This is a genomic window from Chloroflexota bacterium (genome assembly GCA_034717495.1).
Lineage (GTDB): Bacteria > Chloroflexota > Anaerolineae > JAAEKA01 > JAAEKA01 > JAYELL01.
Map to the genome: position 1 here is coordinate 1 of JAYELL010000051.1, position 57,671 is coordinate 57,671.

At 57.3% G+C, this 57,671-nt stretch carries 48 protein-coding genes (1 of these 48 running past the window's edge); 18 read left to right on the forward strand and 30 right to left on the reverse strand.

Going from position 1 to position 57,671, the window contains the following annotated elements:
* The coding region (locus U9R25_09685) for a hypothetical protein (protein ID MEA3336167.1) at window positions 1-253 on the reverse strand (253 nt) is incomplete at its 3' end.
* Between the two features lie 168 nt (window positions 254-421).
* On the opposite strand from U9R25_09685, the gene folB reads away from it, so the two are divergent.
* The gene (folB, locus tag U9R25_09690) at window positions 422-796 is read left to right on the forward strand and encodes a dihydroneopterin aldolase (GenBank protein MEA3336168.1); all 375 of its coding nucleotides are present in this window, start codon (window positions 422-424) and stop codon (window positions 794-796) included.
* Window positions 793-1,320 carry a 2-amino-4-hydroxy-6-hydroxymethyldihydropteridine diphosphokinase gene (gene folK / locus U9R25_09695; protein MEA3336169.1) on the forward strand — a complete coding sequence of 176 codons (528 nt, stop codon included), beginning with the start codon at window positions 793-795 and terminating at the stop codon, window positions 1,318-1,320. The genes folB and folK overlap by 4 nt, the downstream gene beginning before the upstream one ends.
* 14 nt (window positions 1,321-1,334) lie before the next feature.
* Here folK and U9R25_09700 read toward each other — a convergent pair whose 3' ends face one another.
* The 3 genes from U9R25_09700 to ybaK form a co-directional block, all read right to left on the reverse strand.
* On the reverse strand, window positions 1,335-2,657 hold the full coding sequence (locus U9R25_09700; GenBank protein ID MEA3336170.1) for a hypothetical protein: 1,323 nt from the start codon (window positions 2,655-2,657) through the stop codon (window positions 1,335-1,337).
* 33 nt (window positions 2,658-2,690) lie between these two features.
* Window positions 2,691-3,830, reverse strand: a complete 1,140-nt coding sequence (locus U9R25_09705) for a uroporphyrinogen decarboxylase family protein (protein MEA3336171.1) — start codon at window positions 3,828-3,830, stop codon at window positions 2,691-2,693.
* A 96-nt stretch (window positions 3,831-3,926) separates the two neighbouring features.
* Complete coding sequence (gene ybaK, locus U9R25_09710) at window positions 3,927-4,394, reverse strand: Cys-tRNA(Pro) deacylase (protein ID MEA3336172.1); 468 nt, start codon at window positions 4,392-4,394, stop codon at window positions 3,927-3,929.
* A 170-nt stretch (window positions 4,395-4,564) separates the two neighbouring features.
* Between ybaK and U9R25_09715 the strand changes: the two genes are divergently transcribed.
* The 4 genes from U9R25_09715 to U9R25_09730 all read left to right on the forward strand — a co-directional run bounded on the left by U9R25_09715 (window position 4,565) and on the right by U9R25_09730 (window position 8,113).
* Window positions 4,565-5,068 carry a DinB family protein gene (locus U9R25_09715; GenBank protein MEA3336173.1) on the forward strand — a complete coding sequence of 168 codons (504 nt, stop codon included), beginning with the start codon at window positions 4,565-4,567 and terminating at the stop codon, window positions 5,066-5,068.
* Between the two features lie 71 nt (window positions 5,069-5,139).
* Window positions 5,140-6,135 (forward strand): type I phosphomannose isomerase catalytic subunit, encoded by a 996-nt coding sequence (locus tag U9R25_09720; GenBank protein ID MEA3336174.1) that lies wholly within the window; start codon window positions 5,140-5,142, stop codon window positions 6,133-6,135.
* A 243-nt stretch (window positions 6,136-6,378) separates the two neighbouring features.
* Window positions 6,379-6,954, forward strand: a complete 576-nt coding sequence (locus U9R25_09725) for an RNA polymerase sigma factor (protein ID MEA3336175.1) — start codon at window positions 6,379-6,381, stop codon at window positions 6,952-6,954.
* Window position 6,955: 1 nt separating this feature from the next.
* A complete protein-coding gene (locus U9R25_09730) occupies window positions 6,956-8,113 on the forward strand; it encodes a hypothetical protein (GenBank protein MEA3336176.1) in 1,158 nt (385 codons plus the stop codon).
* Between the two features lie 440 nt (window positions 8,114-8,553).
* On the opposite strand, the gene U9R25_09735 is transcribed toward U9R25_09730, so the two are convergent.
* The 9 genes from U9R25_09735 to U9R25_09775 all read right to left on the reverse strand — a co-directional run bounded on the left by U9R25_09735 (window position 8,554) and on the right by U9R25_09775 (window position 16,869).
* Window positions 8,554-9,585 carry an alpha/beta fold hydrolase gene (locus U9R25_09735; GenBank protein ID MEA3336177.1) on the reverse strand — a complete coding sequence of 344 codons (1,032 nt, stop codon included), beginning with the start codon at window positions 9,583-9,585 and terminating at the stop codon, window positions 8,554-8,556.
* A gap of 41 nt (window positions 9,586-9,626) precedes the next feature.
* Window positions 9,627-9,785, reverse strand: coding sequence for a hypothetical protein (locus U9R25_09740; protein ID MEA3336178.1), 159 nt, complete (start codon window positions 9,783-9,785; stop codon window positions 9,627-9,629).
* Window positions 9,786-9,891: 106 nt separating this feature from the next.
* The gene (locus tag U9R25_09745; GenBank protein ID MEA3336179.1) at window positions 9,892-10,920 is read right to left on the reverse strand and encodes an SAM-dependent methyltransferase; all 1,029 of its coding nucleotides are present in this window, start codon (window positions 10,918-10,920) and stop codon (window positions 9,892-9,894) included.
* 501 nt (window positions 10,921-11,421) lie between these two features.
* Window positions 11,422-11,592, reverse strand: coding sequence for a transposase zinc-binding domain-containing protein (locus tag U9R25_09750; GenBank protein ID MEA3336180.1), 171 nt, complete (start codon window positions 11,590-11,592; stop codon window positions 11,422-11,424).
* Window positions 11,586-11,738, reverse strand: coding sequence for a tyrosine-type recombinase/integrase (locus U9R25_09755; protein MEA3336181.1), 153 nt, complete (start codon window positions 11,736-11,738; stop codon window positions 11,586-11,588). The genes U9R25_09750 and U9R25_09755 overlap by 7 nt, the downstream gene beginning before the upstream one ends.
* 651 nt (window positions 11,739-12,389) lie before the next feature.
* A complete protein-coding gene (locus tag U9R25_09760; protein ID MEA3336182.1) occupies window positions 12,390-13,766 on the reverse strand; it encodes an alpha/beta fold hydrolase in 1,377 nt (458 codons plus the stop codon).
* Window positions 13,767-13,871: 105 nt separating this feature from the next.
* The gene (locus tag U9R25_09765; protein ID MEA3336183.1) at window positions 13,872-15,224 is read right to left on the reverse strand and encodes an ATP-binding protein; all 1,353 of its coding nucleotides are present in this window, start codon (window positions 15,222-15,224) and stop codon (window positions 13,872-13,874) included.
* Complete coding sequence (locus U9R25_09770) at window positions 15,221-15,904, reverse strand: response regulator transcription factor (protein MEA3336184.1); 684 nt, start codon at window positions 15,902-15,904, stop codon at window positions 15,221-15,223. The genes U9R25_09765 and U9R25_09770 overlap by 4 nt, the downstream gene beginning before the upstream one ends.
* Before the next feature lie 197 nt (window positions 15,905-16,101).
* On the reverse strand, window positions 16,102-16,869 hold the full coding sequence (locus tag U9R25_09775; GenBank protein MEA3336185.1) for a hypothetical protein: 768 nt from the start codon (window positions 16,867-16,869) through the stop codon (window positions 16,102-16,104).
* A gap of 264 nt (window positions 16,870-17,133) precedes the next feature.
* Between U9R25_09775 and U9R25_09780 the strand changes: the two genes are divergently transcribed.
* Window positions 17,134-18,921, forward strand: a complete 1,788-nt coding sequence (locus U9R25_09780) for an ABC transporter ATP-binding protein (GenBank protein MEA3336186.1) — start codon at window positions 17,134-17,136, stop codon at window positions 18,919-18,921.
* Complete coding sequence (locus U9R25_09785) at window positions 18,918-20,735, forward strand: ABC transporter ATP-binding protein (protein MEA3336187.1); 1,818 nt, start codon at window positions 18,918-18,920, stop codon at window positions 20,733-20,735. Before U9R25_09780 ends, U9R25_09785 begins: the two co-directional genes overlap by 4 nt.
* A 165-nt stretch (window positions 20,736-20,900) precedes the next feature.
* Here the strand turns inward: U9R25_09785 and U9R25_09790 are convergent, their stop codons facing one another.
* Complete coding sequence (locus U9R25_09790) at window positions 20,901-21,554, reverse strand: protein-methionine-sulfoxide reductase heme-binding subunit MsrQ (protein MEA3336188.1); 654 nt, start codon at window positions 21,552-21,554, stop codon at window positions 20,901-20,903.
* A gap of 109 nt (window positions 21,555-21,663) precedes the next feature.
* A complete protein-coding gene (gene msrP / locus U9R25_09795; protein ID MEA3336189.1) occupies window positions 21,664-22,638 on the reverse strand; it encodes a protein-methionine-sulfoxide reductase catalytic subunit MsrP in 975 nt (324 codons plus the stop codon).
* 388 nt (window positions 22,639-23,026) lie between these two features.
* On the opposite strand from msrP, the gene U9R25_09800 reads away from it, so the two are divergent.
* From U9R25_09800 to U9R25_09820, 5 genes are all read left to right on the forward strand, one after another.
* On the forward strand, window positions 23,027-23,971 hold the full coding sequence (locus U9R25_09800) for a sugar ABC transporter permease (protein MEA3336190.1): 945 nt from the start codon (window positions 23,027-23,029) through the stop codon (window positions 23,969-23,971).
* Window positions 23,968-24,834 (forward strand): carbohydrate ABC transporter permease, encoded by an 867-nt coding sequence (locus U9R25_09805; GenBank protein MEA3336191.1) that lies wholly within the window; start codon window positions 23,968-23,970, stop codon window positions 24,832-24,834. The genes U9R25_09800 and U9R25_09805 overlap by 4 nt, the downstream gene beginning before the upstream one ends.
* A gap of 270 nt (window positions 24,835-25,104) precedes the next feature.
* The gene (locus U9R25_09810) at window positions 25,105-26,520 is read left to right on the forward strand and encodes an ABC transporter substrate-binding protein (GenBank protein MEA3336192.1); all 1,416 of its coding nucleotides are present in this window, start codon (window positions 25,105-25,107) and stop codon (window positions 26,518-26,520) included.
* 132 nt (window positions 26,521-26,652) lie between these two features.
* Complete coding sequence (locus U9R25_09815) at window positions 26,653-27,645, forward strand: glycerophosphodiester phosphodiesterase family protein (protein MEA3336193.1); 993 nt, start codon at window positions 26,653-26,655, stop codon at window positions 27,643-27,645.
* Between the two features lie 74 nt (window positions 27,646-27,719).
* Entirely contained in the window at window positions 27,720-31,958 is a 4,239-nt protein-coding gene (locus U9R25_09820; GenBank protein MEA3336194.1) for a ScyD/ScyE family protein, read from the forward strand.
* 46 nt (window positions 31,959-32,004) lie between these two features.
* Here the strand turns inward: U9R25_09820 and U9R25_09825 are convergent, their stop codons facing one another.
* From U9R25_09825 to U9R25_09840, 4 genes are all read right to left on the reverse strand, one after another.
* Window positions 32,005-32,877, reverse strand: a complete 873-nt coding sequence (locus U9R25_09825) for an ABC transporter ATP-binding protein (GenBank protein MEA3336195.1) — start codon at window positions 32,875-32,877, stop codon at window positions 32,005-32,007.
* 64 nt (window positions 32,878-32,941) lie between these two features.
* On the reverse strand, window positions 32,942-34,273 hold the full coding sequence (locus U9R25_09830) for an efflux RND transporter periplasmic adaptor subunit (GenBank protein MEA3336196.1): 1,332 nt from the start codon (window positions 34,271-34,273) through the stop codon (window positions 32,942-32,944).
* A 21-nt stretch (window positions 34,274-34,294) separates the two neighbouring features.
* Entirely contained in the window at window positions 34,295-36,547 is a 2,253-nt protein-coding gene (locus U9R25_09835) for an FtsX-like permease family protein (protein ID MEA3336197.1), read from the reverse strand.
* An 18-nt stretch (window positions 36,548-36,565) separates the two neighbouring features.
* Entirely contained in the window at window positions 36,566-37,363 is a 798-nt protein-coding gene (locus tag U9R25_09840) for a helix-turn-helix domain-containing protein (GenBank protein ID MEA3336198.1), read from the reverse strand.
* A 193-nt stretch (window positions 37,364-37,556) separates the two neighbouring features.
* Between U9R25_09840 and U9R25_09845 the strand changes: the two genes are divergently transcribed.
* Window positions 37,557-39,323: a wax ester/triacylglycerol synthase family O-acyltransferase gene (locus tag U9R25_09845; protein MEA3336199.1), complete on the forward strand. Its 1,767-nt coding sequence runs from the start codon at window positions 37,557-37,559 to the stop codon at window positions 39,321-39,323.
* On the opposite strand, the gene U9R25_09850 is transcribed toward U9R25_09845, so the two are convergent.
* Together U9R25_09850 and U9R25_09855 are read right to left on the reverse strand one after the other, a co-directional pair.
* Window positions 39,266-40,444 carry a hypothetical protein gene (locus U9R25_09850; GenBank protein ID MEA3336200.1) on the reverse strand — a complete coding sequence of 393 codons (1,179 nt, stop codon included), beginning with the start codon at window positions 40,442-40,444 and terminating at the stop codon, window positions 39,266-39,268. The genes U9R25_09845 and U9R25_09850 overlap by 58 nt on opposite strands.
* A gap of 152 nt (window positions 40,445-40,596) precedes the next feature.
* Window positions 40,597-41,769, reverse strand: coding sequence for a DUF3179 domain-containing protein (locus U9R25_09855; GenBank protein ID MEA3336201.1), 1,173 nt, complete (start codon window positions 41,767-41,769; stop codon window positions 40,597-40,599).
* A gap of 131 nt (window positions 41,770-41,900) precedes the next feature.
* Here U9R25_09855 and U9R25_09860 point away from each other — a divergent pair, with 131 nt between their 5' ends.
* The 3 genes from U9R25_09860 (at window position 41,901) to U9R25_09870 (ending at window position 45,859) form a co-directional block, all read left to right on the forward strand.
* Window positions 41,901-43,736 carry a hypothetical protein gene (locus U9R25_09860; protein ID MEA3336202.1) on the forward strand — a complete coding sequence of 612 codons (1,836 nt, stop codon included), beginning with the start codon at window positions 41,901-41,903 and terminating at the stop codon, window positions 43,734-43,736.
* A 39-nt stretch (window positions 43,737-43,775) separates the two neighbouring features.
* On the forward strand, window positions 43,776-44,504 hold the full coding sequence (locus U9R25_09865) for a YceI family protein (protein MEA3336203.1): 729 nt from the start codon (window positions 43,776-43,778) through the stop codon (window positions 44,502-44,504).
* A 446-nt stretch (window positions 44,505-44,950) separates the two neighbouring features.
* Entirely contained in the window at window positions 44,951-45,859 is a 909-nt protein-coding gene (locus U9R25_09870) for an oxidoreductase (protein ID MEA3336204.1), read from the forward strand.
* A 22-nt stretch (window positions 45,860-45,881) separates the two neighbouring features.
* Here the strand turns inward: U9R25_09870 and U9R25_09875 are convergent, their stop codons facing one another.
* Window positions 45,882-46,229, reverse strand: coding sequence for a histidine triad nucleotide-binding protein (locus U9R25_09875; GenBank protein MEA3336205.1), 348 nt, complete (start codon window positions 46,227-46,229; stop codon window positions 45,882-45,884).
* A 27-nt stretch (window positions 46,230-46,256) separates the two neighbouring features.
* Window positions 46,257-47,558: a tRNA (N(6)-L-threonylcarbamoyladenosine(37)-C(2))-methylthiotransferase MtaB gene (gene mtaB, locus U9R25_09880; GenBank protein ID MEA3336206.1), complete on the reverse strand. Its 1,302-nt coding sequence runs from the start codon at window positions 47,556-47,558 to the stop codon at window positions 46,257-46,259.
* A gap of 81 nt (window positions 47,559-47,639) precedes the next feature.
* Here mtaB and U9R25_09885 point away from each other — a divergent pair, with 81 nt between their 5' ends.
* Window positions 47,640-48,377, forward strand: a complete 738-nt coding sequence (locus U9R25_09885) for an N-acetylmuramoyl-L-alanine amidase (protein MEA3336207.1) — start codon at window positions 47,640-47,642, stop codon at window positions 48,375-48,377.
* Between the two features lie 225 nt (window positions 48,378-48,602).
* On the opposite strand, the gene U9R25_09890 is transcribed toward U9R25_09885, so the two are convergent.
* From U9R25_09890 to U9R25_09920, 7 genes are all read right to left on the reverse strand, one after another.
* Complete coding sequence (locus U9R25_09890; GenBank protein ID MEA3336208.1) at window positions 48,603-49,778, reverse strand: glycosyltransferase family 4 protein; 1,176 nt, start codon at window positions 49,776-49,778, stop codon at window positions 48,603-48,605.
* Between the two features lie 62 nt (window positions 49,779-49,840).
* Window positions 49,841-51,130: a hypothetical protein gene (locus U9R25_09895; protein MEA3336209.1), complete on the reverse strand. Its 1,290-nt coding sequence runs from the start codon at window positions 51,128-51,130 to the stop codon at window positions 49,841-49,843.
* 20 nt (window positions 51,131-51,150) lie between these two features.
* The gene (locus U9R25_09900; GenBank protein ID MEA3336210.1) at window positions 51,151-52,620 is read right to left on the reverse strand and encodes a lipopolysaccharide biosynthesis protein; all 1,470 of its coding nucleotides are present in this window, start codon (window positions 52,618-52,620) and stop codon (window positions 51,151-51,153) included.
* Window positions 52,621-52,670: 50 nt separating this feature from the next.
* On the reverse strand, window positions 52,671-53,366 hold the full coding sequence (locus U9R25_09905; protein MEA3336211.1) for a methionine biosynthesis protein MetW: 696 nt from the start codon (window positions 53,364-53,366) through the stop codon (window positions 52,671-52,673).
* An 8-nt stretch (window positions 53,367-53,374) separates the two neighbouring features.
* Window positions 53,375-56,158, reverse strand: a complete 2,784-nt coding sequence (locus U9R25_09910) for a DNRLRE domain-containing protein (protein MEA3336212.1) — start codon at window positions 56,156-56,158, stop codon at window positions 53,375-53,377.
* Window positions 56,159-56,525: 367 nt separating this feature from the next.
* Window positions 56,526-56,978, reverse strand: a complete 453-nt coding sequence (locus tag U9R25_09915) for a CBS domain-containing protein (GenBank protein ID MEA3336213.1) — start codon at window positions 56,976-56,978, stop codon at window positions 56,526-56,528.
* A 195-nt stretch (window positions 56,979-57,173) separates the two neighbouring features.
* On the reverse strand, window positions 57,174-57,671 hold the end of the coding sequence (locus tag U9R25_09920; protein MEA3336214.1) for a PLP-dependent aminotransferase family protein. It continues 744 nt past the right edge of the window; the window shows 498 of its 1,242 coding nt (coding positions 745-1,242); its start codon lies beyond the right edge, outside the window — the gene reads right to left on this strand; its stop codon occupies window positions 57,174-57,176.

The following is a 57,671-nucleotide window of genomic DNA, read 5'->3' on the forward strand; positions in this document are numbered from 1 at the left end:
TCGTGCGCACAGAACCTTCGACCGCCTCCTGGCCCACTTCTCCGTCGATTGCTACGGCTGTCGCCGGACCGCTGTGGTCATTACCGTTTGTATGAATCGTCGGCTGGAAATCCTGTTTCAAGAGATCGTAGGAAGTTCCATTGATATTTAGAATAGACATATTCGAACCTTTCTTTTTCGTTGATGCCAGGGCGTACCTTGTTTCCCTGTTCCCGGTCACCTTTTCCGGCTTGCACATGAAAAACATCTTCATGGTCGAGCACACCTGTATAGTTTCATATTTTGCAAAGCTTTTTTCTATGATCAGGTCCTATGATAGCAGCAAATATGTGCAAGACCCGTCAGCTTCACTCCATTTCATAAATTAGACGCGCTGGCACCAACAAATGTTACCATTATTCGCAGTATATGGAGGGTTCAAATGGCAATTGACCAAATCCAGGTCCACGACCTGCTCGTCCGCTGTATTGTCGGAATTAACCCCGAGGAGCGAATCAAGAAGCAGGATGTGATCATCAATCTGACGCTGTTCGCCGACATGCGAACGGCAGGAGAAAGTGATGACATCGAGGATGCCGTCAACTACAAATCATTGACCAAGGCCATCATCGGACACGTGGAAGACTCGCAATACTTTTTGGTGGAAAAGCTGGCTCACAAAATCGCCGAAATCGCTGTCGTGGATTTTGGTGTGGAGCGCGCCCAGGTCATGGTGGAGAAACCGGGCGCGCTGCGGTTCGCCCGGTCGGTAGGTGTCACAGTGGAACGCAGCGCGGAGGACTTCCAGGCATCATGAACGTTGCCTATCTGTCGCTGGGATCGAACATCGACAAGGAAGACAATCTCGTCGATGCGGTAGATTTGCTGGCAAAACATGGCCGGTTGCTGGCGGTTTCTCCTGTATACGAGACAGAAGCGGTGGGCAATCCCGATGATCCCACCTTTTTCAACGCGGCTGTCATGTTGCTGACTCCTTTGTCTGCCGCTCAGTTGAAGGAAACCGTGCTACGCAAGATAGAAGCCCAGCTCGGCAGACGTCGTCACGACGACCCAAATGCGCCGCGCACTATCGATCTGGACATTTCCCTTTTCAACAACGAGGTACTGACACTGGGGAAACGGCAGATACCTGATCCTGAAATCCTGCTCTATCCCCACGTTGTTGTGCCGCTCGCCGATGTCGCCCCGGATTATGTCCACCCACAAACGGGCGAAAGGCTGCAAGATATCGCCTGTCGGGTCCTGCGCAACTCCAGGCAGTTCCTGATTCGCCAGGAAGAAATCGATCTGGCCCCGGCCATTTGGCCAGTCCTGGATTGACGGAAATGAATTCGTCAATCCAGTTCGTAACGATCCCAGAGAGACTCCAGGTCAGGGAACCCTTCAGCTATCCAGTGGGCCAGAATCGGCCTTACTGCCTCAATCTGTTCGATCACAGCAGTCTGATCTTCTGCCACGGCGCCGGCCTTTTGCCACAAGGGCAGCAACCACTCTGACGCCGGAAGAGATGTAGCAAGAGCAGCCTCGTCAAGGGTGATCAATGCTGCAGCTGCGCCCAGGGCATACCGCCTGGCCTCCAACCCCTGTGCCATGGCAAGCCGGATTGTGCCGATCAGACGATCGTCCCAGCCCAGCTTTCGCTGTGGATCGCGACCCACCCGCGCTACCCGGTCCTGCAAGTAGGGGTTGGCCATCCGGGTCAAAAGGTCCTCAGCATAATGGCGATAGCCCTCGACAGTAAAGAGCGGATCCACGCCACGGTATTTACGGATCAAGGCGGCACCCGACTCCTGCAAAAAGGCGGACCTCAGGAAAGGCATTACGCCGGGTACCCCTTGTAGATCGGCAATGGCCTCGACGCCTCTCACCGCCCCCAGGTAGGCAGCCAGCGCATGGGTAGCATTATGTCCATAGAGCTTGGCCTCCTCAAAAGGAAGCAGGTCCCCTTTCTCCTCGAAAACCTGGATGCCGCGGGAGAAGGACTCATCATCAAACGATATCCGGGAGATCAGAATGCGATTGAACGCCTCGACCAGAAAGGCGCGCCCGTGGCCGGGCGTGATCGGCGCCAACGCCTGCATTTCGATCTGCCGGGGATCGTCAACCACGCCACTCATCTTGCCGATGACGGTATTCACGAACTGAACTCGTTCGTTGACGGCCTGCCGTTCCTGCGCTGGAATCTGCGAAAACAAGGCACCCTGAAGGATCTCGGCCGCTTCGTTGTGGTTTTCTGCAGCGTAAACAACCGCACGAGGCCCACCACGTTTTGCCTTCAATCGCAAACCATCGGCCAGACTGCGGTGCAGACTGGCCCGATCGGGCGTACGGTAATAGGCAACACTGGGAATGGCCGTGGCGATCTCGTGGGCCTGCGCCAACGCCTCGACCAATCGCTCCCGGTCCTGTTCCTGCCCAGGGTCGAGCAACGTGACCGGTCCAACCTGCGCCCGTTCGATCCCATCGTCGTGGGCGATGTTGACGCGATACTGCCCGCCGTTCGAGCGAACAGCAGCAACCACGTCGGGCAAAACCTCGGCAACGACCATACGGGAAAAGTTGCCTGCCCGTTGTGCCTCATAGAGAAACAGGCCCGCCTGAATAGCGCCAAAACCAAAACCGACAAAGCTACAGTCGCCCTGCATCATCCCGGTCATCGCGATTATCCCCTTGACAGCAGCTGGCTGATCTCATTCATGGTTCACAGTTGGTGTCTCCAACCCGGCCAGCGACCTGACCTCTTCGATATATGCCACGATGTTCTCCATGGGGGTGTCCCAGAGAACCTGATGGCTGGTCTGAAGAATGTAGCCACCGCCTGTTGTCATGGTTTCGTTGCGCTCCCGGATTTCGGCGCGCACTTCCTCGGGCGTGCCAAAGGGCATGGTATGCTCCACATCGATTCCGCCGTAGAAGGTGATCTTATCCCCGTAGCGTTGCTTCATCTCGACCGGATTCATCACCGATGGCTCCAGGGGATTGAATATATCCAGGCCGATCTCAACCAGATCGGGGAAGATGGCTTGAATCTTGCCATCGGAATGCAATCCGACGTAGACGCCGCGGTTGTGGCAATGATCGAAAATGGTTTTCAGTCGCGGCCGGATGAATTTTCGCCACATCCCCGGACTGAACATCATGTTGGACGATGTGCCCCAATCGTCGGAGAAATAGAATCCATCCACGCCGATATCGATTTGCTGGTCGATGACAGGCAAGTCCCATTCGGTCACAATGCGATCTAACAGGTCGTGCACGAACTGGGGACGCTCCACCATGTCCATCATCAATTCAGTCAATCCCCGAATACTCCAGGCGCGCTCGAAGAGGGCCATACCAAGCTTTCCAAAGAGGAAGGCCCTGTCCCGCCAGCGGTCCGCCAGAGCCTGGGCTTTGTCAAAGCGACCTTCCCGAAAGGGATCGGGCATCTGATAGCTGTCGAACAACCGCCAATCCTCCGACAGCGGATAGGCAACCGGATGGGGCATGCCCGATGTGCGATCCCAGACGCAGCCAAATTCATCCTCGTGGAGAGCGCCGCTGGCATCCAGGTTCGTATGTACCGGCCCACCACTGGGTGTCAGATCCAGGTCCTTCACCTCCTCTGCCCACGGATTGTAGTTGAAATCGGTGCCGATCTTGACCACATGATTGCCGATGAAGTCTGCCACCTCTTCGCTGCTCGCCAGGCCATAATAGTCCATGATCTTGTGATATACCATGGGAATGGCATGGAAGTTGTAGGGTACATAGTCGGTTTCCTGGTGTTGAACTGCCTTGAGCACGCGCTCCCGGCGATCGGTTGGGGTACCGTAGGAAAACAAGTCCATAGGTTTTCGCTCCAATTAACAAACTGATTGAAAGGTTTTCGGTTCAGGTCGAATGCTGACACCGGGATTCGGGATTATAGCATACTTCCGGCTTGATCAACGGGCGATATCGCCCAGTTGCCCGCCGGTGATCCTCAGAAAATCTGCTGGCGCCAACACCAATTGCATCCCTCGCTCGCCGGCGCTCACGGCGACCCGGGGCCACAGTTCGACCGTTTCATCGAAAAAGACCGGAAACGCCCGCCTGGCAGCCAGTACTGTGACGGCGCCGCGCACGTAACCCGTCAGTTTCTGAACATCGCGCAACGGTACCAGCCTGAGGCGCTTCTGGCCCGACAGAGAAGCCAGCGCCTTAAGATCCAATTCCGTATTTGCCGGAATAACCGCGAAAAGATGACGCTCTTGATCGCCGCCGGTAATCAGCGTTTTGAAGACAGTCTCAGGCGCCATGTCGATGGCATCCGCTACCTGTTCGGCGGAAAGATGCTGCTCGCCCACCGGAAAATGACGCACCCCGAAAGGAATTGCGGCCTGTTCCAACACCCGCATGGCGTTGGTCGTCATGCTTTCTTGCTCCGGGCAGTTGATCAAAAACGAAAAGCGGCTACGTCGCCATTATCCCCCAATGCAGCAAAGCTGGCAAGAAGGATGAAGCCTTGCGGGAAGAAAAAACCACTGCGCCTCATTATCCGACCCTTGCGGGATGTGGTAAAATCTGCAAGGAGACAATAAACATGACAGAAAAAACCACTTCCAAGGATCAACTCTTGGCACGCTACGCAGCCGGCTATGGTCAGTTATCGGAGCTTCTCGAGGGGTTGAGCGAGAGCGATCTGAATCGAGCCGTTGCGGCCGATCAGTGGCCGATTCGCAAGATCGTGCACCACCTGGCGGACGGCGAACCGGTTTACGGCTTGCTCATAAAGATCGCCGTGGGCACGCCTGGAAGCAAGGTGCGACTGGGTGACTACCCCGGCAACGAGCCCTGGTCCGAGGCACTCCACTGGGCCAATCGTGCCATCGAGCCGGCAGTGGCGCTGTTCAAGGCCCAGCGCGAGGACACGACAGCACTGCTTCGACAAAGGCCCGACGCCTGGGATCAGCAGATCCGCTTCGAGATGCCCCAAGAGCAGGATGAGATCTCGATGACGGTGACGCAGATGATCCAGGTCCTGGTTGATCACCTTGACGAGCATGCGGCGGAGATCGAGGATATCCGCAAGAAACACAATCTCTAGCTTTCGGACTTCAGCGACCAACCCCGGTTTGACCGGAATCGCGCCATTGGACCTGGACGGAGAGCAAGCTGATGGCAGAACAGCCATTGTATCCGATGACTTTCGATCCGGCATTTAAGGCCTATATCTGGGGCGGGCGCAACCTGGAAACCCTGGGGCGCACCCTGCCGCCAGAGACGATCATCGCTGAAAGCTGGGAGATCGCCGGCCACGAGGATGGCACCTCGACGGTCAACAACGGCCCTTATGCAGGCCAGCTGTTGACCGAGGTACACGCCAACCTGGGTCTCGATCTGATCGGCCACAACAATGCCTGGGCCCAGGAACGCCACAAGTTTCCTCTTTTGGTCAAACTGTTGGATGCCAACCGCCCCCTTTCTGTCCAGGTGCATCCCGACGATGACTACGCCCTGGCCCATGAAGGCAACGAGCTGGGCAAGACCGAAATGTGGGTCGTGCTGCACGCCGAACCTGGCGCTGAACTGATACTCGGCGTCACCCGGGGAACCACACCGGAAGCGTTCGAAAAAGCCATTGCCGAAAATCGGCTGGAGCCCTTCCTGCATCGCATCCAGGTCAAGGCGGGTGACCACGTGTGCGTGCCTGCCGGCACCCTGCATGCGATCATGGGCGGCTTGATCATCGCCGAGATCCAGCAAAACTCCAACACCACCTACCGGGTCTACGATTGGGGGCGCCTGGACGCCAGCGGACATCCCCGTCCTCTGCACATCGACAAGGCCATGGATGTCATCAACTTCGACCAGGTCGAAACGCAGCTCCTTCCCCCAAAGCCGATCGAAACACGCGATGGCGTGCGGCGCTCGCTTCTCTGTAGCAACCGCTATTTTGTCACCGAGAGAGTGGCGTTTGAAAGGGGAGCCTCGTTCGAAGGCGAGTGCAACGGGAATACCCTGGAAATTTGGGGGATCGTAAACGGCACCGCCGAAATAGAAAGTGTTTCGCTGGAAGCTGTGGAATTTGCCCTGCTGCCCGCAGCCATGGGGGCATTTTCGGTGCACGCACGTTCCGATGTGATCGCTCTGCGCTGCTATTGTCCCGGCTAAATCAGTACAGTCTCCATACACTTCGACTACGCTCAGTACAGGCTTGCGCCGGCCTATCTGCTCGTATGGGTCCGATTGTTCCTGGACCAGGCCAATACAACACTTCGACGGACGCAATCATCAGTGAGGGGTATTCCTGTTCTGCACTCTCAACAGCGCACTACACCCACTGGCTCCAGTTTTCCCAATCGGCCCAGCCGTATCTGTTTGGCAGATTTCCCGTTGGTTATGATGAGCATGGCCATGCACCGAGCGATCACCGATCAAGAGATCACAACATTGGTCCTCCGCTGCCAGCGAGGCGAGGTGGACGCGGTCGAGACATTGTACGAGTTGTACGCCGACCGACTTTACCGCTACCTGCTGGCGCGTACCGGCGAACCGGATGTGGCCACAGATCTGACAACAGAGTTGTTCGTGCGAGTGATCGATCGCATCAGCAGATTCAAGCTCAACAGACGCCGGCCAGCAGCCTCCGTCAGCGCCTGGCTCTACCGAATCGCCGCCAACATGGTTACAGACCACTATCGAGAGCAGCAACGCCTGCCGCAGGTAAGTCTGAACGAACAATGGCCGCTACCGGCAACCAGGGGCAACCCGGAAAAAGTAACGGAGAAGCAAGAGGAATTTGAACTGCTGTCCCAGGCCATGACAGCACTGAGCGAGGATCAACGGCTAGTGATTATCGGCAAATTCGGTGAAGATATGAGCAACGCAGAGGTGGCGGCCTGGCTGGGCAAGACGGAAGGCGCTGTCAAGTCCTTGCAACATCGGGCGCTACGAGCAATGGCACGATTTCTGAAAAGAGAAGAGCTGTAAAATGGACCTGGCGACGATACTGGACGATTGCTTGCACCAGCTGAAAACCGGGGAAACCCTGGCCGATTGCCTGGCGCGATATCCCGGCCATGCGGCAGAACTGGCGCCCATGCTGGATGCTGCCATGCAAGTCCGGGTTTTAGGCCAGCAACGACTGAGCGATGGCCAGCGCCTGCGCGGCAAGGTCATGCTCCGGGAGGCGCTGGCCAATCAATCAGCCAGACGCTCCTGGCTGGCCACGCTCAGTGGCTCCCGCCCCATGCGCGGCCTTGTTACAGCTGCTGTTGTCCTGCTGTTTGTTATCCTGACGGGTTCCGGTGTGGTCGCTGCCAGCCGGCCAGGCGACCCGGCTTATCCAGTGCGAGTCATGCTGGAACGGGTGCCCGTGCTGTTACAAATAACCTCCGAAGGGCGGGCGCAGGCAGAATTGCATGCCGTTGGCCGCAGGTTGATGGATCTGCAAACCTATCTGGAAGAGAGCGGTCAGGTGAGCAATGAAGCCCTGGATGCCCTGCTGATAGGCTATGGTGCTGCTGCTGCCCACGGTGCCCACCTGCCGGATGAACAGCGCTTCCAGATTGCCAACCGGTTACAGGAACATGCACAGATCATGACCCACCTGTCGTCGCGCGAGCCTCAGCCGCACGCAGTCCACAGACTACGAAGTGCCGCCCAACAAGTCAACGCCATCGCTGAACGACTGCGACCGGGAGGATCTCACCCCGCAGATCCATCCACCTCCACCCCACCTGATCCCCAAGCAGGGGATGAGCGACCCGGTGGCGGCCCATTCAACACACCCACACGGACGCCCCGAGCCGGCCAACCAACTATCAGGCCACCGGATTCAAGGCCCGATGGCAGGACCAGACCAGCGCCGGGCACCCCAACGCCCGGCCAGCAACCGGTGGAGCCTTCTCGACCGCCGGGAGAAAGGCCAACCGAAATGCGGCCCGTAGCTCCCGGACCATCGCGAACGCGTGTGAGGCCCAGCGCCGATCCTGGGGAGACGCCCACAGCGACGATAGAAGCCGAAACCGTCGCTCCGGCGCCCACCCCAACCGCCGAGGCCACGCGTCCCGGTCCCCGGGGCACGCGCCCACCAGACCCTCAACACACGCCGCCCGGTAACAGTCAACCGTCCAGGCCGCGCTCGTAAAGGAGGCATGACAATATTGATTGACCCGCTATGCTGATTTAATGAACTCAACCCTATTCCCGGAGGTATTTCAGATGAAGAAACGAATTATGAGTCTGTTGCTTATCGTTGCATTCCTGGTTGCTGTGGCATCCCCAACTTTCGCTGGCGGCGGTCAAAACCAGGGCCAAGTTGGCCAGGGATCGGTAAATCAACACCAGGTACAAGATCCACCGCCGTTCCAACCCTGACCTTAACGGCTTTCAACAGTCAAACACGAATAGCTTTGATGAACCAGACAGCCTCAATTAAGGCTGTCTGGTTCATCTCCTCAATCAACTATCGGTTTCAGGATGAGGGTATAGTAGAGAAAATCGCCCGGGCCAGGGTGTGGTGGACAACGACGAAGTCCATCTCCACGAAGATGGTTTTTACCACGCGACGCAGCAACGAGAGAATGGTCATGTCCGGGAAAGATTCCTTTCGAAGAATGCCATCTGGTCGGCAACGCTGGCCTCGAAGTTTTCGCCCATGTAGACATCAAAGTGCCCAATGGGATAGCGTTGGAGTTCGGCCAGATCACCCAGGATCATGGCTGTCTCTTCGACAGCACCGGCAGGCAACAGATCATCCTTCTCACAGATCTGCAGCAGGGTCGGGCAGCGAATTTCGTGGGCCTGTTTGATAGGCCTGTATTTGTCGCCGCGGATGGCGGTTCGCGCACAGGCCTCGTTTATGTAACCGGGTGGGATGAACTGTTCAAAAGCATCCATTGCATCTGGCGTCGTCATCAGGGCGACGTTTCCCGGCTTGCCCACAACCGGTATCTTATGGGGCAACAGGCCAAGCCAGGATCGCGCCAGGTCCCGCTGGGCATGAACGGCGATACGAAGATCAACTCCAGCCCGTGAATAGGTTTTCTTCGCGGATACCAATCCATCTAATCCCGGGCACTGGGCGGCCATGCAGGCGATTCGATGATCCTGGGCCGCCGTCACGACCACGTGACCGCCGCTCATCGACGTTCCCCAAAGGGCAATCCTTTCCGGATCGATCTCCCCGCGGCTTCGAGCGTACCGAACTGCAGCCGCGTAGTCTTCCAGTTGGTGTGGAATCCAGATCAACCCCCGCGGTTCACCGGCGCTCTCACCCCAGAAACGGTAATCAAATGCCAGAACGGCGAAACCGGCAGCCTGAAAGCGGGTTTCGTAGCGGTCGAGACCCATCGCCTTGGTCCCGCCCAGGCCATGCGCCATCACGATGCACGGCACCGGGGCTGTGATCCGTGGATGATTCCGTTCGATCAGGCTCCGCTTGGCCTCAATCGAATCGGGTAGCTTTTTTTTCAGCCACTCCAACTCCATCTTAAGCCGGCCGATCTGGTCGTACAGTTCCGATTGCAGTGCTTCTTGCTCTCGCTCTCGACGAGCTCCGTTCTGGTTGATGAATAGATTGCTTCCTCCTGCTATCAGCTGTCGCTTCCAGGCGCTCACCTGGTTCGGATGGATATCGTATCGACTAGCTCACGCACCGCCTAGCTCTCGCATCGTCTGCTGACGTGCTGGCGTAGCTCTCGCATCGTCTGCTGACGTGCTGGCGCAGCTAACTCGCTAACAGTCGCTATTCCCTTCGCAGCCTCTAGCGCCACCTGGAACTTGAACTCGGCGCTGTGCTGTCGACGTTTCTTGGACATGAGATTGGCACCTCCACGTGCTGATTATACTCGGTTTTCACACCTTAGCACGTGGTCCAGTTTTCGGGGCCAATTATAGGGTTAGGCGCAGTTATTATTTCTCCATTTATGGTTTTTCAGCCTCAACAATACAGTAAAACGGTTCAATATCAAGTTTCTCACCAAATTGAGTGTATTCTGTCATTTTCAATCCGCATTCTTTTAGGAATGATTCAACTGCCGCTTTAGGATCATCTGACATATCTATACCAAATTTCGCAGGCTCTCCCATACTTTCTATCAAACTCATGTTTCTTTTAGCAATAAATGAATATTCACCTAAACTGTATGCTTTGGAATAAAAGTCTTGAGCAATGACACTTCCGTCTACACATAAATCAGCCATATCCTTTAGTGTTTCTTTGACAATATCAGCTTCTAAATACAAAGAAACGCTTTGCCAAAAGAACAAAGTCTTTTTTGTTTTGTCAAAACCAGTTTCTAAAAGTTTATCAGCCCAAGATTCGTTTGCATAATCGACTGGGATATAGGTGATCCAATCATGCTTTATACCTGCTTTTTTCAATGTTTCAACTTTCACATTTAGTGTATTAACCTGGTCGAGTTCAAAAACCTTTACTTTTTTTCCTTTTGTAACTTTCAAGGCTATTAGATCAAAGCCAGCTCCAGGAAGGACAATCTGCTCCATTTCATCAACATATTTTTCCATTATCTTGTCAAACGTGACCACCCGGCTACCCGAAGTGGCAGCTAAGTTCGCCTCATCTGGTTCAGCAACTTTTGAAAGCCTGGTTTTAAAGCCAAATAACCGCTGGGAAATGATAAGCGCTCCCATAGTCGTCCACAAACCAAAATGTGATTCACATGGAAATTTTTTTGTAAATGCAACAGAAAGGGGATCCAGCCTGGTCTCAAGATAATGCATGAACCACCTAAATTGAAGCGCTTGACCTGCGGAGAAGGAGACACCCAGTTTCTTGCTATTTACCATTTCTTTGTACATTCCATCTACTAGTCCAACAATAAAAAAAGGAATGAAGATTATTTGAATCGGTATATAAAGAATGATTTGAAAAAGCTTAATTATGAAACGTAATATTCCGGGAAGCTGTTTTTTTTTGTTTTTATCTGTCATAAGATTCTTCTACACATGGACTTTCAAAGCTTTTTCGTGCCATAGAAGGCAAAAAAAACCGTCATCGACAAAATTCAGCATAGCTATTGCGCCTAACGGGAAAAGAGTTTCATGTGGCACAGGGCACACAAAGCGACAATCGACATCGTTAGGTCAGTGTTGGCTGCGGCTGTAGAGCCATCGGGCCGGGAGCCGCCACATAAACTTTGGTTGAACTAAGCCGGGTTATGCGGCTGAGAACCGCTATTTGGACCTACGGCATACGAACCCGTTGGCAGGGGTCCGGTGACCTCTGGTGGCCACATTGAAATTATTGTAGCATCTGAGATGGCAGATGTCAACGCAAAGTTGGCGATCCGATTGATGTCATGAACCATGAAAGCCCTCTTTGCCAGAGAGTGTCAAGGTTCCCTGCTAGAGGAAATGATCGACAGACAGGACGAACCACAGGTCCTGGCTCAAGCAGTCAGCACCTGGCAACAAATGGCGGTCAGAACAAGGTCATGAAAGCATGTTCCCAGGAGGACAGCGATAGACATGACCACCGAGAGTCTCTGTGCGACACTGCTCGATATTGCGCATCGCTGCAAGGTGGCTGGGCAGCATGCGGTCACCGTACTTCTGGCGATAGGTGGATCCATGCTGGCGAAAGATCTCAGCCAGCTCTACCATGACAGCCCATCCATCACCCGCTCAATGGCTTCCATGGCCAAATCTTCCGATTTACGGGTCAGATGGGTGTAACGAGCAGTGGCCTTGATGGAGCTATGACCCAACCAAATCTGGATCAGGCGCAGGTTGACCCCAGCTTCCAGCATATGTGTGGCCCAGGAGCCCTAAAGGAGGCTTCGCACTGACGCAACGTGTGGACGGTGGCGTGCTTTTGCATGCCGCTGGCCTGGACGGCCGCCCGGAGCGCCTTTTGCACGCTGCTCTCATGCACCGGTGCTTCAGCAGCGGACAAAGGCTGACCATGTCGCGGCGTTGTGGGAAAAAGCCATACCGCATGACGATACAGGGCCCAAAAGGACCGCAGCATTGACAAAGCGGGTTGCGGCAAGGGCACGTAGCGGTCTTTGTTTCCCTTTCCTTGTAAGATTGCAGCGGTATTCTGTCAAGAAAAAAAAGACGGGAGGGGAGCAGAAATTCTCCGAAGAATCCCCAAGTTTCTTGCAGTACAAATGATCCCGAACAACGAGGATCACGGAGCACTCAATATGCCGCTCTTGACCCACCCCCCGGCCCCCTCCCAATCTGGGAGGGGGAGCGGTTGAGGTCTGCAGAGTAGCGTCATCCCGACTCCCCTCCCCGGTTCGGGGAGCCCTTCGCTGTCGCTCTGGGGGCTGCGCACGGGCTGGGGGAGGGGTCATAAGGGTCGCCCAACAGCTGCTTGTATGTGAGCTATCGCATCACCGTTGGCTGACTCTCCAGGAGCTCACAGCCAACATTGGCGCACACCGTCGCCTTGACTAGCCGGCAGCGCCCCCTACCACTGGCACCCGGGCGAAATGGGCGGCGATAGTGACGCTGGCGGCGACCCATGCCGGCCCCGTTTCAATCTCCACCTGCCACCAGCTGGCATCCTCGTTACGCCCCAGAATCGGCAGACTCTCATTGGACTCCATGCGACCAACAACCTCAAAGCCGATCCCAGGTCCACTGCGCACGTTGACCGGACCGCCACCCGAAAACACGGTCGGTTGATCGGTGTCAGCCCACGCGATGGGTGCGTCCAGCACCTTGTCGAAGAACTGCAGCGACCTGGCCATGGCTGCAGCGAAATTCCCGGAGATATTATGGTTATCGCCAGCGTAGGTGAACAACTCCACCGGCATGCCGGCTTCCTGGCCCTGCTCATATAGATGCTCTGAGAATTCAACCGGCACTGACTTGTCCCCGCGCGCGTGATGCAACTGGATTGGTCCCGAGAGATCATCCAGGAAATGGTTGGCAGAGATCGCCTGCCAGAATTCGGGATTGCTCTGCGGTGAACCGTAGGGCCCTAACCAGCGAAAACGGGATCGCCCGCGCAGGCTGTTGGGATCGATGGTCGGCGTTGGCCCCCGTCGCCAACTCAGCAGCAGGTCCTCGTAGGCGCCTACCACCCCACCCCATATCACTCCTGCTTTGATGTCGTCCGTGGTGACCATGGAGCGAAGAGTGATCCAGCCGCCCATGGAATGTCCCCACATGCCGATGCGCTGCCGATCCGCGTCAGGGAACTGCTTGAGTGACGCCACCGCGTTCAGGACATCAATCACATACGCCGGAGAATTGTAAGCACCGGAAGGCCGCCCCTCCGACCGATCATGTCCCCGGTAGTCTGGTCGAAAGACGATATAGCCGTTGCTGGCAAAACCATCGACGTAGGCCACGTAACGTTCCGTAGTGCGATATTTACTTGGGGCAATGTAGCCATGGTTGAAAACGATCACGGGCCAACCGTTTTCCGGTTTCTGGCCGCGCGGTACCGTCAACAGCCCATACTGTTTCAACCTCTCTGAAGCATAGGAGGCAATATACCGATCGTAATTGCTGCCCGGCGCCAGTGTCTCCTCGATCACCAACCGGCTGCCCGGGTAGCTCTGTTGCCGCAGATATTCGATCGAGAGGGGATGAATCGGCGTCGGGGTTGGGCTGGGCGTATCGGTTGGCGTGGGCGAAACCGTTGGCGTCGACCTCCGCGTCGCCGTCGGGCTCGGTGTAGGCGCCGCCGCGGGGATCGATGTGGCGGTGGGTGCCAACACTGCCGTCCCGGTTGCCCAAGGGGTAGCAGAAGGCTGCTGCCGACCACCACACCCGACCAGGGCCACCACGAATCCAATCAACAATAAAATGCGACGCATCAATCATCTACTCCGTCATGCCGACATGATGTCAAGACGCAGAATTCTGACATTCTGACATTCCGACATTCTGATATTCTGACAAGCTGACATTCTGACATAGTGTCAGCCTGTATCCGCGGTCGGCAGCACAATGCTAAACCGGGCTCCCGCACCAGGCACATTTTCCGCCAGAATGCTGCCTCCGTGGGCCTCGACAATCGATTTGGCAATAGCCAGACCAAGGCCCGACTCGCCGTTTCCCGTACGGGCCTCGTCGGCACGGTAGAAGCGTTTGAAGATATTAGGAAGGTGTTCCGGCTCAATACCGCTTCCGCTGTCCTGAACCGAAAGGATCACGTTGTCGCCGCTGACCGAGCCAGACAGCAGGACCGTACCACCTTGCGCTGTATGACGCAGCGCATTGCTGACAAGGTTGCCCAACACCTGCGCCATGCGGTCGGGATCCACGTCGATCAACGCCATATCCTGCGCCGCGCCAACCTGAAGCGTGATGCCATCGGCCGCAGCGTGCCCCCCGTAGGCCACCGCCGTACGCTCCAATAGATCGACCGGCGCCGTAGGCCGTCGATGCAACGGCAGTTCCCCGGCATCGGCAAGAGAAAGGATCCGCAGATCATCGATCAGATGGCCCAACAGCCGCACCTCGCCGTGCATGGCATCGTACATCTCTGGCGAGCCATGCAGCTTGCCATCGGACAAGGCTTCCGTATAACCCATGATAACGCTGAGAGGAGTGCGCAGTTCGTGGGCAATGTCAGCGCTCATCTGGCGCCGTAACTGGCTGGCTCTGGCCAGATCCTGACTCATCTGATTGAAGGACTCGGCCAATTCACCCAGTTCATCCTGGGTGCGCACCTGGACCTGATGGCCAAGTTCCCCCTGCGCGATCACTTTCGTCGCCGCTGTTAACTCTCGCACAGGCCCGGATATGCTGCGGGCCAGAATAATGCCAAGAATAAGAGCGATCAAAGCAGCTCCCATTGCACCGAAAATAACTGCCTCCCTTAACCGCCTGATAAAGTCAGCTTCCGGCGAACCTCGTGAAGCAAGTCGCGACGGGCCGTGATCCAGAAACAGAACCAAACCAATGACTTCGCCGTTATGCTTGATCGGGATTGACCTGGACGCCATCTCCTGCCGCAGTTCGTGTCCCAGCATAGTGCGCGAAGCCGCCCACCGCACGACCCGGTTGGCATCGGCCAGGACAACGGGCCTGGTCGGTAACCGTAGCACCGAGTTTCCGACCCCCTGCCAACTTCCATTCCGCTCGAAATAGTTTCCCAGGCGCTCAACCAAATCGACCTGATAGCGGTCCAGGACAAAGAGATCAAACGCCTGTTGTGTGCGCAGTCCGACAAACGACGCGACCAGAACCGCGCCGGTCAGACCGACGATCAGAAAGGCCAGAGTGAGTTTGAAGGTCAGGGAACGCATGGTTGATTCAAGTAGCTTCATTCCGCCACAAAGCGATACCCAACCCCGTAGATTGTTTCGATATAACGAGGTTCACCGGGATTGGCTTCAATCTTGGACCGCAGATTGCGTATATGAACATCGATCGTACGTTCGAATCCCTCATAATCGTCACCCTGCAACCGGTCGAGAAGATCACTGCGGGAAAATGCCCGGCCGGGAGCCGTCATGAAAACCGCCAGCAATTCGAACTCCGATGGGGTCAGTTCAACGCGACGGTCGTCCACGGTGACAAACCGGGTTTCCCGATCGAGCGTGATATCTGCTGAGCGGAGGAGGTCACTCCGTAGCGATTGCCTGTCAACACGCCTGAATACAGCACGAATTCGAGCGGTCAGTTCGCGCATGCTGAAGGGTTTGCAAACATAATCGTCGGCACCAAGCTCGAGGCCCAGAACCTTATCACTTTCGGTAAGCTTTGCCGTCAGCATGATGACCGGCACATCCGCCTCCCGGCGATAGGCCCGCATGAAATCAAATCCTCCCATTTCTGGCATCATCAGATCCAAAACAATGAGATCGGGTTTCTCATGGCGAGCCACAAACAGCGCCTCCTTGCCTGTCGCCGCCGTGACCACCCGGAAACTCTCCTGTTCCAGGTAAGCCTTCAGCATAACCCGCAGTTCTTTTTTGTCGTCGACGATCAGAATGGTCTTTACCATGGCTAACTTCCAGAAGACGGCGGACGACAGACCGCAGACGGCGGTCAGCGGTCACCAGACATGCGTAACATCAGCTCCATAAGTCTACTGGTTGCGTGCCTGATGTCAAGTCGGGGCGCTTCCAGACACATGAACGCGACCTGAAGCGTGGCAGACATTGCCACGCTTCAGGCCATTGTTTCGGGGCCGACTGCTACTTACAGGCTCAGCGAACCGGGAAGAGCGGGTCTGGCGGGTCTCCTGAAGTTGCGCTGGAAGGGAGTGAAGTCACCACTGCCACCTCCCCGGAATGTGTCGAACCGGTGCCCACCTTTCGGTGCAAAGCCTCGCATGACAGGACCATTGCTTAGAATAGAATCCGCCTGTTCCTGGGTAATGACCCCGGCGGCCACCGCCTGCTGCAAAGCGTTTTCATAGGCTTGCCGCATACTTTCGCCAAAGTTAATGTCGTCCATGTACTCTCTCAGGTCCTGACGGGCCTGCATCAGGTCCGCCTGTTCCTGGGTGATGCGACCATCTTCGACAGCCTGGGCAAGCCTGGCTGCCGCGGCCGCGTCCCTGGCGTTTTCGAGTTCGGCGACGCTGATTCCCAGCGCTTCTGCCAAAAGTGCCTGCGGGTCAATGGTCTCGCCGAAGAAACCGCGATGATCCTTGAAAACCCGGACGGAAGCAGCCTTGCGCTCCAGAAGAACATCGGCCTGCGCTTCCGTAATCAGGCCCTCGTCCAGTGCCTGCTGAATAGCGGCCTCACGGGCTGCTTCCTGGGCAGCATCCAGCGCCTCTACCGGAATGCCCAACGCCTCAGCCAGGTACTCATGATTGTTGGGTCCACCAGCGACCGGACCCCGGTGATCGACCGGTGCGGCATCCACACCGGAGGCTGCTGCTGGAAGTGCTACCATGGCCAGTATCATCACTGCCAGGCCCACACCCGCTATACTTGTCCACTTCTTGATACGTTTCATCTGTTAATTTGCTCCTTGTCTCGTTTCAGTTGACCAGATCGATTGAACCGATCTGATCTCAGGATACATCAAACCTGTAAAGGAAATATGAAGAAAGCATTTGAAATCCGTTAATGGCTGTTTTCCCAAAATGGAGCAACCGGCCTATACTATTGGAACTTCCAGGAAGCTGGGAGTTTCCCGGAAGCTGATTGTCTCTTCCAGGTTGACGATAAATGAATCGGCAACATCGCTGCATATCCCCGTGTTGAATCCGGAGGTCTCGTGGAGTCGTTGAAGCGACTGGGGCCCTTCATGCGCCCCTACTGGCACATCATCCTCTTGTTAGTGATCACCGTCATTCTGCCTGTGGCCATGGAACTCGTCGTGCCACGCCAGTTGCGGGTGATCATCGATGATGGCATTCGCCAGGGTGACATGAACGTTATCGTTCAAAGTTCACTACTGATGCTGCTTGCCGCCTTTTTCGGCGCACTGGCAGCCCTGGGCCAGGGAGTCTGCCGGGCCCTGTTGTCCCAGGGTCTGGCATTCGACATGCGTGAAGCGCTTTTCGGACATGTCCAATCCCTTTCCTTTGCCAATCTTGACCGCATGCAAACGGGTGAGCTTATAACACGACTTGCCGGCGATGTGGACATCATCCGCGCCTTCATGAGCCATGGCCTTGCCCTCTTACTGCGCGCTTTGCTCATGATCGCCGGCAGCGTCCTGTTCATGTTCATCATCGACTGGCAACTGGCGCTGATCATGCTCGTTCTTCTTCCCCTGGCAGGCCTGCTCATCTGGACGGTGATGCACCTGGCGCAACCCATGTTTTTGGTAGTTCAGGAGAAACTGTCCCTGCTCAACACCGTCGTTCAGGAAAACCTGGCCGGAGTACAGGTGATCAAGGCCTTCGTACGAGAACGCTTCGAGATCGGCCGCTTCGCCGTTGTCAATGAAGCCTATATGAACGAACATATCCGCGTTGGCCGACTGCTTGCCATCGCGCTGCCAGTGCTTGGAATTCTCACCAATCTGGGCATCGTCGCTGTTCTCTGGTTTGGCGGCCTGAGCGTTATCGGCGAAAGATTGTCGATCGGCCAGTTGGTGGCCTTTACCAGCTATCTCATGATTGGCATGGCACCCCTGCTGCTTCTGGGCAATATATTGACCATGGTCTCACGCGCTCAGGCCTCCACCGAACGGGTTTTTGAAGTCATGGACGTGCAGGCTGCAATTCGAGTCCCGGAGCCGGCCCACACGGCGCCAGTCGTCCAGGGCCGCGTCATCTTCGACGATATCTCCTTCGGTTACCAGGGGAACAACAACGGTGCAAGCACAGAAAAGGTGCTCGATCACCTCAGCCTGGTTGTGGAGCCAGGCCAACAGATCGCCCTGTTGGGTGCCACTGGCTCCGGAAAGAGTACCCTTGTCAATTTGATTCCCCGTTTCTACGATGTAGGCGGGGGCCAACTTCTGGTAGACGGCATCGATGTACGGGATTGGGATCCGAAGGTGCTCCGGTCGCGAATTGGCGTGGTTCTTCAGCAGACGACCTTGTTTAGCGGTACAGTACGAGAGAACATCGCCTACGGCAGGCCGGACGCGCCCCTGGAAGAGGTTATAGCCGCTGCAGAAGCTGCCCAGGCCCACGATTTTATTTTGGCAATGCCCGAGGCCTACGACAGTCTGGTCGAGGAACGAGGCGCCAATCTGTCGGGCGGCCAGAAGCAGCGCATCGCCATTGCGCGCGCCCTGCTGATATCCCCAAGAATATTGATCCTGGACGATAGTACGAGTGCTGTCGATCTGGAAACCGAGGCCAACATCCAGCGGGCTCTGGACAATTTGATCGACGGGGCGACCACCTTTGTCGTGGCCCAACGAATCAACAGTGTTCTCAACGCTGACCAGATTTTGGTGCTCGACGCCGGTCAGATTGCCGCCAGGGGCACCCACCGGGAATTGCTGGAGAGCAGCCCGATCTACCAGGAGATCTTCCGATCACAACTTGGCCATGATCAACTGCCACTTGATAGCCAATCGACCATGGATCAGCAGCCACAATGACAGCCCACCAGCCAGGTAAACAGCAACCACAACGTGTTCGTCTTGGCATCGGAGGCGGTCGGCCCTCCGGTGAAAGTGCGCTGGACAGCCGCTCAGCTGTGCGGCGCCTGTTCAGCTATGCACGCCCCTATCGCGGGCGACTCATCCTTGTCGCCCTGCTGGTAGCAGGTAATACGGCAGCAATGCTGGCCGGTCCAATTCTCCTGGGCAAGGCCATCGACAACTACGTGATCCCCGCTGATGTGGCAGGCCTTTTGCGCATTTGTTTGATCATGCTGGCCTTTTATCTGGTTGGGGGGGTTGCCGCGATTGTTTATGGCGTTATGATGGTCGATATCGCCCAGGAGCTGATGGCCGACATCCGCCTGCAACTCTTCGCTCACATCCAGCGTCTTTCCATGGCCTACCACGACCGCCACAGGGTTGGCGACCTGATGAGCCGCATCACCAATGACACTGAGGCCATCAACCGCGTCCTGAGCAATGGCCTTGTCCAGTTCATCACCAATGTCTTGATGTTGGGTGGCATCATGGTGGCCATGTTTTTGCTTAGCTGGCAACTGGCCATGGGCACGCTGATTATCCTGCCCTTCATGCTTTATCTGACCAGCCTGGTCACCCGGCGCAGTCGATTGGCCTTTCGGGATGTTCAACGCAGTCTGGGCGTGCTCAATGCCATCATGGAGGAAAATATCGCTGGAATTCGTGTCGTGCAGGCCTTTGCCCGCTCATCGGAAACCGAAGCGCAGTTTCGGGAGGTCAACTGGGCCAATCGGCAAGCTGGTGTTCGGGCGGATGTCATCAGCGCCGCGTTGGGGCCCATGTTCACCACCATGAGCACGATCACCATTGCTGCCACTGCTCTTCTGGGCGGCTGGTTGGCTATCCAGGGCGTCGTGACGGTGGGCGTCCTGGCAACCTTCGTTGTCTACATCATGATTTTCTTCCGTCCCATGCGCTCTATCGCCATGCTTTACAACAATCTGCAGTCCGCTCTTGCAGGGGCAGAGCGCATTTTCGAGGTATTGGATGCCCAACCGTCGGTGCAGGATAAGCCAGATGCCCAGCCGCTGGCAAGGTTAGAGGGTTCTGTCAGTTTTGAGGATGTCACCTTTGCCTATGATCCAGGAAAACCGGTGCTGCATCACGTCAACTTCCATGCGACGCCGGGACAGACTATCGCGCTGGTGGGGCCCACCGGCGGTGGAAAAACCACGATTATCAACCTGCTGAGCCGGTTTTACGACGTGGCTGAGGGAGCCATCACGATCGATGGACAGGACATCCGGGATCTCCGGCAGGCTGCGCTTCGGCAACACCTGGGGATCGTCCTGCAGGACACATTTCTGTTCTCCGGCACGGTGATGGACAATATTCGCTACGGGCGACTGAAAGCCAGCGACGAGGAGGTCGTGGCTGCAGCCAGGCTGGCTAACGCCGACTGGTTCATCCGCCGTCTTCCCGGAGGCTATCAGACCCAGGTCTCGGAGCAAGGGCACAACTTCAGCGAGGGACAACGCCAGTTGCTGGCCATAGCCCGGGCCGTGCTGGCCGATCCCAGTATCCTGATATTGGACGAGGCAACCAGCAGTGTGGATTCCCGCACCGAACAACAGATTCAGGAAGCGCTGCTGCGCCTGATGGAAGGCAGGACCTCCTTTGTGATTGCCCACCGGCTCAGCACGGTACGCGATGCGGACAGGATACTGGTCGTCAACGGTGGAGAGATCATCGAAGAGGGAACCCACGAGGAATTGTTGGATCAGGGCGGCTTTTACCACAACCTCTACATGAGCCAGTTCAGAGATCAGTAGAGCTTTCACCCGGAGCCTGGCGGATATGGAACTCGTGCTCGCGGAGGTGCACCATTTGAGGTAGTGACCTAGTACTCTGCGGGCTAAATAACTATGCAGTAACCAAGGTCCTTCACCAGAAGTAGGGACGGTCTTTAACTGCATACTTATCTACGCCAAGCTGCACTAGGCACCCGACGTAGCAGCCGACCCATCCTTCACCCGATCGACCAGTTGCATTCGCCAGCTGACCACTTTGTGCCGAACGACCGGGATGCGCAGGATCAGGAGCAGCGCTACAATGCCACCCCAGATCAACGGTTCGCGGATGTCCGACTTGACTACCCAGGTGTAATGCACAACGACCAGGATTCCTGCCGCGTAGACGAAGCGATGCAGGCGTTTCCAGCCCTTCTTGAGGCGGCGCTGCCAGCCCCTGGTAGATGTGATCGCCAACGGTACCAGGATCAGGAAGGCTGCAAAGCCGACCAACACATAGCGTTTTTCGGCTAACTCCAGTCCGACCAGGTTCAGGTCAAACCCGTAGTCAATACCGAAGTAGATGGTGAAGTGAATTGCGGCGTAAAAGAAGGCATAAAGCCCCAACGCCCTGCGTACCTTGATCGCCTGCCGGAAACCAAAGACTGTATTGACCGGCGTAGCAGCCAGGGAAAGCACCAACAGCACCAGGGCGGTTTTTCCGGTGCGCAGCGTGGCCTTCTGGATGGGATTGGCCGTCAGGTTACCCTGGGTGGCGTCCCAGATCAGCAGCGCGAGCGGGATCAGCGCCGCAACGTGAACGGCTATCTGGAATTTTGTGAGTTTTGGTCGGGTTAGCATGGTGATTTTGTCGGTTGGGAGGGAGTGAGTAGGTAAATAGATGGGTAAATAAGTAAACAAGGAGATTGGTTGCTTCCATGTCTACTTGTTTTCCTAGCACCCACTTTCCCTAATAATACACGCTCAGATCCATCCCGTCATACAGATGAGCCACCTGATCGGCGTAGCCATTGAAGGGCAACGTGGCCCGACGCTTAGTCTCGCCGATGCGCCGCTCCGTGCGCTGCGACCACCGTGGGTGCGGCACATCAGGGTTGACGTTGGCATAGAAACCATACTCATTGGGCGCGGCCGCCATCCAGAGCGACGTGGGCTGCTCGGCAACCAAATCGATCTTGACGATAGACTTGATACTCTTGAAACCGTACTTCCAGGGCACCACCAGTCGAACAGGTGCGCCGCTCTGGGGCAATAATTCCTCGCCGTACAGCCCTGTCGACAGAAGCGCCAGGTCATTCATGGCCTCGTCCAATCGCAAGCCTTCCACATAGGGCCACTCGTACCACGGGCTGCGCATGCCTGGCATACGCTCGGGATCGTTTACCGTTTCAAAGCGTACATATTTGGCGTCAGAGGTGGGCTGCACATCTTTCAGCAGTTTCGCCAGCGAAAAACCGAGCCAGGGAATCACCATGGACCAGCCCTCAACGCAGCGCATCCGGTAGATCCGTTCCTCCTGGTCGTAGGTTTTGAGCAACTCCTCGATATCATAGGTCTTTGGATTGCGCACCAGGCCGCCTACCTCGACGGCCCAGGGGCGATTGGGATAGCCTTCCGCCAGCCTGGCGACTTTCTCCTTGTCGGTTGTGAACTCGTAGAAGTTATTGAAGTTGGTAATGGCCTCAAACGAAGTTGCTTCGCCGGCAACTTCGCCATTGAGTTGGGCAACGCCGGGTGTCGCTGCCGCGGAATCGGCCGCCGAACCACCGGCCGGCGAAACAATCCCGGTCTCGGGAGAATCGCCTCGTCCGCAGGCAGCCAGCACCATTGCGCCCAGCGCCAGGGTGCCAGTTGTCTTCATGAACTTGCGTCGATCCCGATAAATATGTTGGGGGGTAATCTCTGAACTTTTGATTTCGGTCATGCTGTCTCCACGGAAAATGCGCTGAAAGTCGAACAGTTGCTTATCTACAATGCCCAGAATAACGGGTCTTTATGAAGCCTTGCTTAACACCATATTACGAAAAGATTACAGAGAGTCTGTACCTTCCCTTACCAGACCATGGCTTGGCCATTATAGCCCACTTCTCGAAAAACGGCTCCCTGGCCGTTCAGGTTTCTGGCCGATGGCGCCCGATAACCAGGTTTGGTCGCAGGCCAGCCCAGTCTGCCTGGAAGCTCCTGGCAACCGCTGGATGGGTAATTTAGAACAAAGCACATCTCCAGTTTGACCGACAGAGACATCTGTTGTACAATCCAGCGTCCCCGATCATCGACCCTGACAAGATTTCCACGGAGCGAAAACCCACATCATGGGCCAGGCGACTACCACAGAGGTTCATGCCACTGGCGTGACCGCAACCCGCAAGAAGCGTTGGAACAGGACAAAATCCACAGCGGAGGCATACCTGTATCTTGCGCCAACACTGATCGCCCTGGCTGTATTTGTCTTCATTCCTGTCTTTTCCTCGTTCCGTCTCAGCTTGCATCGTGTCGCGCCCTTTGGTGGAAGAGAGATATTCATTGGTCTGGAGCACTACTCACGGCTGTTGACCGATCCAGACTATTGGAACAGTGTCAAGGTCACCTTCCTGTTCATGTTGGGCGTCGTGCCTGTCGGGTTGTTTCTGGCCGTTCTGCTGGCGGTGGCTCTCTCCTATCCGCTTCGCCATCTTTCGGGCTTGCACCGGCTACTCATCTTTGTGCCCGTCGTGATCAGCAGCGCAGTGGCAGGCGTACTCTTCAAATGGCTCTACCATCCCGTGGTTGGCTATATCAACTATTGGCTCAGCCTGATCGGCATCCAAGGACCAAATTGGTTGGCCGACAAGGATTGGGCACTGATCGCCATCATTCTGGCCACGATCTGGAAGGAGTTTGGCTTTAACGTCATCATCGCGCTTGCGGGCGTGCAGGCCATCGACGATACCTTGTACGACGCAGCCAAGGTAGATGGTGCCAACTTCTGGCAGCGCCTGTTCCAGATTACGATACCGCTGCTTACGCCCACGCTCTTCTTCCTGCTGATTATCAACATCATCCACACCTTCGAGGCCTTCGGCCAAATCCACGTCCTGACCGAAGGGGGCCCCGGTCAGGCAACCAACACCATGGTCTATTCCATTTTCTATGATGCGTTTGTGGGTACACCCCAGCGCGGTATTGCCTCGGCACAAGCCTATCTGTTGGCACTCATGGTTATCGCCATGTCATTCGCCCAGTTCTTCGGGCTTGAACGAAAGGTGCACTATCAATGAGCTCCACCAACACTTCCCCGTCACCTCGCGGGAGACGCCGTCTGGATATGGGTGAACTGGCCATGCAGATTTTCCTTTTCAGCGTGGGGTTAGCTATTTCCCTTCCCATTATCATTGCGGCGTTTACCAGCTTCAAAGCGCCACAGGAGGTAATCACCTACCCACCGAAGTTCTTTCCTTCGGAGTGGACGCTAAGGAACTACGAGGTGGCTTTCAGCGCCGTTCCCTTCGCCCGTTTTCTGCTGAATAGCTTTATCCAAAGTTCGTTGATAACCGTGGGACAGGTCCTCTTCAGCGTTCTTGCTGCCTTCGCCCTGGCCACTCTGGATTTCCCGGGTCGCGAGGCCATCTTCTTCATTATCATCGGCAGCCTGATGATCCCTTTCGAGCTGACCTTTATTCCCAACTTCCAGTTCGTGACCGGGCTGGGTTGGGCCAACGCCTATTCGGGGTTGACAATCCCGTTCCTGGCCAGTGCATTTGGTGTATTCCTGCTGCGCCAGTTTTTCCTCAGTATCCCGCGAGACCTGCACGATGCCTCGCTGATCGATGGCGCCAGCAATTGGCGCTACCTGTGGACTATCGTCGTCCCCCTGAGCAAGGGTGCCATCGGCGCTTTTGCTATCTTCGCTTTTTTGAGCGCCTGGAATCAGTATCTTTGGCCCCTGGTCATCACTGATACCGTCGAAATGCGCACGATCCAGATCGGTATCCGCTTCTTCATGACCAACATCGAGCGGGGTGCCGATTGGGGTGCTGTGATGGCCGGCTCAATCATTGCATTGCTGCCGACCCTGGCGGCTTTTTTGGTTGCCCAAAAGCAATTGGTCAAGGGCATCGCCATGACCGGTTTGAAGGGCTAACCCGTGAAGCAGCGAGCCTTTCTTCCTCGCTGCATGTTCAATCAGATCCAACGTTGCTCCGAGAGGACAAGTCGCGCAGAAGCTCCAGGTTTGGCCTGGTAGGAAAGCCTGGCCCTTACTCGAGTGCGACTCTGTGGACAAAGGGAATTTCCACAAGTGCGAACCATCCATTGTCCGCCCTGGGCAAGATTGGATCTGATCTGTCGGCTGTCGATCTACCGTTCCGATTCACCCTGTTTCTTTATCAAACCTTAATGGAGGATCTACCTGATGAACCGTATCTACACACTGACCGCCTTGCTTGTCCTGCTGGCGCTGCTGGTTACCGCCTGCGCTGCGCCAGCTGCGCCGGTTCCTGTCCCTGAAAAGCCCGCTACCGAAGAAGAAGCGGCTGCAGAGCCCGCTACCGAAGAAGAAGCGGCAGAGCCCGCCGGAGAGGCTATCGCCCTGAATTTCTGGCATGCCATGGGTGGCAATCTGGGAGAAACGGTCAACGAACTGACCGAGCGCTTCAACAACAGCCAGGACGAAATCGTCGTTACCGCCACATACCAGGGTAGCTACGACGACACCTACAACGCCTTGCTGGCTGCCTTCGAGACCGGCGGCGAGCCCAACATTACCCAAAACTTCGACCTGGCTTCCCAGACCATGTTCGACACCGGTCGTCTGATTCCTGCCTGGCAGCTGGGCGAGGCCGAGGGCTACGACTTCGACATCTTCGTGCCGGCCGTCCGTGACTACTACTCCGACGAGAACGGCATGGTCGCCATGGCCTTCAACAGCAGCACACCGCTGCTCTACTACAACGCCGACATGTTCGAGGCCGCCGGGGTAGAGATGCCCGAGGGCAGCATGGCCTTTAGCGAGTTCAAGGCCCTGTGCGACGACCTGATGGCGGCCGAGGTGGCCCCCTATTGCTTCACCTTTGGTCAGGTGGGCTGGTATTTCGAGCAGATCCTGGCCAACAGTGGTGGGCTCTACTTCAACGAGGACAACGGCCGGACCGGCCGGCCCACCGAGGTCATGTTCAACGAGGGCCAGGGCGTCGAGGTCTTCACCTTCTTGACCGACCTGATCAACGAGGGATATGCCCCCAATCTGGGCAAGACCTGGACCGATACCGACAGCACGTTCACAACCCAGCAAGCCGCTATCCAGATCGACTCCACGTCCGATGTGTCGATCATCACAAACAGCGAGCACGAGGTAGGCACCGCCTTTATTCCCCACAGCGACAGCAGCGACCGTAACGGCGTCATCATCGGTGGCGCAGCCCTGTGGCTGATAGACGCGGATGACGCTGCGGCGAACGACGCGGCCTGGCAGTTCATGAAGTTCATGGCCGAGCCGGAGCAGCAGGTCACCTGGCATACCAACTCCGGCTACTTCCCGGTGCGCACTGACGTGGCGGACAACGAGGAAGTACAGGCATTCTGGGCCGAGAATCCCAACTTTGTCACCGCTATCGATCAGCTTGCCACCACACCGACGACTTTGGAGGATGGTTCACCCAACTATGCGGTGCTGGGCGGCCGCGCCGGCCCCTTCCCCGCCATTCGCCAGATCATCGTTGAATCCTATAGTCGCGTTCTGGATGATGGCCTGAGCCCTCAGGAAGCCCTGGACGAGGCGGCCAAGAAGGCCAACGAGGAACTGGCCAACTACAACCAATTCTTCGAATAGGTCACAGCCAGGTGAATCAGGGTTTGAACTCGTGCCGGCCCTTTTTCACTTAACCTGAGTTTCTGTTTTTTCGACAAACCATGTGGTGCGTAGCAGACCATACGCTACGCACCACTTCCCAGCTTTTGCCCTATGAAAATTGTATCGATATTGCTGCTCACCATGTTGTTGGCAGTTGCCTGTGAGGCCCCTATGGTGACAGATTCGACAGGCCATCAAACCCCGGTTCCCACTGGCCAGAGCATCAGCCTGCCCGATGGTTTTGACATCCAGGGTCATCGCGGCGCGCGCGGCCTCAAGCCCGAAAACACCTTGCCCGCCTTCGAGACAGCCCTGGATCTGGGTGTCACCACGCTGGAGCTTGATCTCCATTACACCGCCGATGGTGTTGTTGTGGTGTGGCACGACCCGGACCTGCCGGGCAGCAAGTGCGTTGCGGACGAGAACGGACCAGAGATCGGCTCCCGGATCAGCAACCTGCCCTTCGAGCAACTGCAGAGGTTTCAATGCGACCGAAACCCGGACAGCAGCGACTTCCCCGAGCAGAATAACGAGCCCACTGCCCTGGCTGGAGACAATTACCAGGTGGTTAGCCTCGAACAGCTCTTCGCCTTCGTGGATGACTACACTAACAACCCTGAAAAGACCGCTGATCAGCGCCAGAACGCGGCGCACGTCCAATTCAATATCGAGACAAAGCGAAAAGCGGATGATCCCGGCGCCATTGGCGACGATTTCGACGGCGTCAATCCCGGTTCGTTCGAGCGGGCCATCGTCGAGCTGATCGAAAAGCATGGCCTGCTCCAACGGGTAATCATGCAAAGTTTCGACCATCGCTCTCTATGGGCGGTGCGTCAGTTGAATCCCGATATCCGCCTGGCCGCGCTGACCAGTCGCGGCCGACCCGATCCAGCCTTGTATGCGCAGCAAGGCGCAACTATCTGGTCGCCCCGCTATCGGGATTTGACCTCCAGTCTGTTGGAAACAGCCCACGAGGCCGGACTGCTTGTCAACCCATGGACGGTCAACGATCCGGCCGAGATGCAACGGCTTATTGAATTGGGCGTTGACGGATTGATCACTGACAGGCCCGATTTGCTTCTTTCGGGGCCCAGTAATCAGTGACCGGCAAACAGCTATCGGAGAAACACAATGCCAACCACACCTACTGATCGTTGCTCACTCCATACCGGCCAGCCATGTTAAGACGACTCCTCCCCATCACCTTGTTCCTGGTCCTGGCAGCCTGCGGCGGTGGGTCCGAAACCGTGTCACCAACGCCCTTACCGCCCGATCCCTACGCCAACCCCCGGATCAACGTCGTAGCCGACGGTTTGCTGGCCCCGATTGGCCTGGCGGTATTGGCCGACGGGAGCCTGCTGGTAGCTGAGGATGGAACTGGTCAACGAGATGACAGTGCCGGGGTCAGCCTGATCAAACCCGATGGACGTGTGGGGCGTTTGATCTCTGGTCTGCCCAGCACTCATGACTCGGGAGACCTGGCCGGGTCTCCTCTGGTGGCCCTCTCTCCGGCTGGCGACAAGATCTATCTGGGCGCCTTCGATCAGCATAATCTTTGGACGCTGCTGCTGACACCGGAGCAACAAGTCGAGGGCATCGAACTGCCCGCCCAGGCCCTTACAACAGACGACCTTACCCCGGAGATGTTGCCCCTCAACCAGGTCATGGTAATGAATCCCTTTGATATGACCTTTGATTCAGAAGGCAGGCCGGTGGTCACCGATTCGACGGGCGATGGCGTGGCCAAAGAGACGCCGGACGGGAGAACCTACTTCATCCATCGCTTCGCGCCCCATCCTGCGCCAACCAGCGATAAGCCAAAGATGAAGGTGTCGCCAGTGCCCACCGGCATCGAGCGCATTGGCGACGAGTACTATGTCACATTGACCGGCGGTTGCCCATTCCCACCCGGTGGAGGCCGCCTGGTGGCCATCGACGAGGAGCGAAATGAACGCGTCGTGGCAGACAGCCTCAACATGCCCATCGACGTAGCTCAGGGACCAGATGGAACGATCTGGCTGCTGGAGTTCGCGCTGTTTGCGCCCGATGCCGGCTGCTTCAGTGGCACGGGCTACCGGGAACGCACCGGCACCCTCAGCCGTTTGTTGCCCGATGGCACGCTGGAACCGGTGCTTAGCAATCTAAACACGCCCGGCTCGGTGCTACCGCTCGATGATGGCAGCCTGCTTTTGACAGAAGTGTTCCCAGGGCGGGTGCTAAGGGTTACCTTTGGCGACGACGTTGAAGCAGAGAAAGAGGAAACGAAAGAGCGAAACACCGAGAGAACCTACGGACAACGTAACGAGATCAATCCCGACGATTATGATCAACTGCAAAGAGAGGTAATCGAGGCGCACGATCTCAAGCCGCAACCGGGAGCCGATCAACGAGAGGGCGACACCCGCCTGGCCGCTCTGGGCCAGGCGCTTTTTTTTGATCCGATTCTATCCGGCGACCACAACACCTCCTGTGCAACCTGTCACCATCCGACTCTGGCCGGCGCCGATGGTCTCGCCCTTCCCATCGGTACGGGCGGATTTGGGTTGGGCCCGCAGCGCCTGTTCCTCGACCAGGTAGTGTTAGGGCCAGAGGCCAGCCAACCACGCCGTCTGGCCGGGTTAACCGATCCGATCACAGGAGAAACGTCGGTTGCCAACCCCTTCGCCGGACAGTTTGTGCCCCGCAATTCGCCCACGATCATCAACAGCGCTCTGTTTCCAACCCAGTTCTGGGACAGTCGGGTGGAGGCGGGGGCGGACGGAGAGTCGGTACGCACTCCGGAGGATGAGATCAACCGCTTGGATTTGACCGATCCGCTGGCGGTTCAAGCGTTGTTTCCTTTAACCAGTCTACACGAGATGGCCGGCGGCACGTTGGGTGACCAGGCGCCCCAGGCCATTCGAAGGCAGCTTCTGGACCGGTTGCGCGGCATTCCGGCCTATGAAAGTTGGTTCGCGGAGGTCTTCGCAACAGACAACGCCGGCGGCACCATTTCACTGAGCCGCCTGGCCGAGGCCATCGCCGCCTTCGAGCGCCGGTTTATCTTCACCGACGCGCCCTTCGATGGCTATCTGGCCGGCGACACCACGGCACTTAGCGAGCAGCAGAAACGAGGCGCACTGCTGTTTTTCGGGCAGATCATTCCAGAGGTCAACTGTAGCCTGTGCCACAGTGGCAACCTCTTTTCCGATTTTCGGCATCGCAACCTGCTGGTTCCCCAACTGGGACCGGGCAAGGGTCACGATTACAGCGGCCGCGAGGATTGGGGGCGCGCCGGCATCAGCTTCGACGCCAGGGACAGGTACACCTTTCGCACGCCCAGCCTACGTAACGTCGAACTGACCGCTCCCTACTTCCACGACGGCGCCTATGCCACGCTGGTCGATGTGATCGGCCATCATGCCGATATCTGGGGCAGCGCTGAAAGCTACGATCCGGTTGCCAACGATATTCCACCCGCACTTTTCAGCAGTTTGCGACCCTTTCAGCCCGATAAACAGGGGGTGAACGCTGCACCGGTATTGCGCAACGGGCTGCCGTTAACAGAGGAGGACAAGGAAGATCTGGCGGTGTTCCTGCAGAGCCTCACCGATCCAGACGCGCGTGACCTGAGCGAGTTCCTTCCTGAAGGTGTACCCAGCGGCCTGCCGCTTGATCAGATATCCTCCTCCCAAACGCTGGCCGATTCCACTCATCGCGATAGCGATGGGCAGATGGCAGCCCGGGGAGATCAGGCAATCAGCGATGCGGAACCCCAATCGACCGGCGGCTCCCCGCCCACCATCTCTCCCCTGCCAGGTCTGAGCGATGTTGCGGCGGAGGTTGGTCTGGATTTCCAGCATGGCGCATTTCGCAAAACCATTTTCCAGGATCCCGTCGCTGCTATGAGCGGCGGGCTTTGCTGGATCGACTATGACAACGACGGTTGGCTGGACCTCTATCTTGTCAACAGCTATGCCGAGGATGAAAAGAAATACTGGCAGGACCTCGGCGGTCTGCCCCACAATGCGCTGTATCGCAACAGCAGTGGCACTTTCTCCGATGTCAGTGCCGAGTCGGGTACGGATCTGGTCATGCGGGGCAATGGTTGTGTTGCGGCCGATTTCGATGGTGATGGTTGGTGGGACCTTTACGTGACCGCCGACGGCCCCAATGCCCTGCTATGGAACAATGGCGACGGAACCTTTGCCGAAGGTGCCGCGGCCGCTGGCGTCGATGCACCGGAATGGAATAGCGCTGCGGTGGTCGGCGACGTGAACCGTGATAGCCTGCCGGACCTTTTTGTAGCGGCCTTCATTGACCTGGACCACCAGATCCCCAAGCCCATCGGCGCCTTCCCGCAGGACTACTACGGCCTGCCGGACCGGCTCTATCTGAATCAGGGCGCGGGGTCTCAAACCGGGGCTTCCGAAAAGACTGTCGGGGTTCAGTTTCGCGAGGTTGCTCTGCAGGCTGGTCTGGAACGGCAGGAACGGGGATTGGGTGCCCTGTTGAGCGACCTGGATCGCGACGGCGAACTGGATCTTTTCATCGCCAACGACGGGCATCCAAACCGGCTGTATACCAACGAACCCTGGCCTGGCGGCGTGGAGGCCGACCCGCTGGGGTTAGGATTTCGCTTTCGCGACCTGACAGAAACGGCGAACGTGGGCGATTCCGGCAGTGGCATGGGGGTGGCTGCCGGTGATTACGACGGCGATGGCTGGACCGATCTGTTCACCACCAATTGGGAGCGGGAGCTAAACGCACTCTATCGCAATGAGACGGGTGAGCAGGGCAGTCTCACCTTCCAATACAGCACTTTTCGCATCGGCTTGCAGGGTCTGGGCAACAACATGACTGGCTGGGGCACCCACTGGCTGGATCTCGACCAGGACACCGATCTGGATCTACTGGTCGTCAACGGCAGGGTGCCGGTCACCAGTCTGAAAAGTGATCCTCAGTTGGTTCGTCTTTATGCTAACAGGATCGCCGATGGCGCCCGTTCCAGACCAGGTCCACCCCGTCTGTTTGTCGATGCCACACAGCAAGCGGGACTGGAGGAGGTCGGTCCATTGCTGGCGCGGGGCAGCGCCGTTGCCGATTTTGACAACGATGGGGACCTGGACGTCGCCATCAACGTCATCGGCGGCGAGGTTGCTCTTCTGAGGAATGAGGGACCCGCCAACAACTGGCTTCAGGTGGCACTCGATGGCTTCTGGCCCGGCGCTGTGGTCGTGGCCGAATTGCCCGACGGGCGCAGGCTGGTGCGCGAGTTGCATGTGGGCTCCAGTTACCTGGCTTCCGAGGATCCCCGCCTGCACTTTGGTGTCGGCACCGCCGATCGGATACCGAGACTGGAAGTCAGGCTGCCAGATGGCCGCTACCTGGAATTCAGCGATGTTCCGGCGAATCAGGTGCTGGCGGTCTCGCCGTAACCACCTTGCGCTACACCGATAGGAAATAACCTCAGGGAATCGCTGTTCAGTTCACGGGCTTGGCCGACGTGCCCATCGACTGGCGCAGCAACGCCCGCAGGGCCTGCCCCTCCTCGGTCAGGTGCCCATCACGGGCCAAACCCAGTGCAGCCAGGCCTTCCATGTCGCCGTTGAGCAGATGTTTGCCCAGTTGCGACCTGGCCAGCGATCGAAGATCTTCGGTGACCTCGTCACGCACCCGGTGATCGTCCACGATACGGCCGTCCCGCATGGTGAGTATGCGCCGGGTTTCCCGTGCCACATGGCGATCATGGGTGACCACGATGATGGTGGTACCCTGGTTGCTGTTCAGCTGCGAAAGCAAACCCATCACCTCCTGCCCCGCCTGGGTATCCAGGCTGCCGGTTGGCTCATCTGCCAACAACAGCGAGGGCTCGTTGGCCAATGCACGCGCTACTGCCACCCGCTGGCGCTGTCCGCCGCTTAACTGCCCCGGAAGATGGTCCATACGATCGGGAAGGCCCACGATTTCCAGCAGGTGCCGGGCCCGTTCCCGGTGCTCCCTGGATGAGCCAGGCTGGCCCCGCATGGGCACCTCGACGTTCTCCTGAGCACTAAGCGTGGGCAACAGGTTGTGCAGCTGAAAGATAAAACCCACGGTGCGGGCACGAAAGCTGTCCAGGTCCTTGACCTCCGTCAGTTCCTGGCCATCCACGAATACCTGCCCGCGGGTAGGACGATCCAGCGCGCCAAGCATGTTCAGCAAGGTGGACTTGCCACTGCCGCTGGGTCCCATTACGGCCAGATACTCTCCCCGCTTGATCTCGATAGCAACATCGTCCAGAGCCACGACCTCGGCGCCGTTACCGTAGATTTTGCTCAGGTTTTGGGTCTTGACTAACAGATCGTTTTCGGCCATACAACCATCCTGAAGTTATGTCATGATGTCAATATGTCAATATCCGGATCGTGACATGATGACATTATTTCGTTTCAATATTGACGAAGGCGGTCATGCCCCAACGCAAGGTCGGGTCCAGCTCATTCAGCTCGATGATAGCGGTATAATTGACGCTTCCTTGCTCCTGTGTGGACATTGGGGCGATTCGCGTGACGACTCCCGTGAACACCTGGTTGGGCAAGGCATCGAAGGTAACCTCGACTTCCTGGCCAATCTCAACACGAGACACATCGGTCTCGCGCAGGTCGGTGGTTTCAATCCGCAGGCTATCAAGCTGCCCAATGGCCAGCACCTCCTGGGCAGGCGACACCACCTCGCCAGGGCGACTCCAGACCGCTGCCACCGTGCCATCGAATGGCGCTTGCAGTTGTGTCTTGGAGAGAGCAGCCTGGGCCGCTTCAAACGCTGCTCCTGCCTGGGCCACGGCAGCCTGCGCCACGGCCACATCCTCGTCACGCGCGCCAGCCTTTAGCAGATCGAGCTGCGCCTGGGCTTGCAGTATCGCTGCCTCTGCGCTGGCAATCTGAGCCTGTACATTGCCCACCTCGGTCTCAGCCACACCCACCTGCGATTGCGCTGCGCCAACTTGATTGAGCGCTATCGTCAATTCCTCCGGTGTGGCTCCCCGGACGGCCGCGCTGTACTCGGCCTGGGCAGCCTTGAATGCTGCGGTTGCCTGCTGCAATGTCACCGACTGAGGCATCATGCCGATGTTGGGATTACCGCTGACCTGATCATAGGCGGCCTGGGCTTGATCCCGCACCGATTGGGCCTGGTCCAGCCGTTCCTTCGCCGCGGCAACCACCTCAGAGCGAGTGCCAGCTCGGACCTGGTCATAGCTTGCCTGGGCGACGCTCACCTCCGATTTCACCGCATCCACCCGGGATTTGGCCGTCGCCAATGCGGCGTTGGCCGATTCCAACTGGGCACGGGCTGCCTGCACAGCGGCCTCTGCCGAGGCGATCTGCTCCGGTCGGGAAGGAGCCTGGACCCTGGCCAGCTCAGATTGCGAGGCATTCAGGGCTGCCTGAGCCTGCGTGACAGCCGCCTCCAATTCGGTGGCATCCACTGTAGCAAGGAGCTGTCCCTCTGCGGCCTGGTCTCCTTGCCCGACAGCCAGGTCCATCAGACGACCACCCTGTTCAAAACCCAGATAGGCCCATGTTGTCGGCAGCAACTTTCCTGAGGCCCAGATCACGTCATCCACATCCTGTTGCAGGAGGGATGGCGACTCTTCAACGATATCCCCAGGCGTGTCAGCGTTGGCCTGGATACCGGCATAGTAGCTATATCCGGCATAGGCAACGGCGCCCACAGCAACAACTGCCAGTATGATCAGTAAAATGCGTTTCATCGGAAATCACCTCTTCCTTTTCTACTCGTAGCGCAGTGCTTCCACCGGACTCAGGCGGCTGGCTCGCCAGGCGGGGTAGACACCGCCCAACACGCCCAGGAAAACAGCAATCAACATAGTCTCGACGAAAAGACCGAGACTATATTCGCCCTGTAGTTGGGCTCCCAGTGGCGTCAAGCCGGCCGATTTGGTCAGAAGCATGCCAAGACCAATGCCCACCACGCCTGCCAGAGCGGAGAGCAAAATCGCCTCCTGTACAACCATGCCGATTATGCGCCGCTTTCGCCACCCGAGCGCCCGCAGCGTACCAATCTCCCGGGTGCGCTCGTAGACGGTCATCATCATTGTGTTGAGGATAACCACACCGCCGATGAGCAGCGCAAAGAGAACAACCACATCGGTCATGGCTTCCATGCTCTGCATATCATTGGTGTTCTGGGCAAACTCACTGCTGAGCGACACCGACACATCGTCGAAGCGATGCTGAATCGCCTCCTGCACGTAGTCAACCTGGGAAGCATCGTGGACATCCACCAAAACATAGCTAACTTGCCGGGGCCGGTTGAAGATCAACTGAACTTCCCTCATGCCCATGATGACCCCAGCTTCTTCCCACAGAACGCCCGTCTCGAAGATTCCGGTGATGCGGTAGACATTGTTACTGACCTGGATGGTGTCACCCACCTCTTTTTTCAATGTGTCCGCCGCGCCGCGGCCCATAATGACCTCGTTAGGCCGCCGAATCGGCGCGCCCTCAACAATGTCGTAGTGGCGCATGCCGGGACTATTGGGATCAAGTCCCGTCACAACGAAAAAAGGTAGCCCCGGCAATGTCGTGACACTGAGCATCATCCCCGATACCGACTCCACTTCGGGCATGTTGGAAATGGCCCGAACAACACGCTCATCGATTGCCGAAAGAGACATATCGGGAACATCCTTCTGCATGAGCATCAGATCACCGGTGGCACTGCCGCCGGCAAGGTTGTTGAGCTGGCTGATCATGCCTGCACTGAGGCCATTCAGAGCCACCAGGGCTGCAACGCCAACGCCGATGCCCAACACGGTTAACACCGTGCGCGTCTTGCGACGACCCAGATCGCGCAGGACCGGGGGCATTCGCAGCCGGGCTTTCTTCTCTTCCCCATCCTCCTTCGGTTTGCGTCCGGCGGAAGCCCCTCCTTCATAGCGTAACGCCTCGATTGGCGTCAACTTACTTGCCCACCATGCGGGATAAATGCCTCCCACCGTGCCCAGCAGCAATGCTGTTGCCATACCCTGAAAAGCCAGCTTCGGCGTAAGAAGGTGACCACCAAAGAAGGAGCCGTATCCGGGCGCGCTGCCAGCGGCCGCCACCATGGCCATTCCCATCAAAATGCCTAACACCCCGCCGAAAAAGCTGAGCAACAAGGCCTCTCCCAGGATCATGCCCATCACCCGGCCCCGACCCCATCCCAGTGCTCTCAACACACCGACCTCGCGGGTTCGCTCGAAGACGGACATCACCATGGTATTCATCATGCCGAGACCGCCGATGATGACGGCGATGGCTGCGATTCCCCAGGCCATGCCTTCCACCATACCGGTCCATTCCTCAGCCGTCTCGTTGCCCGATCCCTTCGAGAAGGAGAGATCGGAAAAACGGGTGCGAAGACGCTCCAGCGCGACATCGATATTCTCTGCGCGGCGCAGTTTGATCTGATAGGCATTGACCTTGCGAGGCTTGCTGGCGATATCCTGAGCATCTTCCAGGGTAACGACCGCACCCCCTTCTTCCAGGCCCTGGCCGGTTTCATAGATACCAACCACCTGATAGGGCGTCCCGTAGATGCGAAGTGTGTCGCCTACCCCCTTATTTAAGTCTTCGGCTGCCTGCTTCCCAAGGGCCATCTGGCGCGACGCGCTGACCGGTTTTCCCTCGATGATCCGGTAGTGCCGTACGGCAAGGGAGTTGGGCTCATAGCCAAAGACCATCAAAAAGGGAGTGGTCTCGCTCTGCACCCAGATAACCACGGCGGGGTCGACAACCTCCACATCGGGTACTGCCCGCAATTGTTCGTCAAGATTTTCGTCCAGGGCACTGAAACTGACGTCGATGGCATCCTTTTGCGATACCGTGATGTCTGCGTTTGGGTTTGATAACACCGACCCATAGCTTTCGATCAAGTTGCCGGCGATGGCACCCATGGCCACAACGGCAGCAACGCCAATAGCGATGCCAATCACAGTCAGGAATGTTCTGGTTTTTCGCTGCCAAAGGTTTTTCAATAACACTGCGAAACTCGATTCTTGCTAAGGTGTTTCCAGTACGGGTGCAAACACCAGGCGATCCTGCTCATCCAGCAAATCCAGGGCCTGGTGACCCAGCAGCTCAAACATCCTCGGAATGACTATGTCTGTCCGCATGTGCTGCTCAACCACAAAAGAGAGCAGGGGATTGGCCGTCCAGGCAGCCTTGGCATCAGCTGAGTCCAGTTGCTGGCTCACCAATGCCTGCGTGCTGTCTACTGTCAGCAGCAACCCCTGGGTACCCAGCTGCCCTGCATCATCCAGCACCAGCGGGGTCACCATTACCCGGGCGCCAGGGAGAGCGATATCGCTGGTGGTGTTGACAAGGACCTCCAGCCCGCGGTCGATTGCCTGTTCGAGGCTTGGTTGGAGAGAGGGCACCGTTTCCGGCAGCAACCCTACATGCACCTGTATCTCGGCGTGATCGATCATTTCCCGGGCTTTGGCCAGAATGTTTTTGCTTCCTTCGATATTCCAGACATATTCCATGGTCTGAGGACTACTGAGCGAGGTCAATTCCTGGTAGGCATTGTCCAGCCGCATTTCGAATTCATGACGCAATCGATCCAGAAGCTCCTCGGCGGGCGCCGGTGAATAGAGGGTAGTCCGCTCAGCAGGACTGCTCAGGGCAGCGCCCCGCGCCACAAGTTTATTGAGCACCTCATAGATCATGGAACGAGGCACACCCGATTCCTTGCTGACCAGATAGCCGGTAGCAGGGTTGCTTCGCAGGAGCGCGACATAGGCTTTCGCCTCATACTCGGAGAAGCCGAGATTTTGCAGTCGATCGATGGCACTCAAGGGCAACCTCCGAAGAGTTCTTTCGTAGTAGTCGTTATAATCACGACTACTATATCATATCGGATACTGAATGTCAAGGCCCAATGTTCAAAATCACTAAATCGACGGCTGCGCAGTGGCAGTAACCGCAGAAATATGGTAGACTTCGAGTAATCTCTTTTGCCAATCCCATTTTTTACACTGAGGTGATGCCATGCGTTTTAACCGCCGACGAACGAAGCCCCTATCGAATGTCGATGTGGCATGGTACCAGATGGAAGACCCCACCAATTTGATGATGATTACCGGCGTCATAATGTTTGACGAACCGATGGATTTTGAGCGTTTGAAAAGCACGCTGGACTATCGCCTTGTCCAACGATTTCGCCGGTTTCGACGGCGCATCGTCGAAACACCCTATCGCATCGGCAGGCCTTACTGGATGGATGACCCCACCTTTGATCTTGACGCTCACATCCATGAGGTGGCGCTACCGGAACCGGGAGACCAGGATGCGCTGCAGGACATGGTGAGCGACCTGATGAGCGCGCCCCTGGATTTCAGCAAACCGCCCTGGCAGTTTCATCTGATCCATGGCTTCGGGGAGGGCTCTGCACTGCTTGCCCGGTTGCACCACAGCATTGGTGATGGCATCGCGCTGATCAAGGTCATGCTTTCCCTCACCGATACCGAAGCGGACGCCCCATTGCCAACACCGGAACAGAAAAAGCCAAAGGGTTGGGATCCCCTTGCACCCATCACCCGTCCGGCCAGGTCGGCCATCAAATTCACCGGTCGAGCCGTCAAGACCACAGTCAAAGTAACCCGATCAGTTGTCCGGGATCCAGAGAATCTGGTTAATCTGGCCAGGGTTGGTACCGACGCTGCGCTGACCACCGGCCGTCTGCTTCTGATGTCGCCCGATCCCGATACGATCTACAAGGGAAGCCTGGGAGTCTCGAAGCGAGCTACCTGGTCGGAACCGATTCCGCTGAGCGAAATCAAGCTGATCGGCCGGGGCGTTGGCGGCACAGTCAACGACGTATTGATGTCGGCCGCCACCGGCGCCATGCGTCGCTACATGATCGGCCGCGACGAGGATGTGGACGACCTGAACTTCAGGTCAGTGATCCCAGTCAATTTACGCCGGGAATCGGAGGAGTTGTCCCTGGGAAACAAGTTTGGGCTCGTCTTCCTCTCCCTGCCAATCGGCGTTGAAGACCCGGTCGACCGCCTACGGGAACTCAAACGACGGATGGATGACTTAAAGGGCACTACCGAGCCCCTGGTCGCGTTCGGCATACTTAACATGATGGGCATGATGCCTGACCGGCTGGAGGATGTTGTGGCTGGCATGTTCGGCACCAAGGCAACCCTGGTGATGACCAATGTTCCCGGCCCAAGGGAACAGCTCTACCTGGCAGGCGCGCCCATCGAGCAGATGGTCTTCTGGGTTCCGCAATCGGGGCGACTGGGACTTGGTATCAGCATTCTGAGCTACAATGGGCAGGTTACCGTTGGTGTGGCTTCAGACACAGGCCTGGTACCGGATCCGGAGGTCATCCTCCACGGTTTCAGGGAAGAGCTGCATGCGCTCAAGGACGAAATGCGGGCCCGCCTCATGGAGACTGCCACCGAGTTCGATATCCCCGTAGCCGGTGAGCCGGTGAGAAGAGACTCCGGTCAGTCCGACCCGGATGACACCGAAACACCCGTGGCCGAACCAACTCAGGCAGACCTGACCCTGGCCAAACCGTCGGCGCGCCCTGAACACAGCGACCACTTGACCCGCATTGCCGGTATCGGTCAAACCTTTGCCACCAGGCTCTATGAGGCCGGCATCAACACCTTCGAGGAATTGGCAGCCTGTACAGAGAAGCAGTTGGCCGCGGTGATCGAAGCGCCCGACTGGCGACGGCCCGACTATCGTAGTTGGATCGAAGAGGCCCGGGCATTGGCCGGTAGCACCACGCACCCCTGATCTTTTGACCACCGCTCCCCTTTTCGGGATTGGACCAGGGGATGCACCTGGGCCGGGTTGCTCCATTCCCCGGTCATCATCTGCTTGAGCTCTTCGAGTTCCAGCAAAAAAACTTCCTCTTCTGCCAGAAGGCGGCCATCGGCGATGCCTTCGCGCGCTGCTGCCAGCGCCCAGGTGCGGGAGGCATCCATCACAGTCACCAGCGCCTCCCTGCTGGCGGACAATTGCTCCACCAGGACCTGCAAGGCCTGAAACAGCGGTTCGAACTGGCGTCGCCGCAAGCGTCCCAAACGGTCCTTAGCCTCGTTTGCGGCCGAGGCTCGAGTCTGTCGGGCGGCCGATGGATCAAGGAGATCGCCAGGATCCCTTGCTGCCGCCTTGATGACCTCACTTCCCAGTTGATCCCCAAATTGTCGCCAGCGCGGACTGGCACTTTCCAGCGGCAATGGGGCCCAATGCCCGAACGATCTCAGAAAGCGGGCACCCATCTCATCTGTCAGCGCGTTTTCCGCCGCCGCCTGCTGGAGTTGCTGTAGCGCGTATCGATAGTGCATCTCGCCCAGACCGGAATCCAATCCCTGATCGAATCCCGCCAATAAGGGCTGCGCTTCCTGGGGCAGCCACTTGCCCAGCATATCGGCCGACTGGTCACGGACAATCACCAATTTGTCACTCACCCTAAACCAGGTCTCCAGGGCCAGCTGAGCCCGAGGCTCGATCTCCTCCATGACCTGGAGAATCGTCGCCTGCTGCCATGCCATGCTGCGCACGTTCTGTGCCCAGCGGTGGATGGACTCGAACGCGGCCTCCGATGAGGCCACACCAGGGTCAACGGTCGGCCCGCGGCCCAACAGCCGCTGGCCCAGGGAGGCTGTGGTTTGGCTCACCGCCGGAGCGTCACGCTGGATATCAGACAGCGCGTCCTCGTTGACCTGCACACTCCCCTCCTGCCGCTGCCAGAGCGGAGGCCCTGACAATTCAAAGCCCCCTTGGGCGCGATGAGATTCCAGCGCCCGTTGCACTGATGGGCCCAGAATCGACCAGCTGAAAAGGGACACTGGCCCTTCGGGAATGGCCGCGGTCCAAAAAACGGACCGCAACTCGACAGAATTGGATGCCATCAAATCTCCATGAATCGCGTCACCGGCGGGTCGCCTGGCCCACCGGTGCTGTGGCTTTTTCCATTGTACCCCACATTGCGACGCGGGATGAAATCAGTTGCGCCATGGCCCTCTGCCGGGGTCAGTCAAAGGATTACATCACCACTCCCAGCTTACGACTCCGAACCATTCTCTGCCACGGCGTAGATAAGGGTGTCAGGATGCCAGTCCTTCCAGCCAAACCAGAAGGAGTTTGTCGAAGGCAGCCGCTCGAGCGACATCCCCGCCAATGAACCTTCGAAGGCCGATCCTGCCCAAGCATTCCAGCGACTGCCCGTCTCCCGGTCAACCAGGATGAAGTTTTCACCATCAGTCTGGTCCAACTCAAATGTCAGTGTTTTGCCATCCACACTGCTGGAAAAGGCTGAGGCCGTGCCCGTTTCTGCACGATATACCACAACGAGGGAAACCCCTGCCACCTGGTCATTGACGACCGGCCTATCACTCAGCTTTCTTAAGGGATAGAATACTGGCGTGTCATTGATCATCATGGCCAGCCCCCGTTCCTTACGTCCCAAACGAGTATCCTGCAACGTTTCTCCCAGTACGCCAGCACGGCTGTCACTGTAATAGCCGGTGTAGGCATCAAAGGACCCGGAAAATCCCTTGTCCAACGCCAACGTATCGGGGTGCATTGACTTCCATTGGCCCCATGTTGTCTGCAGCGCTGGCAGCGGTTCCAGTTTGGTGCCCGCCAGTTCCCCCTGCACCCCTTCGCCCAGGATCTGGCTCCACAGAGTGTCCGTTTCCCGGTCGTACATGACCAGCACATTCATGATCAATTTGCCGCTGACACCGAAGTTGAGCGGGGCTGGCTGGCCTGCCACATCCCGGGCATACACGATGCCCGTGAAGCAGAGAGGTCACCAGGTGACGGCGATTGGCCGCCCGCCCACCATATCGTTGACGATCTCGTGTCCGCTGAGGAATGGAATAGAGTAAGCTCGTGCATCGCCGTCCAGTTCCACACCGATGACCAGCTCGCCAGACAGATACTGTTCATCAGCCTCATCACCGGAGACGAATTCCGGCTCGAACACCGCTGGAATGGCATCTCTTGGTAAAAGTGTGATGATTTCGTAATCTGGCCGGGTGCTCTCCGACTCTGGTATCTGCTTATCAGAGACAGCCGGTGGATCAACGGCTGCCCCGGACTCGCCCGATTCCTTGACGCGCGGTTCGGTGATAGCCCTGTTGTCGCTGGTGGCCGAGCCGCTGCTACAGGCCGCCAGGAGAAAAAGGGCTATCAATATCACGACAATACCCAGGTACCGCTTTGAATGCATAGCTCACCTCGTTTTATTTGACTCGCACCACCATTGTAGAACAGCATCCTCCTTCCTGCATGTAAACCGCCCTACGTTTGACCGGATCGATTTCCACATTGCGGTCGACGTGGGGTATATTGACGCGAATCATGACACGAACCGCTACGCCGCCCCGCAACAGGAACTTCCGGCTCCCGACAACCTTTTTCCGGACCAGGTACCCGGACCTGGGTTTCTGGCTCAGTTTTCTGTTGCTGAATTTCCTGCTGTTTGCCCCCCTGTACCTGTTGAACCGGGAGATCACAAACTTCCTCCCCCTGCCCAACCTTGCCGATCAGAACCCGCTCCAGGCAGCCAGGCATGTAGCAGTGTGGCGCAACAACCTGGATATCTTTCGCCTCAATCTGGAATTGCTGCTGCTGGTCTCGCTGGTGGTTGTCCTGACCCGGGCAGAGCGGGCAGGGCCAAGCAGGTTCTTCCGGATTCTCCTGGTGTTTGTTTACCTTGCTGCGCTCATCTACGCCGTGTATGAGAGTGTCACCCTCTCCCTCTACCAGGTCGACCCGGTCTTTTTCAACCAGTTCAAACTTGCCATCGACGGCCTTCGATTGGTTTCGCGCCATCTCCATGTATCCCTCGGATTCTATGCCATTGCTACTGTTGCTGTTGTTGCATTGATATTCCTCGTCGTCAGAACCATAGGTTTCATGCTCAACGAGTCCCGGTTACAGAGCCTGAGCAAATGGTCCCTTGCCGGGCTGTCGGTCCTGGTTGTGCTGACGGTAGCCTTTGCAGGGCGCTACCGGGCCGATCTGGCCAGCCCCAAAATGGCGATCAACAGTCTGGTCTCCAAGCTTCAGACCAATATTATCCTCTCGCTGCAGGAGCAGCGGAAGATCGCCGCAATGGATCCATCCACCATCGGGGCCACTTACGACTATTCGGGACATGACCTGATCGAAAAGCCCAACATCTACCTGATATTCGTCGAGTCCTACGGCAGCGTGCTCTACAAGCGGGACTGGTTCCGCGACGCCTATCGCGCGTTGTTGCCTGAGCTGGACAACGAGTTCAAGGATCATGGCTGGCATGTGACCAGTGCCCTGAGCGAGGCACCAACCTGGGGTGGGGGCTCCTGGATGTCATATACCAGCGCCCTTTTTGGCCTGCGCATCGAGACCCACCCCCAATACCTGAGCCTGCAGGATCTCTACCAGGACCGCGATTATCCTGATCTGGCGCGGACGCTGCAGGATCAGGGGTACCGCTACGTCCATGTCTCCTCCATCAGTACCGAACTTCGGGAAGAACAGTGGCAAAAGCACACCAATTTCTACGGCGTGGATGAGTGGCTTCGCTTTGAGGATATGGACTACGGTGGTGCTACCTATGGCTGGGGTCCGGCGCCTCCCGACCAATACGTGCTGAACCATGCCTATTACAACCTGGTGCGCAACGCGGTTCAGCCGATCCTTCTCTTCTTTATCACCCAGAACTCCCACTACCCCTGGACGCCCCTGCCCGAGCTGGCCACCGATTGGCGTTCTATCGATGATGGCAGCGGGCAGGAACTATCAGCACCCGCACCAGGGTCCGTTCCCTTGCCCGCCTTGCGAAAGCACTATCTACGCAGCATCGAATACGAGCTCATATCCCTGACCGATTTCATCCTGGAATCCGGCGACGACCAGGCCATCTACGTCCTGATCGGCGACCATCAGCCGCAGCAGGTGTCGCGGCACAACGACGGATTCGACACACCTGTACACATCGTCAGCAAGAATCCTGCACTGATCAACGCGTTTGCACGATATGGGTTTGAGCCAGGTTTGACAGTATCGAACCTGATGCCTACAATCCGCCACGAGGGTTTTTACTCCATGTTCATGCGAGTTCTGCTGACAGAGTACGGACAGGGCACCCGAAAATTGCCCCCATATCTACCAGATGGCCTCATTCTGGAGAACGAGACGAGATTGAACTGACGTACGAAGTTGTAGTGTAGAAACATAGGAGATTTGAACGTGTACCGAGAAATGAACCTGTATCAGCTGACCCCCCTTGTCGTTGTCTTCGCAATGCTATTTGCAGCTTGTACACCTGCACCGGCATCCGTTACGCCCGCCGATCCAACCGCCACGACCGCCCCGGCTGCAGAACCAGCCGCCGCGGCTGAACCAGCCAGCGGCATGCGCACCTTTACGGTAGTGCCGGAAGAATCCAAGGCCTCCTATCTGGTAGACGAGCAGTTCTTGGAAAGTGCCCTTGAGAAACTGGGAATCCAGGCGGGCGATGTGGATGTAGTGGGAAGTACCCAACAGATCGAAGGACAGCTCCAGCTCAACCTGGAGGAGCTGTCCGCCCCTCTGGGAGAAAATCGTTTTTCAGTGAACCTGACGGGGTTGAGCACAGACCAGCGCCGGCGCGATGGCTGGATACAGGACAAGGGTCCCCAATTCAGCAAATTCCCATCTGCTGAATTCACGGCAACCGCCATAGAAGGAGCTCCGGACAGTTACCAGGAGGGCCAGGAAGTCACATTCACTTTGTCCGGTGATCTCACCATTCGGGATATCAGCCAGCCTGTAAGTTTCGACGTCACGGCATCGTTGGATGGCGATACACTCGACGGCATTGCCACCACGCGGCTCCTGATGTCCGATTTCGGCATCACCCCTCCCAACTTCGCCGGTACCCTGACCGTAGCTGACGAGTTCGGTATCGAAATTCAGCTCACAGCGCGGGAGAAATAACACCCCGAAAGTCAGCTTCTTGCCCAGTGTGCAAGAAGCTGAGCCACGAACCTGACAGAGATGTACCGCAAATCTGAATGAACCGCAGCACTGTCCTGAGCGGTGTCCCCAGCGCGTCGAGGGGCGCAACCGAAGTGTGGACGCAGATCAATCCAAGATAGAATCAGCGAGAATCTGCGCCGGAGGTCTGCGTAAATCAGCGGTGAAAGGAAAACAACACAACCGCAAGATCAACGCAGATAGACGCTGATCAATCCAAAAAGATCAGAGAGATCAGCGAGAATCTGCGCCGGAGGTCTGCGTAAATCAGCGGTGAAATCAGAGAAAAATCATAACCGCTGATAAACGCCGATAAACGCTGATCAGATATCAGAAAAGATCAGAGAGAATCTGTGCCGAAGGTCTGCGTAATCGGCGTTCCTCTGACTTGTCCAGGTCAGGAGCCCATGTCAAATAACAATCATTGGACCACAGAGAACATTCCCGATCAGACTGGCCGCGTCGCCATCGTGACCGGCGCCAACAGCGGTCTTGGCTTTGAGACATCCAAGGCCCTGGCCGCCAAAGGCGCCGCGGTCATCATGGCCTGTCGCAATGTAGAAAAAGGCAATGCCGCGGCCGAAAAGATACGTGGGGAGAATCCTTCTGGCAACGTTCAAGTCATGCAACTCGACCTGGCCGATCTGGACTCGATCCAGCGCTTCGCCGGAGCGTTCCCCGACACTTTCGACCGACTCGACCTGCTGACCAACAACGCCGGCGTGATGGCAATCCCTCAAGCTCAAACCGCCAACGGCTTTGAGATGCAGTTCGGCACCAACCACCTGGGTCACTTCGCCCTCACCAGTTTGCTGATCGGGCAATTGCTGGAGACATCGCCGAACGGCCGGGTTGTGACCGTCAGCAGCAATACTCACCGCATTGGCAACATCGATCTCGCCAACCTCAATGCGGAAAAGTCTTACTCCCGATGGCATGCCTACGGGCTAAGCAAACTGGCTAACCTGCTCTTCGCCTACGAGCTTCAAAGGAAACTGCAGGCTGCCGGTAGCTCTGTGATTAGCGTAGCTGCCCACCCGGGCTACTCGTCAACCAACCTGCAAGGCAATTCCGGTATCTTCAGTATGCTGAATCCGATCCTGGCCCAGAGTCAGGAGATGGGCGCCCTGCCTTCCCTGTACGCTGCCACGGAACCAGAAGTGAACGGTGGCGATTACATCGGTCCCAGTGGATTCATGGAGCAGCGCGGCTATCCCAGGAAGGTGAAGTCCAGCGACCGTTCCTACGATGAAGCCACCGCTGCCAGGCTGTGGCAGGTCTCGGAGAAACTGACGGGCGCGAACTTCCCTGTTTAGCAGGGAGACCCTGCCCCTACTTTCAGCCAGGAGGCCATCCCATCTGCCTGCCGCCCAGGATGTGCCCGTGCAGATGGTGGACCGCCATGCCGCCATCCTTGCCGGTATTGAATACCAGGCGAAAGCCAGACTCGGCAATCCCCTCCGACTGCGCGATCTGGGACACGACGCTCATGAGATGACCGAGGGTCTCCGCGTTTGAGTTGTCGACAGCACCCAGGGAGGAGATATGCTCGTTGGGCACCAGCAGGACGTGCACCGGGGCCTGAGGATCGATGTCCCGGAATGCGGTAACTTGTTCGTCCTGATAAACAATGTCCGCCGGGATCTCGCCCGTCACGATCTTGCAGAAGATACAATCCTGTGTCATCGTTTTGTCCTCGTCAAAAGATACTGGTTATTTACGGTCCACAAGCCCAGCCTCGATCACCGTCCCGTTCACGGCATGGAGCCTGGCCATTTCGATCTTGTTCTCCAGATTCATTCCTGAAGGCGCCACCGTCTCGACCCGCAGGTAGTTGTCGGTGAGCCCGCGCCAGACGGGATCGGTGCCCCCGTTGACGAACTCGTGGCTTTCCCACAGGACAGGCCGAACGGTGCCGAGAAAGCTTTCGCGCACAGATTGTGCGGACTGAAGCGCCAGCGCCTGCATCGACGCTACCCTCCGGCGTCGCTCCGCCACTGGAACCTGGTTGGAGAAGCCGGCCGCGGCCGTGCCCTGCCGGGCCGAGTAGGGAAAAACATGGATATGGGCAAACCGCATGTCGGCAGCGAATCGACAGCTTTCCTCGAAATCCGCTTCGGTCTCGCCGGGGAAGCCGACGATCAGATCGGTGGTGATGACCAGACCGGGGATGCGAGCGCGGGCCACGTCGACCAGTTGACGAAAGTCCTCGGTTCGGTTGCGGCGGGCCATGCGCTTCAGGGTACGATCACATCCGGCCTGCAGCGGCAGATGAAGATGGGCGCACAGGCGTCCCCCGCTTTCAGACCAGAGATCGAAAAAGTTGGCCTCCAGGTCCCACAGCTCCAGCGAACTGAGGCGAAGACGGGGCAGATCGCTGCGGGAGAGGATGGCTCGGGTCAGTTCATGCAAGTTGGTCCCCAGATCCCTGCCATATCCCCCAAGGTGAACCCCAGTCAACACCGCTTCCTGGTAACCCTCAGCCCCAAGCCGTTGGATATCGGCAACGATATCACCAACCCGGCGGCTGCGTTCCTGGCCTCGAGCCACCGTCACGATACAGAAGGTGCAGCTGTTGTTGCAACCATCCTGTACCTTGACAAACGCCCTGGTACGCACCGAAGGTTGAGCGGATGCTTCCGGCGCCAGTCTGCGCCAGCGCTCGCCATCCAGTTCACCAGACCAGGGCTGCAGCAACTCATCGAGGTTCTCTTTTTGCTGGTTGTCCACCACCAGGTGGACATTGGGCAAGCTCACCACGGTCTCCGGAGCGAGAGTCGCGTAACAGCCCGTTACCGCCAGGCGCGCTGATGGGTTGTGTCGGGCCAGTCTGCGGGCCATCTGGCGGGATTTGCGGGCAGCTTCGGCCGTTACGGTGCAGGTGTTCAGAACACAGACGTCTGCCGCTTCGGGCGTTGCCACCAAAAAATGACCTGCAGCCTGCAATTGGCGGCCCAGGGTTTCCATTTCGCTGAAGTTGAGGCGGCAGCCCAGTGTATCCAGGTAGATATTCATCGAAAATCAAGCATACCATGTGCAAAGAGGCGTGTCAAAGTGCACTTGACGTGATCGGCGTAGTTCCGGTATGATGGCGCCATGGCAAAAAAGCGCGGAGCTGGCCGGTCCAGTTCAAAAGGATCCCAGCAAGCCAGAGAGGATGTTTTGCGAAAACTACAGCGATGGCTATTGCTCTCGCTGTTTGTGGTTATTGCCCTTGTCGTATTGATCGTGTGGTTTGGTGGTGATGATGGGAGAACTGCCCAGTGGCTTGAGGATTGGCAACGCCGTCCGGCTGATATGATGACTATGCATAAACGTCGAATCGGCATCATTGTCGGCCACATGGACTACGACAGTGGCGCACTCTGCCCCGACGGGCTGACTGAAGCAGAGACCGTCAATGAAATCGCAGGCCAGGTCGAAAAAAGATTGACCCAGGTTGGCGCTCAAGTAGATATCCTGGCTGAATATGACGACGCTCTCAACGGCTACACCGCGGATGCACTGGTATCGATCCACGCCGACTCGTGTCTGGATCGCAGTGGCTTCAAGGTTGCTCGTTCGGAAACAAGCCTGTCTCCTGATGTGGAAGACCGGCTGGTCTCCTGCCTCATTGATGAGTACCAACAGGCCACAGAATTAGCCTTCGATCCCCATACGATCACCGAAGATATGACCGGCTACCATGCCTTCAACCGGGTGGACGATGAGACGCCGGCAGCCATCATCGAGGTAGGCTTTTTGGGAGGAGACCGGCAGCTCCTGACCGAGCAACCGGAGATTCCTGCCCAGGGAATCGCCAACGGCATCATTTGTTTTCTGAGGGATCCGTGACTGTCGGCTTCCAGAAGAGGGCAGACGGGGACACGGCGATGGGGCGACACGGCGACTTTGTGACAGGAGGAAAGAGCGACGCGGCGAGGGGGGACACGGAGACACGGCGACTTTGTGACAGGAGGAAAGAGCGACGCGGCGAGGGGGGACACGGAGACACGGCGACTTTGTGACAGGAGGAAAGAGCGACGCGGCGGTCGGCGGTCCTCGGTCGGCAAACATCATTTACTCAGAGAGAATCGTTTCGTAGAAATCCTGCATGGCCGCCACGTGGTGTTCAACATCAAAGCGCCGGGCGGTGAGTCGCCCTGAGGAAGCAAGCTCTTTACGTCTACGAGAATCGCCCACTAAATCCGCCATAGCATCCGCCAGTGCCTGCGGATCTCCAGGTGGCACCAGCAGCCCATCCACCCCATCGCTTACAATCTCGGTCGCGCCGCCCTCTCGACTGGCAATCACCGGCTTGCCTGCTGCCATCCCCTCGATGATGACCCTCCCGAAGGGCTCCGGTTCTACCGAACAGTGCACCAGCAGGTCGAGTCCCGCCATGACTTGAGGAATATCCGGCCTGAATCCCAGCATGTGTACCCTGTCCCCAATGCCAAGCTTGTCAGCCAGGTCCCGCACCCTCGCCGCATAGCCAGCCCCTTCCACCTGGCTGCCTTCGCCAACGATCACCCCATGCAGATTGGGAAAACGTTCGGCCAACAAGGCCACCGCTTCGACGAAGATGTCCTGTCCTTTCCAGGGAACAATTCGTCCCACGACCCCTGCCAGCAAGGAATCGCCATCCGATCCCAATTCCTCGCGCAACCTGTTTCTGTTGTGCTCCTGTTGGAAAAGGGCTACATCGACCCCATTGGGAATAACCCGATGGCGGGGAGGATTGGAAATCGCAGACAGTTGAGTGTCTGCCACTGCCTGTGAAATGAACACCAATCCCTGGAGTCTGGGAACAAGCCAGCGGTCGTCATCGCTTGTGGGCGGGACGAATGAGCGAGGGTGGGCAATGACTGGCACGCCGGACAGCCGGCTGGCGATGATGCCATGGCGCACAAGAGGAACGGCGTCGTTCAGATGAACCAGATCGGGCTGGAAACGATCGATGGCCCGGCGAAGGTCGCGAGCCACCGGCAGGATATCCCGGGAAAGCCGTCTCAAGCCACCCAGCGTATGCCAAAGACGAGCACGCTGGCCGCCCTCCCTCATGGCCGCACCAACGCCGCCAGAACGAACCTGCTCGACCATGCTCCCTGAAGAGATCTCCCATTGAGGTGTCCGCACCCGCGCTACCTGAATCCCCGTTTGCTCGAAGAGACCGAAGTGGTTCTGTTGGGAGAGCACCACACCAGGCTGATAGAGGTTTCGATCCAGATGGGCCACCAGCGCATGCAGGCTCATATTCGAGCCGCCTGGGCTGGGACACAGGTCGATATAGAGGACGCGACGCATGGCGGGGGCTACTAACTTCCGACAGATTTGGTGGGATTCATGAATTCCAACAGCAACACAAGCACCAGTCCAAAGAGCAGGCTGACCAGGGTTGCCAGCAGAACAAGGCGCAGGGTTGTAGAGGAAGCCGGCGCACCCGGCAAGAAGGCTGGTTCAACCACCTGCAAAGATCCCACTTCCGAAATCTGCCTTTCCTTGAGGCGAGCCTCGGCCGCCTTGGCTCGCAAGAAGTCATAGTTGGCTTCGGAATTAACCACATCGGAAACCAAGTCCTGATAGTCACTGCTCAAACTAATGAGCTGAGACAAGTCAGCTGTACGCTGGCTGATAAGGCTGTCTTGTTGAGTCGCCACAGCCCGTTGGGCCGCAGCATTGGCCAATTGTGTCTGGGCCGTAGCCTGATGGCCCCGGGCCTGGTTCTGAAGAAAGACAGTCTGCTCCTTCAGCGCATCGATCTCACTGAGCGCCTCTTGCGACAATGTTTCAGGCGGGACTTCGCCATCCTCGCCTGCCGGCTGCGTCAAGAGCAATTCACCGAGATCTCTCTCTGCCACCTCCAGGTCGGCCAGCGCAGCATCCGCGAAACCTTGCCACTGAGCCGCCAGTTCCTCGGCGCGATCAGCCTCCACCTGAGCAGCATCCCGCTCAAGTTGCAATCCCCGCAGCAGATCTTGCACTGCGTTGATCTCCCGGGGCAGATCGCCGACATTGTGCTCCAGTTGAAATTGCAAAAGAGCATTCTGAGCTGCTGTCAACTCTTGGCCCTGGATATCCAGTTCGGTGGCGATGAACTTACCGGTGGCAGCCGCTGGCCGGGCGCGCAGGGTGTTCTGGTGTTCGAGCGCATTTTCCACATGCCGTGTCAGGGTCTCAAAAGCCTCCTCTGAGGAATCCGCCTCATAGACAACCGATACAAACTCACCAGAAGCACTGATTGTGAGGTTGTCGATCAGGTCGGAAGCGCTCATATCCAGACCCAGGTCATCGATGGTCCGCCAGGCAATCAACGGGCTCTGGAGGACATCGCTGAAGTTGTTCTGGACCAGAAAGATCTGCTCATCAGCGCCCAGAGTCCCCAGACGGGTATAGAGGGTAACTTCCTGCTGATCCAACGCGAAGGCCTGCAGGCGCAGCGAGGAACGGTAGATCGACGGCGCGCCCAAGGAGGCAATCAACGTTACTGCGATCGCACCGGCCATGAGCAAAGCGATGATCCACCATCGACGGCGCAAGATCGCCCAGAAAGAAGATCCGGATGATTCGGTTATCCTATCGTTTTTTGCGATTTTTTCGTTTTCCATGGTTCGATTTTCTTTGCCGCTCACGTCGCATTCAGCGCATCGGCCTGGCGCAGCCGCGCCACAAGTTTTTGCCCTTCTTGTCGCACTTCACGGTCCCGCCACCAGGTCAGCGCGCCGTAGATCAACACGATCGTCAGGCCACCGGCTGCCAGGGCAAGAACATCCCACAATCCGGTGGAAAGAAGCCATTTCTCAATCGCCAGCCCCAGACCGCCGGCGATCAACGCATACACTGCGATTGGTGCCGTCAAACGAAGGTAGGTAATCATGCGTCCATCGATAATGCGGTTGACAAGATTCGCTGAGATGAAAAAGTCGACGATGGCGACTCCAGTTGACAACCAGCAGACTCCGACCAAGCCACCCAGACGAATTGCCGGATAGAGCAATACCGCCATGGTAACCAGACGCCAGGCGGCGATTCCCGTCAACCACTGGGGCTTGCCTCCAGCCTGAAAGATTGTTCCCATGTTGGCTGCCACCGAGCGAATCAGGCCATAAATGGCCAGAATTTGGATCGGTACGATAGCCGGTGCCCACTTATCCGTGAGTACGATGTGGACAAAATCGTGGGCAAACAGGATAGTCGCGATCGCCACCGGAAACGCCAGAAGGGAAACGTAGCGAACCAGGCGAAAGAAGGCATTGCGCATCCGCGCAACGTCACCTCGGAGCTTGGTGAATGCGGGAAAGGTCACTCGCGTCACCAGTCGCGTGATGTTTGTGGCGGGCAAATTGGATACCTTATAGGCCAGATTGTACTGTCCCAACGTTTCCTGTCCGAGCATTCGACCAACAAACAGATCGTCGATATTGGTGATGCCGAAAATGAGGACCTGGCTGGCGGCGATATGTTTGCCGTAACCGAAAAGTTCCAGAAAGACTTTCCTGTGGAATCCCCACTTGGGGCGCCAGGAGGAAACCCGATATGCCAGCACGGCACTCAACGCCATGCCAAATACCTGCCCCCAGACCAGGGCCCAAACGCCCCATCCCAAAAGGGCCAGAATCAGGGCCATGAAATTGCCGCCAACCCCTGCTGCGAATTCTGGCATCACCTTCCGCCGGAAATCCAATTCCTTGGAGAGCAGCACCAGAGGAACTCGGCTGACACTGCTGATCACAATCGTCAGCGCCAACACACGCAGAACAGGGGTAACCTCGGGGGATCGAAAGAAGAGGGCCACCAATGGGGCTGCCAGGAACACAATGCCATACAAGACGAGGCTGCTGGCGATAATCGTCCAATGGGCTGTGGTTGCCGCGGTATCCACATCCTCCTCGCGGTAGATCAGGGCCGCGCCAAAGCCCAATTCCTGGAGAAACACCATCGAGTTGATCGCCAGCGTTGCTATGGCAAGCAGGCCAAAATCCTCCGGTGCCAGGAGCCGGGCCAGCAAAATCGTAACTGCGAATCCCAGGGTGCGGCCGGCGAGCATGGCACCGCCTTCCCAGAAAATACCGTGGGACACCTTTTTCCGCAATGACATCTAGAAGCCAAAGCCTTTGGCAACAATAGAAAAGGAGTTGAATTCCAACGCTACTGTTCTTTCCTTCCGACGATGATCAAATCCCTGGCAAACAGGGTTGGCCTGAGACGAGCCAAGCTTTCATACACGCGGGCGGAGGTGTTCCTGCGTAGCCAGTTCGGGTATAAACCCTCTACCCACAGGCTCGCGCTGCCACCGACATGTTCAAGGACAACACCTCTTTCTTTCAGCAACGCCCGCAGTTCATGCAGGGTGAAGAATCGCAAATGCAGCCAATCGGTTGGGGTGTGTTCCACGATCGGGAACCGACCTCGCAGCAACCACCAACGCACGCGCCAATGGGCCGTGTTTGGCACGCACATGATCAACCGGCCGTTTCCTCCTCTTAACACCCTTACCGATTCGTCCAGATAGTGGGCATAATCGACTCTATGTTCGATTTGAGAGTCTGTGACCACCACGTCAAAAGAGCCATCGGAGAACGGCAGCGGCCCGCTATCCACATTGACCTGATGGGTCGTTATACCCCGAGCGCGCGATCGCCTGACGGCCTCAGCCGAAAGATCGGTACCTTCCACATCAGCGCCCATCTGAACCATGCGGGCAGCCAATACCCCAGGGCCACAGTCCACCTGTAACACCCGATCACCCGCTCCAATGTGCTCAAGAAGAAGTCGCTGGCGCCGTTTGTCAAAGGTGTCACCCTGGTGCTGCCAATAGTCATCGTAGAAAGCTTCGAAGTCCATAGAACACCCTACGGAGACTGCGAAAGCAACAACATGGGCAGATAGATGGATGGGTAATAATAGTCCCCAAAATCGACCTGGATAACGGACCCGTTGGTTATCCACACATCACGGCTGTTTTCGGTCGAGGACTCGTATTTGGGTGGATCGATTTCCTTTACAGTGACCTGACGGCCAGGCGTCAGGTCGGCGAACTCGAAATCTCCATCCGCTGTTGTAAAGCGCATCTCCTGTTGAACATTATTGTACCACAGGCTCACCTCAACACCCTGTAATCCCGGTTCACCAGCTTCACGGTGCCCGTTCCGGTTGCTGTCTTGCCATACCACCCCGGTGATGCTGCCAAAGCTTGGCGTCGCCGTCGGCGTTGTTGTCGGTGTGATTGTATTGGTCGGGGTCGGCGTATGGGTGAACGTCGCCGTCGCCGTTGCGGTCGGGGTCGGGGTGTGGGTGAAGGTCGCCGTCGCAGTGGGTGTATTGGTCGGGGTCGGCGATGGCGTATAGGTAGGCGTCGCCGTAGGGGTTGGCGTCCGGGTCGGCGTATTGGTGGAAGTCGGCGTGGGCGTCGCTAACGGATAGACGAGCAATAGCTTGGGGCGCTTGCTGACAGTGTTATATTCGCTGCTGGCCACATCATACTGCACCGCCGGATCGTCCCCTCGTAGGACGAGACCGTAGTTCTCAGCGGGATCGGCCAGCCAGCTGGACACGGCTCCCGTCACATCAAACCCGAGACGCAACCCCTCACCTTTGAATAATCGTCCGTCCACCGGCGAAGCTTGCCGATCGTCGGGCACGCCATTGGCTCCAGCCTGACTCCACGATTGGCTTGCCGAAGCCCTGTACCAGGTAGCCGCCCCTTCATTCCAGGCCCGATTGAGCTGGAAGGCCTCAAAAAAGGATTCGTTGCCATTGCCATCGGCCAGCACATCCAGGCTGAGTGCAGCACCCCGAACCCCGGTGCTCAGGGCAACCGGTGGCACACTGCTGAGGTCGAAACGTAACAAGCTGTTGAACGTATTGGGGGAACGCAGTTTGATTCTTGAGTCGGATCCATAGTTGTTTGTCGGCCCCCACAGGCTAAGATACGTGTCGGTCGCGCCGGCATACCCGGCGACCCCCTCCTGCAGGGTAACCGTCGCCAGCGGGACCGGCGACTGCCCGGGATAGATAATCAAACGATGGGTACCGGCTCCCAACGAGATGGGCAGCTTACCATCGACCAGATCATAGCTCTGAGCGCTGAATTCAGCCTCGTCCACCGCCAGGTCCTCGACCACGTATTGTGAATAAGGCGACATCCCCAGCGATACCACGTCCACCTCAAGGTCGACTCCATAGCGGTCGACCACGGTCAGGGTGATCCGATTCCCTGAACCGGCAGTGCCCTCAACTTCGCTCCAGCGCTCCTGGTCGCCGTTCTGATTCAGGGTCACCCACCAAATGGTCGTCGATGTGTCGGTAATCGCGTCGATCTCGAGAGCAGGTGTGCCCAGTTGAAATTGGCTGAGCCACTGGAGGATGCCCTCGTTTCCCCCGGGCACCGGGGTTCCGTGATCCCCGACAAAGGTTGTCAACACAACCGGTGCCCCCGGTTCGTGGGAGAGAATAGTGTCCACCATATCCTGGGAATGGTGGGGCAGAACCGTCGTATCATCGATGCCATGATAGACTCGTAATGGCGTAGAAGCGAGATTACGAGCGAAGGTAACCGGTGAGCGGCGCTCATATTCGAACCAGGTGTTACTTTCGGGCGGGCCGCCACATTCCTGGCTGATGAGGTTCTGCCGCCAGACCGGCGACTCGTAGTACCAGTCGAACAGGTCGGTCGGGCCTTTTTCGTCCACCACCGCTGCAAACAGCCCGGGATTCTTGGCAGCCGTGACCAGCGCGATCTGTCCACCCATGGACAAACCGGTCATAGTGATCCGTGTGGAATCCACATTGTAGTGGTCCTTCATATATTGGATGGTATCCAGAATGTCGTGCTGGCTGGCCCGCGAGGCCAGAGGATGATCGTAGGGGGGCCAGGGATAAGGATCCCGCTCGCCGTGCATGTCCGGGGCGGCCAGTAGCCAACCGGCATCGTTGGCCTCCTCGGCGTAATCGGCCAGGGCATCCCAGCGGTCTGCGCCCCAGCCGTGAACCGCAATCAGCAAGGGGGTTGGCTGCCAGGACTGGTAATCGATCGGGACCTGCAATATTGCCGGTTGTTCGCTGCCATCATAGCTACTGCTAAAGGTAAAATCGACAATCTCAGTGGCAATCAGGTCTGGCCCCTCGAGAACCAGATGCACATTCGTCATGCCCCATTCATCCAGCAGCCCGCTGGGACGTTCACCAGCTTCGATGCGGACTCGATTGGCTCCTCGTCTCAAGATTGAGGGGTCGATCTCCCACTCCTTGGTTGCGCCGGGAAAGGGGGTGCAATAGGTCCCATTGGTAGCGGCACCATCGATAATGCTCTGCCCGATCAGGACGTCGTTGACATAGATGTCATTGTGCCAGCCAACGTTGAATTCGTCCCCTACCAATTTGGCGCTGCTAACACTTCCCTGCCAGACCAAATACAGGTCCGCTTCCGGCTCGTCAACCTCAGGTCCGTAGCCAGCGGACATGCAACCCGACTGTGTGGAAGATATTTGCGCCAGGGAAGTCATCTCTGGCGAGGAACTCATGGCATAGGCATGGTCAAATGCTGTGCCTCTGCTGTTCACGGCGACAGCCGAAAGCGCGGCAACAGCAGCGATCACCGATACCATGGCGAAAATCAATCCACCACGGAAACTCATCCTCGTCAGTCCGCTTCTGCGACTGCGCAAGTGATGACTCCTGGACATCGAACCGGGCGCCAGTGGCGCCCGTTTTTGGCCTGTGCTATTCTCAGCTTTGCGCACAATACCCTTTCTCTTCACACGTATCTCAATCCACGCTCTGCAAATAACACCAGGTTACCCCTGGTGCACACTGGCTCGTCATTATACTCGAAAGGGATGGCTTAGCCAATCCCAATCTGCACCAACCCATTCTGTCACAGTCAGATGAAGCCTTTATGAAAACCACACCGGAAATCCATGACGAAACTGTCATACTACCCTGACACGAAGATGGGCGCCGGATTCCAATCAGCTCCGGCGCCCACTATTCATAGACGTACGGTCAACCCACCGCTTCCTCTCGCCAGAGACGTAATACGAGGCGAAAGATGTCTGTATCGGTGACAATCCCGACCAATCGGCGATGGTCGGGCCTGCTTTTGGCCGCCACCACGGGCAGCCCACCGATTTTGTGGGTCAGCATCAGCTCAATCGCGTCTGCCAGGCTGGTGCCCGGTGTGACCACAACCGGATCGCGCGTCATCGATTCCCAGACGGTTAGCCAGTCCTCATCGGCGTCCGGTGCATAGGGATTAGGAACAGAAGCGGCTTCAACCGATGTCGCCTCACGCACATCGCCCCAACTCAGGATCCCTACCAGATTCTCTTCCTCGTCAAGAACCGGCAGCCGTCGCACCTGTTGCTCTTCCATGAGCGACTGCGCTTCTTCCAACGATGCCAGGACATCGATGACGACGACTTCTTCTGTCATCACATCGCCAACCGTACGGTGCATAGAAACTCCCTTTCCAGGGGAAATATCCACTGGCAAGCCGCAACCGGCGGCTGTGGAATAGAATGCGCCGGCGCAACGACACATAGTGTATTTTATATGCACCACTGGCAGCCGTCAAGCGGAATAGGCAGGAGCCCGCAGCCGTCACGCTGATAGCGTGGCCTGCGATCTGTCAGTTAAGCGAAGCCAAACATCCTACGCCGGCACCAGGTGCTCCTTCAGCACGGTTCCCAAGCGCCGGATTCCCTGCTCGATCTGATCAGGCTGGGCATTGGAGAAGTTCAAGCGCATTGTATTGTTGCCCTTGTCACCCGGATCAAAGGCAGAGCCTGGCACAAAAGCCACACGGTGGCGGCCAACAGCATCCTCTAACAGTTCGGCTGCATCCAGTCCATCAGGCAACTGCACCCACAGGAACAGCCCACCGTCAGGTTTGGTCCATGTCACCTCCTCAGGAAAGTAACCTTCCATTGCTTCTAACATGACATCCCGCCGAAAGGCATAAACCTCCCGAATCTTGCTGACGTGCTCATCGAGAAAACCATCCCTGGCCACCTCAAAGGCAATAATCTGATTAAACGTGCTGGTATGCAGATCCATGCCTTGTTTGACCTGAACGCAACGTTGGACGACATCGACCGGAGCAACGATCCAACCGAGTCGCAGGCCTGGTGCCAGAGTCTTGCTGAACGT

Bases quoted from the DNA above. Each gene is read 5' to 3' on its own strand.
- folB (MEA3336168.1), top strand. From the start codon at position 422: ATGGCAATTGACCAAATCCAGGTCCACGACCTGCTCGTCCGCTGTATT.
- folK (MEA3336169.1), top strand. From the start codon at position 793: ATGAACGTTGCCTATCTGTCGCTGGGATCGAACATCGACAAGGAAGAC.
- U9R25_09700 (MEA3336170.1), bottom strand. From the start codon at position 2,657: ATGACCGGGATGATGCAGGGCGACTGTAGCTTTGTCGGTTTTGGTTTT.
- U9R25_09705 (MEA3336171.1), bottom strand. From the start codon at position 3,830: ATGGACTTGTTTTCCTACGGTACCCCAACCGATCGCCGGGAGCGCGTG.
- ybaK (MEA3336172.1), bottom strand. From the start codon at position 4,394: ATGACGACCAACGCCATGCGGGTGTTGGAACAGGCCGCAATTCCTTTC.
- U9R25_09715 (MEA3336173.1), top strand. From the start codon at position 4,565: ATGACAGAAAAAACCACTTCCAAGGATCAACTCTTGGCACGCTACGCA.
- U9R25_09720 (MEA3336174.1), top strand. From the start codon at position 5,140: ATGGCAGAACAGCCATTGTATCCGATGACTTTCGATCCGGCATTTAAG.
- U9R25_09725 (MEA3336175.1), top strand. From the start codon at position 6,379: ATGCACCGAGCGATCACCGATCAAGAGATCACAACATTGGTCCTCCGC.
- U9R25_09730 (MEA3336176.1), top strand. From the start codon at position 6,956: ATGGACCTGGCGACGATACTGGACGATTGCTTGCACCAGCTGAAAACC.
- U9R25_09740 (MEA3336178.1), bottom strand. From the start codon at position 9,785: ATGTCCAAGAAACGTCGACAGCACAGCGCCGAGTTCAAGTTCCAGGTG.
- U9R25_09745 (MEA3336179.1), bottom strand. From the start codon at position 10,920: ATGACAGATAAAAACAAAAAAAAACAGCTTCCCGGAATATTACGTTTC.
- U9R25_09750 (MEA3336180.1), bottom strand. From the start codon at position 11,592: ATGGTAGAGCTGGCTGAGATCTTTCGCCAGCATGGATCCACCTATCGC.
- U9R25_09755 (MEA3336181.1), bottom strand. From the start codon at position 11,738: ATGCTGGAAGCTGGGGTCAACCTGCGCCTGATCCAGATTTGGTTGGGT.
- U9R25_09760 (MEA3336182.1), bottom strand. From the start codon at position 13,766: ATGCGTCGCATTTTATTGTTGATTGGATTCGTGGTGGCCCTGGTCGGG.
- U9R25_09765 (MEA3336183.1), bottom strand. From the start codon at position 15,224: ATGAAGCTACTTGAATCAACCATGCGTTCCCTGACCTTCAAACTCACT.
- U9R25_09770 (MEA3336184.1), bottom strand. From the start codon at position 15,904: ATGGTAAAGACCATTCTGATCGTCGACGACAAAAAAGAACTGCGGGTT.
- U9R25_09775 (MEA3336185.1), bottom strand. From the start codon at position 16,869: ATGAAACGTATCAAGAAGTGGACAAGTATAGCGGGTGTGGGCCTGGCA.
- U9R25_09785 (MEA3336187.1), top strand. From the start codon at position 18,918: ATGACAGCCCACCAGCCAGGTAAACAGCAACCACAACGTGTTCGTCTT.
- U9R25_09790 (MEA3336188.1), bottom strand. From the start codon at position 21,554: ATGCTAACCCGACCAAAACTCACAAAATTCCAGATAGCCGTTCACGTT.
- msrP (MEA3336189.1), bottom strand. From the start codon at position 22,638: ATGACCGAAATCAAAAGTTCAGAGATTACCCCCCAACATATTTATCGG.
- U9R25_09800 (MEA3336190.1), top strand. From the start codon at position 23,027: ATGGGCCAGGCGACTACCACAGAGGTTCATGCCACTGGCGTGACCGCA.
- U9R25_09805 (MEA3336191.1), top strand. From the start codon at position 23,968: ATGAGCTCCACCAACACTTCCCCGTCACCTCGCGGGAGACGCCGTCTG.
- U9R25_09810 (MEA3336192.1), top strand. From the start codon at position 25,105: ATGAACCGTATCTACACACTGACCGCCTTGCTTGTCCTGCTGGCGCTG.
- U9R25_09815 (MEA3336193.1), top strand. From the start codon at position 26,653: ATGAAAATTGTATCGATATTGCTGCTCACCATGTTGTTGGCAGTTGCC.
- U9R25_09820 (MEA3336194.1), top strand. From the start codon at position 27,720: ATGTTAAGACGACTCCTCCCCATCACCTTGTTCCTGGTCCTGGCAGCC.
- U9R25_09825 (MEA3336195.1), bottom strand. From the start codon at position 32,877: ATGGCCGAAAACGATCTGTTAGTCAAGACCCAAAACCTGAGCAAAATC.
- U9R25_09830 (MEA3336196.1), bottom strand. From the start codon at position 34,273: ATGAAACGCATTTTACTGATCATACTGGCAGTTGTTGCTGTGGGCGCC.
- U9R25_09845 (MEA3336199.1), top strand. From the start codon at position 37,557: ATGCGTTTTAACCGCCGACGAACGAAGCCCCTATCGAATGTCGATGTG.
- U9R25_09850 (MEA3336200.1), bottom strand. From the start codon at position 40,444: ATGGCATCCAATTCTGTCGAGTTGCGGTCCGTTTTTTGGACCGCGGCC.
- U9R25_09860 (MEA3336202.1), top strand. From the start codon at position 41,901: ATGACACGAACCGCTACGCCGCCCCGCAACAGGAACTTCCGGCTCCCG.
- U9R25_09870 (MEA3336204.1), top strand. From the start codon at position 44,951: ATGTCAAATAACAATCATTGGACCACAGAGAACATTCCCGATCAGACT.
- U9R25_09875 (MEA3336205.1), bottom strand. From the start codon at position 46,229: ATGACACAGGATTGTATCTTCTGCAAGATCGTGACGGGCGAGATCCCG.
- mtaB (MEA3336206.1), bottom strand. From the start codon at position 47,558: ATGAATATCTACCTGGATACACTGGGCTGCCGCCTCAACTTCAGCGAA.
- U9R25_09885 (MEA3336207.1), top strand. From the start codon at position 47,640: ATGGCAAAAAAGCGCGGAGCTGGCCGGTCCAGTTCAAAAGGATCCCAG.
- U9R25_09890 (MEA3336208.1), bottom strand. From the start codon at position 49,778: ATGAGCCTGCATGCGCTGGTGGCCCATCTGGATCGAAACCTCTATCAG.
- U9R25_09895 (MEA3336209.1), bottom strand. From the start codon at position 51,130: ATGGAAAACGAAAAAATCGCAAAAAACGATAGGATAACCGAATCATCC.
- U9R25_09900 (MEA3336210.1), bottom strand. From the start codon at position 52,620: ATGTCATTGCGGAAAAAGGTGTCCCACGGTATTTTCTGGGAAGGCGGT.
- U9R25_09905 (MEA3336211.1), bottom strand. From the start codon at position 53,366: ATGGACTTCGAAGCTTTCTACGATGACTATTGGCAGCACCAGGGTGAC.
- U9R25_09910 (MEA3336212.1), bottom strand. From the start codon at position 56,158: ATGAGTTTCCGTGGTGGATTGATTTTCGCCATGGTATCGGTGATCGCT.
- U9R25_09915 (MEA3336213.1), bottom strand. From the start codon at position 56,978: ATGCACCGTACGGTTGGCGATGTGATGACAGAAGAAGTCGTCGTCATC.